The following is a 53,018-nucleotide window of genomic DNA, read 5'->3' as shown; positions in this document are numbered from 1 at the left end:
GTCCCGGTTCGGGCCGCGAGTCGGCGCTCCGCGCGCTCCAGGCCGCAGGCTTCACCGTCACCTCGATCCGCGACGTGACCACGATCCCGCACAACGGTTGCCGTCCCCGCAAGCGTCGGCGCGTTTGATACGAGGTTGCGGGTGCATCGGCGCCCGCAATGACTTTTGCAAGAAGCCGCAGGTGCGACCTGCGGCCTTTCTCCAACGCCAGTGTCTGCAACGGCAGTTCGACTGGCCTGTATGGGTGAAACAGTGACGATCCAGAAAAATTGGCAAGAACTGATTCGGCCGAACAAGCTCCAGGTCACGCCCGGCAGCGATCCGGCCCGTTTTGCGACCATCGTCGCCGAGCCGCTCGAGCGCGGCTTCGGCCAGACCCTCGGCAACGCGCTGCGCCGCATCCTGCTCTCCTCGCTCCAGGGCGCGGCGGTGCAGTCGGTGCACATCGACGGCGTGCTGCACGAGTTCTCCTCGATCGCTGGCGTCCGTGAGGACGTCACCGACATCGTGCTCAACATCAAGGACATCTCGATCAAGATGCAGGGCGAAGGCCCCAAGCGCATGGTCGTGAAGAAGCAGGGCCCGGGCGTCGTCACCGCCGGCGACATCCAGACCGTCGGCGACGTCGTCGTGCTCAATCCGGACCTCCAGATCTGCACCCTCGACGAGGGCGCGGAGATTCGCATGGAGTTCACCGTCGCGACCGGCAAGGGCTACGTGCCCGCCGAGCGCAACCGTCCCGAGGATGCGCCGATCGGCCTGATCCCGGTCGACAGCCTGTACTCGCCGGTCCGCAAGGTCTCCTACAAGGTCGAGAACACCCGCGAGGGCCAGATCCTCGACTACGACAAGCTGACCATGACGATCGAGACCAACGGCGCGATCTCGCCGGATGACTCGGTGGCTTACGCCGCCCGCATCCTCCAGGATCAGCTCAACGTGTTCGTCAACTTCGAAGAGCCGCGCAAGGAAGTCGCCCAGGAGATCATCCCGGACCTCGCCTTCAACCCGGCCTTCCTCAAGAAGGTGGACGAGCTTGAGCTGTCGGTGCGTTCGGCCAACTGCTTGAAGAACGACAACATCGTCTACATCGGCGATCTCGTGCAGAAGAGCGAGGCGGAAATGCTCCGCACCCCGAACTTCGGCCGCAAGTCGCTGAACGAGATCAAGGAAGTGCTGGCTCAGATGGGTCTGCATCTCGGCATGGAAGTGCCGGGCTGGCCGCCGGAGAACATCGACGAGCTCGCCAAGCGCTTCGAGGATCACTACTGAGATTCGTCGTTCCGGGGCGATGCGACGGGACCGCGCAACCGCGGCCTTGGAGCATCGAACCCGGAACCTCGAGATTCCGGGTTCGGCTCTGCGAGCCATCCCGGAATGACTGACTGGGCGAACGCAGGCAGCCCACCTGAGCAACATGTCCGACGAACCGTCGCGGCAGTTTTAACGTAAGGAATAGTTACATGCGTCACGGCAAGGTTCATCGGAAGCTCAACCGCACGGCCGAACACCGCAGGGCGATGTTCGCCAACATGGCGGCCGCGCTGATCAAGCACGAGCAGATCGTCACCACGCTGCCGAAGGCCAAGGAGCTCCGTCCGATCGTCGAGAAGCTCGTCACCCTCGGCAAGAAGGGCGGGCTGGCCATGCGCCGCCAGGCGATCTCCGAGATGCGCGACAAGGATCAGGTCAAGAAGCTCTTCGACGTGCTCGCGACCCGCTACAAGGACCGCCAGGGCGGCTACACCCGCATCATCAAGGCCGGCTTCCGCTACGGCGACAACGCCGCGATGGCCGTGATCGAGTTCGTCGATCGCGACGTCGATGCCAAGGGCCAGGACTCCGGTCCGGTGCAGGAGAAGGAAGCCGAGGCGGCGTAAGCCGTTTCAGCAGGTACGGAATTGAAAGCGGCGCCCTCGGGCGCCGCTTTTGTTTTTGGGGCTCGCGAAGATCAGCGCGACTATTCTTCCTTGATCCCCGCCCTTTGCGCGATCTCCTTCATCTCGGCGGTCTCCTTGCCGATGGCTCCTGCCCAATCGCTGTAGCGCATGAAGCCCGGTTCGAAGCCGACCGTGGTGAAGCGCTCGATGACGGAAGGGCTGTTGACGATCTCCTCCAGCGCCGCCGTCAGCTTGTCGTGAACGGCCGGCGGCAGCCCCTTGGGCGCGACGACCGCGCCCCAGGACGCGAAGTCGATGCCGGTGTAGCCGAGCTCGGCAAGCGTCGGCACGTCGGGCAGGTAGGGCGTGCGCTTGCCGGAGAACACCGCGAGCACCTTGACGGTGCCCGCCTCGATCTGCGGCTTCACGGCGATCACGGTGTCGACGTGGTACTGGATGTGCTTGCCGATGAGGTCGTTCATCGCCGGTGCGCTGCCCTTGTAGGGCAGGTGGACCATCTTGACCCCGGCACTCGACTTGAACAGCTCGCCGGCGAAATGCGAGACGGTCGCGACGCCGAAGGATGCGAGCGACAGCTTGTCGGGATTGGCCTTCGCCTCGGCGACGAGCGAAGCGACGTCCTTGACGGGATTGTCCTTGTAAGTGACGAGCGCCAGCGTGATCTTGCCGACTTGGCCGAGCGGCTCGAAATCCTTGGCCGCGTCGTAAGGCACGCTTTCCTTCACGGCTGCCGGCAGCGTGAAGCTCGAGTTCGAGCTGAAGAACAGGGTGTAGCCGTCAGGCGCCGAACGTGCGACTTCCTTGGCCGCGATCGTGGTGCCGCCCCCGGGACGGTTCATGATGATCACGGGCTTGCCGAGCCGCGTCTCCAGCTCGCCGCCGATGATGCGCGCGACCACGTCGGAGGCGCCGCCCGGCGGGAAGGGGACGATCAATTGCAACGATTTCTCCGGATAGACCGTTTGAGCCGGCGCGAGCGAATTGCCGCCCATCAAGCCGACCAGTCCGAGAAAAATCGTGAGAGCCGTCCGCTTCATCGCATAGTTCTTCCGTGTTCACATGAGACGGCGTGCTGCTTAGCAATAATCGTTCCAGCCGCGGTTCAGGTGGGGTGTCTACGTTGTCGCAGGAAAAGTGCTCGGCGTCTCACTGATTGGTGAGCGCCGATTGCGGCCCGATCCGCCGCGTCCGATATTCCCATCATCGATCTGATGGAGATACTACATGAATATCGACCTTTCCGGAAAAACTGCGCTGGTGACCGGCTCGACCGCTGGCATCGGCCACGCCATTGCCAGAGGTCTCGCCGCCTCCGGTGCTAGCGTCGTGATCAACGGGCGCGGCCAGGACAAGGTCGACGCCGCCGTGCGCAAGCTGGAAGCGGCGGGTGGCAAGGTGCGCGGCGTCGCTGCCGACGTCTCGACCGCGGCGGGCTGCAAGGCGCTTGTGTCCGAGCTGCCCGAGGTCGACATCCTCATCAACAATGCCGGGATCTTCGAGCCGAAGGACTTTTTCGATATCCCGGACGAGGACTGGAGCCGCTTCTTCGAGGTCAACGTCATGAGCGGTGTGCGGCTGTCGCGCGAATATCTGAAGGGCATGCTCAAGCGCAACTGGGGCCGCATCGTCTTCATCTCCTCGGAATCCGGCCTCAACATTCCCGTCGAGATGATTCACTACGGCATGAGCAAGACCGCCCAGCTCTCGGTCGCGCGCGGGCTGGCGCAGCTCACCCGCGGCACCGGCGTCACCGTCAATTCCGTGCTGCCGGGCCCGACCATGTCGGAGGGTGTCGAGACCTTCGTGAAGGATCTCGCGAAGCAAAACGGTCAGTCGGTGGATGAGGCCGCCGCCAATTTCGTCAGGCAGCATCGCCCGAGTTCGCTGATCCAGCGTTTCGCCAGCGTCGACGAGATTGCCAATATGGTGGTCTATGTTGCGTCGAAGGAAGCGTCCGCGACCAATGGCGCGGCGCTGCGGGCCGAGGGTGGTATCGTCAACACGATTGCCTGAGGCTGCGCACGTGCCGGCTTATGTGATCTCCGAGGTCGAGGTGCGCGATCAGGCGATGATGGAAGCCTATCGCGCGCTTGCGGCGCAGACTATCGCGCAATATGGCGGCCGCTACCTCGCGCGCGGCGGTGCCGCCGACGTGGTGGAGGGCGGCCCGCCGCCCAAGACCATCATCATCGTGGAGTTTCCTACGATGGCCCGCGCGCGCGAATGGTACGCCTCAGTGGAATATGCCGAGGCGTTGAAGCTGCGGCAGACGGCGCTGGAGCGGCGGTTGATGTTCGTCGAGGGCATCGCTCCAGGAGCACAACTGCCGTAGGGTGGGCAAAGCGAAGCGTGCCCACTACCTTTCTGCGCCCGTTGCGTGATGGTGGGCACGGCGCAAGCGCGCTTTTGCCCACCCTAGGCAGCGGCGCTGTGCTCGCCTACCACCCCTCCAGCACGATCTTGCCGCGCGACTTGCCGCTCTCGAGCAGCGCATGCGCGCGCTTGAGGTTGGCCGCGTTGATCGTGCCGAAGGTCTGGTCGAGCGTGGTGCGCAACACGCCCTTGTCGATGAGGTCGGCGACGTCATTGAGCAGATGATGCTGCGCGATCATGTCAGGCGTCTGGAACGAGGAGCGCGTGAACATCGATTCCCAGTGCACCGAGATCGCCTTGCCCTTGAACGTGCTCATGGTGAACTCGGGCGGATCGTCGATCAGGCCGAACCGGCCTTGCGGCGCCATGAACTCGGCGATCGCCTTGTAGTGCTGATCGGTGAAGGTGAGGCTCGCCACCAGCGCCACCGGCGGCAGCTTGAGCTTCTCGATCTGCTCCTTCATCGGCTTGCCGTGGTCGATCACCGCATGTGCGCCGAGATCGAGACACCACTTTTGGGATTCCGGCCGCGTCGCCGTCGCGAGCACCGTGAGGCCCGTGAGGCGGCGGGCGAGCTGGATCAGGATCGAGCCGACGCCGCCGGCGCCGCCCGTGATCAGCAGCGTGCGCGGATCGACGCTCTTGCCCGGTACCGCGCCGAGGCGGTCGAACAGCAATTCCCACGCGGTGATGGAGGTGAGGGGGAGGGCGGCGGCCTGCGCGAACGACAGGCTCTTCGGCTTGTTGCCGACGATGCGTTCGTCGACCAGGTGGAATTCCGCATTGGTGCCCTGGCGCAGGATCGAGCCCGCATAAAACACCTCGTCGCCCGGCTTGAACAGCGTGACCTCGGGCCCGACGGCGTCGACCACGCCGGCTGCGTCATAACCCAAGATCTTCGTCTCGCCCTCGGGCGGAGCGGCGCGCTTGCGCACCTTGTAGTCGACCGGATTGGCCGAGATCGCCTTCACGGCGACGCGTATGTCGCGCCCCTTGGGCTCGGGCTTTGCGGTCTCGAAATCGAACAGCGCGTCCTGATCCTCGATCGGAAGCGATTTCTTGTAGCCAACGGCCTTCATGGCTTGTCTCCATCAGATAGCGCGCAGCTTGTGACGTGCGCCCGGCCTGCTAACTGTCCCGCTGGCCCCGGTTTGGCAAGTACTGTAAATTCGGGGATATAGTCCCTGTTTGGATACTATTGGGAAAACACGCATGAAGCGGCGAGATTTTACCCGGCGTCCCGGCTGCTCGGTCGAGGCGACGCTGGACCTGATCGACGGCAAGTGGAAGGGCGTGATCCTCTACCACCTCCAGGACGGCACCCAGCGCTTCGGCGAACTACGCCGCCGGATGCCCGGCATCACCCAGCGCATGCTGACAAAGCAGCTTCGCGCGCTGGAGGAGGACAAGCTCGTCATCCGCAAGGTCTATGCCGAGGTGCCGCCGCGGGTGGAGTATTGCCTCTCCGAGCTCGGCGAGAGCCTCAGGCCGGTGATCGACATCCTGAAGGCGTGGGGCGAGAGCCATCAGCAACGGCTGTCCTGCGCGCCGGCGCCCGAGGCGGCGGAACCGGTCAAGAAGCCGAAGCGAGCAGCGTGAATGTCCGGGAGCGGACTGCGCCGCTCCCGGACAAGATTGCGTCAGAACGCAAACTGCGTGCGCATCGCGACCGCGTCGAACTTCGAGCCGACGTCGGCGGTCGAGACCGGCGAGGCTTGCTTCGACACCGTGCCATGCAGGTAGTCCAGCATGAAGCGGACATTGCCGTTGACGTACCAGTTGAGCGCGAGCGTGTAGACCGTCTGGCGTCCGCCGGCGATGCCGGCGGCAGTCGCGAGCTGATTATTCAGATCCATAGTGGAATAGCGGCCGGCGATCTCCCAGGCGCCCCAGCCACCGCCATCGAGCGAGAACGGATGATCGGGCTTCACGCCGCCATAGGAGGCGTTCGCTGGATTGTACTTGCGCGATTCCCCGGTCAAGACGTAGGCCGCTTCCGCGTAGCCGCCCTGGAATTTCAGGCTTGGCGCTCCGATTAACGGCACGCTGGTGTTCGCGTTGCGATCGATGTTGAACCAGTAGTATTCGCCCTGGAGGAACAGCGATCCATAGGTCGCGGCGGCTTCGACACCATAAACCTGCGCGCCCGCGACATTGGCAATCGCACCGGTCGAGATCAGTGTCGTAGGGTCAATTCGCAGCTCAGGCCGGTCGCTGAGCGTGAGCGTCTGCGTGTTGGCGACCAGATTGCGCGGCGGCTGAATCAGCCACTGTGCGTCGCCGCCGAGATGCAGCGAATAATCCTTGCCGCTGACGAGCTGGCCCGCAACGCGGGCCGTCGCGCCGTACTGCTCGCTGGTGCCCGGAGGTGAGACGCTCGACGCTGAGTGAATCGCACCCGTGGTCGGACCCGTCACGTACGCGCCGGCCCAGAACACGTCGTTGTACCAGCGGGCGCCGACGGCAGAACGGAAATCGCCGGCGGCGATATTTTGCGCGATCACGCCGACCGAGGCGCGCTCCATGAAGGGAATGTCGTTGGAGCTCGAGGACTCATCGAGGGTCCAGGCAAGGTCCATGATGCCGGCCTCGATCGCCATCTTGCCGCCAAAAGGCTTCAGCCCGGTGTAGCTCACATACGCGTTCTCGATGCCGGATGTGCCACCGCCGGGCAGGAAGCCGACAGGAGTAGCGCCGGCGGCCCCCGTGCCGCCGAAGCCGTCAGCCGAACCGCCGAAGTCGTAGATCAGGGCAAAATTCCAGTCTTCGAGGAACTTGCCGACGACGCCGATGCGTGCGCGACGGACGTTCTCGCCGCTGTCGAGTTTCTGCGGCACGGTGCCTGCCGTATTGGGACGATAATCGTAGCCGCCGACATCCCAGTGCACGCGGCTCGTGATCGCGACGCAGTTCGCTCCGTCGGCCGTGCAGATGGTCGGCCGGTTGTTCGGCATCGTCACAACGACGCCGGAAGCCGGCGCCGGGCCCTTGAGCGGGATCGCCGCATTGGCATTGGCGACGACCGCTTTCGCCTCCGAGCGCGCTTCGGCTTTTGCTTCGGCCTTGGCTTCAGCCTTGGCTTTCGCCGTCGCTGCGGTGTTCGCTGCGGTCTGGCTCTGGAGCTTGTCGAGCCTCTGCTCGAGCATCTTCAGCTGCTGCTTCAGGAGTGCGATCTCCTGTTCGCTGTTGCTGGCCGATTGGGCCTGGGCTTGCGATGCCGCCAGCACGCCGGCGAGACCAATCGCCGTGGCTGCAATTCTTGTCCTGCTCACGTTACGCCTCCATCGTTTGACGAACTTCCCCAAGTCGCGAACGGAGAGCCTAGGAAGGATCGATGACTGCCCCGCGACGCTGCGTCCGGTTGCGTGGTTCCCACTGATGCAAATTCGCCGCAACCGAATCCGCCTTGCATCACCATGCAAGATGACGCGTATCATGCCAATCCGTAGCGCCGGGCAAATTGCCATTTCGCACACCGGGCCGGTATGCGGCGGGCGCCGGAAGGGGGGTGAATATTGCCATCCCGCGCCCTTCTATTGGGGGGCGAACGCGCCTATATTCCGGCGTCTTTTCCAAGAGGTAGGAATGTTTCGATCGACCTGGACCGCCGTCGTCACGGCATTGTGCATAGGCTTTTCGACCCACTTCAATCCGGCAGCGGCGCAGGACCGTCGGGCCCCGTCGTCGCCGGCCGAGCTGCGGCTGTCCTATGCGCCGATCGTGCAGCGGGTGCAGCCGGCGGTCGTCAACGTCTATGCCGCCAAGGTGGTGCAGAACCGCAATCCGCTGCTGGATGATCCCATCTTCCGCCGCTTCTTCGGCGTGCCCGGCCAGCAGCCCGAGCAGATGCAGCGCTCGCTCGGCTCCGGCGTCATCGTCGATGCGTCGGGCCTCGTCGTCACCAATGTCCACGTCATCGAGGGCGCGGACCAGGTCAAGGTGTCGCTGTCGGACAAGCGCGAGTTCGAGGCCGAGATCCTGCTGAAGGATCCCCGCACCGATCTCGCCGTGTTGCGCCTGAAGGACACCAAGGAGAAATTTCCAACGCTCGACTTCACCAATTCCGACGAGCTGCTGGTCGGCGACGTCGTGCTCGCGATCGGCAACCCCTTCGGCGTCGGCCAGACCGTGACCCACGGCATCATCTCGGCGCTGGCGCGCACGCAGGTCGGCATCACCGACTACCAGTTCTTCATCCAAACCGATGCGGCGATCAATCCCGGCAATTCCGGCGGTGCACTGGTTGACATGAGCGGCAAGCTTGCCGGCATCAACACCGCGATCTATTCGCGCTCCGGCGGCTCGCAGGGCATCGGCTTTGCGATCCCCGCCAACATGGTGCGCGTGGTCGTCGCTTCCGCCAAGGGCGGCGGCAAGGCGGTGAAGCGTCCCTGGCTCGGCGCGAAGTTGCAGGCGGTGACGCCCGAGATCGCCGAAAGCCTCGGCTTGCGTTCGCCGACCGGCGCGCTGGTCGCGAGCGTGGTCTCGAACGGTCCCGCAGCGAAGGCCGGCCTGAAATCCTCCGATCTCATCACCGGGATCGACGGCCAGACCGTGGATGATCCCAATGCCTTCGACTACCGCTTCGCGACGCGTCCACTCGGCGGTTCCGCGCAGATCGACGTGCAGCGCGGCGGCAAGCCGCTCAAGCTCGCGATCGCGCTGGAGACCGCACCCGACGCCGGCCGCAACGAGCTCGTCATCACTGCGCGTTCGCCGTTCCAGGGCGCGAAGGTCTCGACCATCACGCCGGCGGTTGCCGACGAGCTGCATCTGGACGCCGACACCGAAGGCGTCGTGATCGCCGATCTCGGCGGCGACAGCGCGGCCGCGAATGTCGGCTTCCAGAAGGGCGACATCATCCTGGCTGTCAACAATCAGAAGATCAGCACGACCGGCGATCTCGAAAAGGCTGCGGGTGAGCGCCCGCGGATCTGGCGCATCACGCTGGTGCGCGGCGGGCAGCAGATCAACGTCACGCTGGGCGGATGAGTCCGAAGCGACCACAGGAGACGCCAACTCTCTTTGCCGCGGCGGGGCTCGATCACGAGGCTCCGCATCCGCTGCCGGACCGGCTGCGCCCGCGCGCGTTGTCGGAGGTCGTCGGCCAGGATCACATCCTCGGCCCCGACGGCGCGCTGACGCGCATGCTGGAGACGCGCACGCTCGGCTCGCTGGTGTTCTGGGGCCCGCCCGGCACCGGCAAGACCACGGTGGCGCGGCTGCTGGCGGACGCGACCGACCTGCATTTCGAGCAGATCTCCGCCGTGTTCTCCGGCGTCGCCGACCTGAAGAAGGCATTCGACGCAGCGCGTGCCCGCCGCGAGATGGGCAAGGGCACGCTGCTGTTCGTCGACGAGGTGCACCGCTTCAACCGCGCCCAGCAGGATTCGTTTCTGCCTGTCATGGAAGACGGCACGGTGGTGATGGTCGGTGCCACCACCGAGAATCCGTCCTTCGAGCTCAACGCGGCGCTTCTGTCGCGCGCGCGTGTGCTGGTGTTTCGCTCGCTCGATGCTGCCGCGATCGAGAAGCTGTTTGCGCATGCCGAAGAGGTGGAGGGCAAGAAGCTGCCGCTCGATGCGGAGGCGCGCGCGGTGCTGGTGCGCATGGCCGACGGCGATGGAAGGGCCTCGCTGACGCTTGCCGAAGAGGTTTGGCGCTCTGCACGGGCTGACGAGATTTTCAATGCCGCGCAGTTGCAGGACATCCTGCAGCGCCGCGCCCCGATCTATGACAAGTCGGCCGATGGCCATTACAACCTGATCTCGGCGCTGCATAAGTCGGTGCGAGGCTCCGATCCCGACGCGGCGCTGTATTACCTCGCGCGCATGCTCGATGCCGGCGAGGACCCGCTGTTCCTGGCCCGCCGCGTCGTGCGCATGGCGGTCGAGGACATCGGGCTTGCCGATCCGCAGGCGCTCGTCATCGCCAATGCCGCCAAGGACGCCTTCGACTTCCTCGGCCATCCCGAAGGCGAGCTCGCCATCGCGCAAGCGGTGGTCTATCTCGCCACTGCGCCGAAATCGAACGCGGTCTACACCGCCTTCGGGGCCGCCATGCAGACCGCAAAGCAGGCCGGCTCGCTGCTGCCGCCAAAGCACATCCTCAATTCCCCGACCAAGCTGATGAAGTCGGAAGGCTACGGCGCAGCCTACGAATACGACCACGACGCCCCCGACGCCTTCTCCGGCCAGGATTATTTCCCGGAAGCCCTGGGCCGCCAGACCTTCTACGATCCGCCCGAGCGCGGTTTCGAGCGGGAGATCCGGAAGCGGCTGGATTACTGGGCCAAGCTGCGGAAGGAGCGGGGCGGCTCGCGCTAGAAACGGCCATTTCGCCGTGACGGGAGCCGGCTTTTAGGGTACGCAGGCAGCCATGAGCCGCCGCATCAAGAGAATGAATCCAAAGCCCCGTTCGCGTGACGAGCGCGACGATTCGCGTCCGTTCAAGGCGCGCACCGCAAAGAAAGCGGGACCGCGGCCGGGTGGCAAGCCGGGGACGAAGCCGCCGCGCTTTGCGGGCGAGCGCGCCGAGCGGCGGCCGCCCAAGGCTGCTGCACAGGAAAGGCCTGCGCCCGAAAAGCCGGTCGAGGCGCTGCTGCCGACCAAGGTGCAGACCGTCACCGTGACCGCCGACGAGAACAACATGCGGGTCGATCGCTTCCTCGAGGCGCGCTTTCCCGGCCTGTCGTTCTCCCACATCCAGCGCGTCGTCCGCAAAGGTGAGCTCCGCGTCGACGGCAAGCGCGTCGACAGCAAGGACCGGCTGGAGGAGGGGCAGAGCGTCCGCATCCCGCCGCTGAAGCTCGACGCGCCCAAGGCCGTCGGCGAGCTCTCGGAGGCTGCGCAGAAGACGCTCAAGGCGCTGAAGGAGATGACGATCTACGAGGACGACGACGTCCTCGTGCTTAACAAGCCGTTTGGGCTTGCGGTGCAGGGCGGCTCCGGCACGACGCGGCACATCGACCAGATGCTGGAGGTGATGCGCGACTCCAAGGGGCAGAAGCCGCGGCTTGTGCACCGGATCGACAAGGACACGTCGGGCTGCCTCCTGATCGCGAAGACCCGTTTCGCTGCTTCGCACCTGACCGGCGCGTTCCGCTCGCGGTCGGCGCGAAAGGTCTATTGGGCGCTGGTGCCGGGGCTGCCGAAGCCGAAGCAGGGCCGCATCTCGACCTTTCTCGCGAAAGAGGAGAGCGAGGACGACACCATCATGCGTATCGCCCAGCACGGCGATGAGGGCGCCAGCCACGCGGTGACCTATTACGCCGTGGTCGAGACCGCCGGCAACAAGCTGACCTGGGTGTCGCTGAAGCCGGTGACGGGCCGCACCCACCAGCTCCGCGCACATATGGAGCATATCGGCCATCCCATCGTCGGCGATCCCAAATATTTCAACATCGAGAACTGGCAGCTGCCGGGCGGCCTGCAAAACCGGCTGCATCTGCTGGCGCGCCGCATCGTCATTCCGCATCCGCGCGGCGGCGTGATCGACGCCACCGCCCCGCTGCCGCCGCACATGCAGCAGTCGTGGAATCTGCTCGGGCTCGATGCAAGCCGGTTTGATCCGATCGAGAACGCGCCGGAGGAATAGTGAATCCGTAGGCTAGGGAGTTTCCGCGACGTCGTCCTGGCGAAAGCCAGGACCCATTACCCCAGGGAGGGGTTTGGCGAAGACTCCTCGTTCGGTATTCCGACCTCTCGCGATCGATAGATCACGCGGTATGGGTCCTGGCCTTCGCCAGGACGACATCAGGTGTTTGGCGAGCGGCTTACCCCCTCAATTCCGAAACTGCTCCAGAAACATCCGCAAGCTGTCGTGCGAGCTCTCGACATCGGTGATCAGCCAGCCCTCGGGTCCGTTGACGAGGATGAAGTTCAGCGTCACCCGGCGGCCGTGATTGTCGAAATTCGCCGCGACATAGGTCTTGTCGTATTGCCTGCGGGCCACCGCGATCGCGACCGGGCCGAGCTTCCAGCTCGGGCTCTGCACCAGGAAATCATAGGGCTCGGCCCTCGGCGTGCTCCAGGCCTTGCGCAGCGGGAAATCGAAGAACTGCCGGGCGGTGGCGCCATCCCGCGGCAGGCCTTTTGACAGTTCCGGCGCGCCCTGGCCGTAATGGGCGTAGACATTGCGAACCAGCGATTCCGGGCTACGAAAGCCTGCCTCCGCCGCGGCCAGTCCAAGTCCCGCATATAGGGCGACAATGCCCGTAAGTTCCCTCATGCCCGCCGCTCGCTTTATCGGCCACAGGTCTTAGCTTAAAAGCCTAGCATCCAGCCGCGGAGACCGAAAACCCAAGATGCGTGAATTGTTCGATGAAGCTGCGGGCCAGTCTCCGCGCGATCCGCGGGAATCGGCCCGCCAGTCCGCGCGCACGCCGCAGCGCAAGCGCTTCTACAAGGAGGCCGGCGTCGCCGAGGCCGAAGGCGGCTTCGCCATCACACTCGACGGCAGGCCGATCCGCACGCCGTCCGGCCGCCAGGTCGTGATCCCCTCGCGCGCGCTGGCCGACGCGGTCGCCGCCGAATGGGCGGCCCAGGGCGAGACGATCGATCCCGTGACCATGCCGCTGACGCGGATCGCCAACAGCGTGGTCGAGGGCGTGGTCGACCGCGTCGAGCTCGTCAGCGACGACCTTGCGAAATATTTCGAGTCCGACCTGCTGTTCTATCGCGCTGGTCACCCCGAGGCGCTCGTGGCCCGCGAGGCCACGCATTGGGACCCCGTGCTGTTCTGGGCCGCGGAGACGCTGGGCGCGCATTTCATCCTGTCCGAGGGCGTCATGCATGTGAAGCAGCCGGACGAGGCGGTCGAGGCCGCGCGCGCGGCGCTGCCGGGCGACGCCTGGTCGGTCGCCGCGCTCCACGTGGTGACGACCCTGACCGGCTCGGCGCTGCTGGCGCTGGCGCTGGCTCATGGCGTGCGCGATGCCGGCCAGGTCTGGGCCGCCGCCCATGTCGACGAGGACTGGAACATCGACCAATGGGGCGTGGACGAGGAAGCTGCGGCACGCCGGGCCGCCCGCGCGCAGGATTTCGAGGCTGCCGTGGCGGTTCTAGACGCGGTGAAGGTACCTGCGGTCAAAGGTCCTTAACGAGAGGTTTACGAGGGCGGCCTTAGGGTGGGACCAGCGTTCCCTGGGCCCCCCGAGATGCCGACGCCGATAAGCTCGATCGTTCCCGTCAGTGCTGCCAGCCCCGTGGCTGATGCGGCGACGCCCGATCTCGTGCTTCAGGCCGGCAGCGTCGTCGACGCCAGAGTGGTCAGCGTGCTCGCCGACAATCTGGTGCGGATCGCGATCGCAAACCTCTCCCTCGACGTGATGTCGGAAGTCGCGCTGTCGCCTGGACAAAATCTTCAGCTCGCGGTGTCGCAGAACGACGGCACGATCCGGCTCGCCGTCGTCAACGGCGCAGGCGAGGCGGCGGCCGACCAGGTCACGCTGACGCCGGCCGCGGCTTCGCTGGTAGAGAGCCCGCCGCTCGCGCCGTCCGCAACCGCCGCCCGCAACACCTTGACGCCATCGGAGCAGCTTGCTGTCACAACGGCTTCGGCCGAGGCCGCGAGCAAGCAGGGCAGCCAGGCGCCGCTGTTCGCCAATCTCGCCTCCGTCGTCACCGGCAGCGATCTGCCGGCGGGATTGAAGCAGGCGGTGCTCGACGTGCTGGCGCAGCAGACGCAGCTCAATACTCAGCTCGATGGCGGCGACATCGAATCCGCCTTCCAGAAGTCCGGCCTGTTTCTCGAGGCTTCACTGGCCGCGGGCGCGACGCCGTCGCCAGGCGCCGTGCCGGACCTGAAGGCGGCGCTGCTGGTGCTGCGCCAGACGCTGGCCGCGACCTCAGGCGTGCGCGAGACCGGCGTGCCGCAGGCACCGGCGCAAGCCGCCGCGCCGCCGACAAGCGTCACGACCACACCGCAGACCGCAGCATCCGCACTTCAGGCGGCGGGCGCGGCCGCGCAAGCGGCATCCCCGTCGCCCGATACGGAGATCGCCCAGCCGACGCAACTGCCGCGCGGCGCTGCGCTCGCAGCCGCCGTGCTGGCCGACATGCCGGGCAAGGCGCCGCAGACGGCGGGCCCGCGAACCATGTCCGCAGGCCTTGCCGCGAGCCTCCTGCAGGAGGTCACGCAAAACCTGCCGCGCATGATCGGCAACGTGCCGGGCTCGAACAAGGCGGTGCCCGATGGCCACATCTTCGAGGCCGCCGCGCGCGGGACGCCACCGCCGTTCCGCGGCGCGCTGCCGTCGCCGCAGTCCATCGCCTCGCCGTCGCTCGCGCCGGATACGCCGCTGGCCGCGACCGTGCACCGCCTGCTCGACGACACCAATGCCGCGATCGCGCGGCAGACGTTGCTCCAGGTCGCCTCGCTCCCCGATCGCACCGATGCCTCCGGCCATCGCGTCGATCCGGCCGTGCCGCAGTGGAATTTCGAGATTCCCTTTGCGACCCCGCAGGGCACCGCCATGGCGCAGTTCGAGATCTCGCGCGACGGCGGTAACGAATCCACCGATCCAACCAAGCGCGCCTGGCGCGCGCGCTTCACGCTCAATGTCGAGCCGGCCGGCCCGGTGCATGCGCTGATCACGCTGAACGGCGACAAGACCTTCGTGCGAATGTGGGCGGAGCGGCCGGCGACCGCGCAACAGCTCCGCGCCGGAATCGGTGAGCTCAGCCAGGCGATGACCAGGGCCGAGCTCAAGCCCGGCGACATCGTGGTGCGCGACGGCACGCCGCCGCAGCCGGCACCGGCCCGCGCCGGCCACTTCCTGGACCGCGCCACATGAGTGATCCGTCCAAGCTCGCGATTGCGCTGCATTACGAGAAGGGCTCTGGCGCGCCTGTCGTCGTCGCCAAGGGCAAGGGCACGATCGGCGAAAAAATCGTCGAGATCGCCAAGGCCAACGACATCCCCATCGAGGAGAACGAGATCCTGGCCGGCGCGTTGTCCAAGGTCGAGCTCGGCGAGGAGATCCCGCCCGATCTCTACAAGGCCGTCGCAGAAGTGCTGGTGTTCGTGCTGCGGCTGTCGGGCCGGGGGCGCTGACGCGCTGTCATCGTTTCACCACGATAGCGGCTGCATGGTCGCGTGGCATTTCTCAGTTCAACGGACATCGCCCTTGCTTACCCGCCGTTCCACTCTCGGTCTTCTCACTGCTGCCGCCACCATGCCGTCGCGCGCGCTCGCCCATGTCGCGCCGCCGCGCAATGAGATCCGCGACAGCCTGGCAAAGCGTTTCACCGATCTCGGCACATCAGGCACCTTCGTCGGCTACAAGGTCGAGGACTATCTGATCGTCGCCAGCGACAAGGAGCGCTCGGGCGAGGGGAAGCTGCCGGCGTCGACCTTCAAGATTCCAAACTCGCTGATAGCGCTGGAGACCGGCGTGGTTGCCGATCCTGACAAGGACGTGTTCCCCTGGGACGGTGTGAAGCGGCCGATCGAAGCGTGGAACAAGGATCACACGCTGCGCAGTGCCATCGCGGTCAGTGCGGTGCCGGTCTATCAGGAGATCGCGCGGCGCATCGGGCAGGAGCGCATGCAGAAATACGTCGACCTGCTCGACTACGGCAATCGCGACATTGGCGGCGGCATCGACCAGTTCTGGCTCACCGGAGCCTTGCGTATCGATCCGGTCGAGCAGGTCGATTTCGTCGACCGGTTGCGGCGCCGCGCGCTGCCGATTTCCAAACGCAGCCAGGATCTCGTCGCTGACATCCTGCCGGTGACCAAGGTCGGCGATAGCGTCATCCGCGCCAAGTCCGGCCTCTTGGGCGCCGAGCGCGGCGAGCCGTCGTTGGGCTGGATGGTCGGCTGGGCCGAGAAGGGCGAGGCGCACACCGTGTTTGCGCTCAACATGGATTGCACCGAGCCGCGCCTCGTCGGCGAGCGCATGCCGGTGACGCAAGCCTGCCTTGCCGAGATCGGCGCCGTCTGAGCGCAACCGCGCTGATCTGCATTGCGAGCGCAGCGATGCCGTAGGGTGGGCAAAGGCGCGTAGCGCCGTGCCCACCATCTCTCGATACGGTCACCTGTAGTTGGTGGGCACGCTTCGCTTTGCCCACCCTACGGTATCGCGTGCGGACCAGACCCTCTCAGCCCAGCTTGAACAGCGCCTGCAAAAACTCCTCCACGGCCTTGCGCGACTCCGCGGCGGTTGCGGGATTGCCGCCGACATGCGGATTGAGCTCGACGCAGGAATCCTTGTAGGTGAAGGGCGCTTGCGTGCTGGCGTTCATCAGCACGCCGCCGTCACCTTCCTTGATCTGGCAATTGCGCACGGTCTGCGCGTTGGCGGAGACAGCCACGGTGGCGGCGCCGAGCAGGCCGCTGTCAAAGCCGTGCGCGCTATCGGGGTATTCGGTCAGCACCACGTCGCGCCCGGCGGCCTTGAGCCGCTCGACGAAGGCCTTGCAGCTCTTCACGGGGTTGTAGTCATCAGGCGTGCCGTGGAAGATGCGGATCGGGCGCGCCGCGACATCGGTATCGCCGACGTAGCTTGTCGAGCAATCCGGATAGAACGGGATGTAGGCGGCGAACTGGATGCCGGACTTGTTCCAGAGCTTGTTGAAGCGGTTGAGGCTCGCATAGAGCGTTGCCTGTCCGCCGCGCGAAAAGCCCATCAGCACGATGCGGTCGGGGTCGACGCGGGGATGCTTCGCCAGAATCTCGAGCGAGCGGTAGATGTCGACGATCAGGTTGAGCCGGCCGAGCAGGGCCTGGTTCGGTCCGACCACCGTCAGTCCGCGGCCGGTAAAGCCGTCGATCACAAAGGTCGAGATGCCCATGGCGTTGAAGGCGTGGACCCAGGCTTCCGTGGTAGCGCCGACGCCGCTGGAGCCGTGCATCAGCACCACGACGGGGAGTTTTCCACTGCCCTGCGCGACGCGGAATTCGCCCGCGACCGTCACGACCTTGCCGGCGGCCGCATCGCCGCTCAAAAATTGCTGGTCGGAGAGGGTGAGCGAGGGGATCGGGTAGATCTCCGCGCGGGTGGCGACTTCCTTGGGAAGGGATTGCGCGTTGGCGAACGCGGCTGAGACGCAAAGCGCGATGAGCGCGGCAGCGGCGCGGAATGCCCTCGGCATCGGATTCTCCCTGATTTTTTTTGTAGTAGAACAACAGGCCCGCGCGCTGTCAATTTGGCGCGCGGCGGCCTTAGGCCTTGTCGGCCGTCTTCTTGGTCGTCAGCGCCTGGTCGATGGCAAAGCCGCCGATCTCGCTCATGGCCTGCGAGATCACGTCGCCGCTTCTGGCAAAGCCGCTGGAGAGATAGTCGAACTGCGTCCGCGCCGGCCGCAGCACCTCGATCGGCACGGAGACCGCGGTCTCGTTGAAGCTGTCGACGGAGGCGCGCAGCGTCTCCAGCTCGGTGCTGAGCTTCCCGATGTGGCTTTCCGCGTCCTGCATCAGGCCGAGCAGCTTGCCGCGCTCGGCATCGAACGCCGCACGCTCGGCCGCCGCAGCCGCCGTCACCTCGGTCAACTGCGCCCGCAGCGCCTCGATCTGGCTGACCATGGCGTCGGAGGCAAGCTCGGCGGCCTCGTGCAGCTCGACATGGCGTCTGTTCTCTTCATGCTGCTGATGATAGAGCCGCTCGGCTGACATCGCCCGCTGCGTCAGGGACTCGATCAGGCTTGCGGCACGCAGCAGCATCTCGCCGTTCCGCCCTGACACCATGCTGGCCATGCGCCGCAGGAAGTCGACGGTTTCGGACGACGAGTTCGGCGGCAGGGGGACGACCGTCGCGGACATGAGGTGATGCTTGCAGTCAGACGTGAGGACCGCCGCCGTACCGACTGGGCTCACGCAACATTCGGCGCCTGATCGTAAGCCTGGAGCAAGCCTGAATCGGCGGGCCCGGTCAACCGACCGGCACGGACAAAATCGACCCTCCCGCCGCCAAGTCGCGCGCGGGATCAGGCGTCCTTCTGCCGGCCAATCCGCCCAAGATGGGTAAAGCCGAACCCGGCTGAATATTTCAGGCCATAGCCCAGCGCCCGGTCTATGCCGATATGGGCCAGCCAGATCAAGGCGATGGATAAGGTGAGCGGCGAGGCGAGGCCGAAGCCCAGCGTCAGCAGCGCCACCGGCGCCATGTAGCTGTGGGCGGCGTTGTAGACCAGCGCGCCGAACCTGGTGCCCGAGAGGTATGCCAGGAAGCTCAGATCGGGGACGAAAAAGAGCAGGGCAAAGACGAGCCAGGAGCCGTCCCAGGCCCAGTAGAGCACCACCATGCCTGCAAACAGCGTCAGGCCCTCCAGCCGCAGCAGGATGTTGACACCGCCCGTCACAGTGCCGGTCTCGGTCGTTCCTTGGTCCATCGTCGCCTCCCAGGCAAAACTCTGTAATTCCTTGCGCTTTCCCGCTGCGGCAAGGCAGCCCTGCGGGCCCGAAAGCCGCTTCCCGGCCCGCAAAATGCCGTGTTAGAACCCCCGGCAATCGCATTTAGGCTAAGAACTGGCGGGAGCAAATGAAACATATCCTGGACGCCCTTGAAGATCGTCGTGCCGGCGCAAAGCTCGGCGGCGGGGAGAAGCGCATCGAGGCGCAGCACGCCCGCGGCAAGCTGACCGCGCGCGAGCGCATCGAGCTCCTGCTCGACAAGGGATCGTTCGAGGAGTTCGACATGTTCGTCGAGCACCGCTCCACCGAGTTCGGCATGGAGAAGACCAAGGTGCCCGGCGACGGCGTCGTCACCGGCTGGGGCACCGTCAATGGCCGCAAGACGTTTGTCTTTGCCAAGGATTTTACGGTGTTCGGCGGGTCGCTCTCTGAAACCCATGCGCTGAAAATTACAAAACTCCAGGACATGGCGATGAAGGCGCGGGCGCCCATCATCGGCCTCTACGACGCGGGCGGTGCCCGTATCCAGGAGGGCGTCGCCGCGCTTGCCGGCTATTCCTACGTGTTCCGCCGCAATGTGCTGGCCTCCGGCGTGATCCCGCAGATCTCCGTCATCATGGGTCCCTGCGCCGGCGGCGACGTCTATTCGCCGGCCATGACCGACTTCATCTTCATGGTGAAGAACACCAGCTACATGTTCGTCACCGGCCCCGACGTCGTGAAGACCGTCACCAACGAGGTCGTCACCGCCGAGGAGCTCGGCGGCGCCTCGGTGCACGCCACGCGCTCGTCGATCGCCGACGGCGCCTTCGAGAACGACGTCGAGACGCTTCTGCAGATGCGGCGCCTGATCGACTTCCTGCCGTCCAACAACACCGACGGCGTGCCGGAATGGCCGAGCTTCGACGACATCGGCCGTGTCGACATGTCCTTGGACACGCTGATCCCCGACAATCCGAACAAGCCCTACGACATGAAGGAACTGATCCTCAAGGTCGTGGACGAGGGCGATTTCTTCGAGATCGCGGAAGCCTTCGCCAAGAACATCGTCACCGGCTTCGGCCGCATCGCGGGCCGCACCGTCGGCTTCGTCGCCAACCAGCCGATGGTGCTGGCCGGCGTGCTCGACAGCGACGCCTCGCGCAAGGCCGCGCGCTTCGTCCGCTTCTGTGATGCCTTCAACATCCCGATCGTCACCTTCGTCGACGTGCCGGGCTTCCTGCCGGGCACCGCGCAGGAATATGGCGGCCTGATCAAGCACGGCGCGAAACTGCTGTTCGCCTATTCGCAGTGCACCGTGCCGCTGGTGACCATCATCACCCGCAAGGCCTATGGCGGCGCCTTCGACGTCATGGCCTCCAAGGAGATCGGCGCCGACATGAATTACGCCTGGCCGACCGCCCAGATCGCCGTGATGGGCGCCAAGGGCGCGGTCGAGATCATCTTCCGCGGCGATATCGGCGACCCCGACAAGATCGCGGCGCGCACCAAGGAATACGAAGACCGCTTCCTGTCACCCTTCATCGCCGCCGAGCGCGGCTACATCGACGACGTCATCATGCCGCACTCGACCCGCAGGCGCATCGCGCGGGCGCTGGCGATGCTGAAGGACAAGAAGGTGGAAATGCCGGCGAAGAAGCACGACAATTTGCCGTTGTAAGATCTCGTAGCCTGGATGAGCGAGGCGACATCCGGTTTTCCACTCAAGAGTCCCGCATGTCGCTTCGCTCATGCGGGCTACTGGCTACGCCTCTGATTTGGCATCCTCGATCAAGATCCGATGACCGAACACGATCCGACCGACGAAATTTCACAGATCGAAGATCGGATCGAGCGGCTCGCCGAGATTGCCGAGCGGTGCCGGAAGTACATTCTCGCGTCCAAGATCGCCATCGGCGGTGGGGGCGCGCTGCTGTTGGTCGCGATCCTCGGCCTGTTTGGGACAGGTCAGACCGCCGCGCTCGGATCAATCGCTCTGGTGCTGGGCGGGATCGTGTCACTTGGCTCGAACGTCAGCACGTTGCGGCAGACGGAGAGCGCGATCGGTGATGCGGAGGCGCTTCGATCTCGGCTGATCGGCAGGATCGACCTGCGCGTGGTTGCCGATGCGCCGATGAAGCTGGTGTGACGCGCCGGCCGTTCGGCACCTTTGTTCACTGCCCCAGCTTCGCCCGTCCCTTGCTTCGCTGCCAGTGGCTTCCGGCGCGAAATCGGCTGTCTCTGGCCGCTTGCAATTGCCTTCTGGTGGCCTACCATGAACAGCGTTGGGACCTTGAAGGAGTGCAGCCATGGAACTCACCGTGGTGCCGATCGTCAAGCCGGACGCAACCAACTTCATCTTCGGCCAGTCGCATTTCATCAAGACTGTGGAAGACCTCCATGAGGCGCTGGTGGGCGCAGTTCCGGGCATCCGCTTCGGGCTGGCCTTCTGCGAGGCCTCCGGCAAGCGGCTGGTGCGCTGGTCGGGGAACGACGAAGCCGCGATCGCGCTTGCACGCGACAACGCAATGGCCATCGGCGCCGGCCATACATTCCTGATCTTCCTGGGCGACGGATTCTTTCCAGTCAACGTGCTGGCTGCGGTGCGTGCGGCGCCGGAGGTCTGCCGCATCTACTGCGCGACGGCCAACCCCACACAAGTGATCGTCGCGCAAACGGAGCAGGGCTGCGGCGTGCTCGGGGTGGTGGATGGCGCCTCACCGCTGGGTGTCGAAACCGACGAGGACATTGCGTGGCGGAAAGACCTGCTGCGAAAGATCGGCTACAAGCTGTAGTGGCTGGATGCAGCCGAAGCGGCGGGCCTGCATCGACAAGACCGTCGAACCCACAACCGCAAGATGCCCGGCACATTAATCGCCGGCGCTCTCAAGCTCCAGACCCGAGGAGCAACACCATGAAGCAAAACATCCCCGAAGAATTTCCCACCGGCTTGATGGATTGGAGTCGCTTTGTGATCAAGGGCAGCAAGATGCCGCCCCGGGATCCTGATGACGATGAAGAGGACGAGGACGAGGAGGGAGAAGAGGAGGGGGACGACGACGAACCGGCGGTCGTACGCGAGCCGGACGAAGACTAGAAAAGTGGATGGCAGTTGGCGTACAATATCTCCCATGAGTTGGGATGCGAAAGACGTAGCGCTGCTCAAAAAACTCTGGGTCCAAGGACAGAGTGCCGCGCAGATCGCGCGCCGTCTCGGGTGTAGCCGTAACGCTGTCTGCGGCAGGCTAACTCGCTTGGGCCTGACGCGTGGCCACAAGCCGCCAACAGCAAAACCCAAGATAAGGTCGGTCCGGAAGCGAGAGCCGGCGTTGTTGGTTGCCGGTGCCCAACCGGCAGCCAAGAAGGTGTCGCGGAAGACAACAAACAAGCAGCCAAAGGAATTCAGCAAGCACCAGCTTTACGCCATGCTAGCTGAAGCGGTCAGGAATACGGGCTAACGGGCTACCGCGACGTTGTTGCGGCGCGGGCTCAATGAGCCGAGTCCGACCGGGTTGGGAGGGGCAATGGATCATTGGACCCGCTGGTTACCAGGTCTTGGCACCCTTCGTCGATATCAAGGGAAGTGGCATTCGCACGATATCTTCGCTGGATTCGTATTGGCGACAATGCTGGTCCCGGTTGGCATTGCCCATGCGGAGGCGTCGGGCTTGCCCGGTATCCAGGGTCCATACGCAACGATCACAGCGCTCCTCGCTTACGCGCTGTTCGGTCCAAGCCGCATCCTCGTCCTGGGACCAGACTCGGCTCTGGCAGCCATTGTATCGTGGGTGTTGTCGGTCCATTGTCGGGTGGCGATCCCATGCGCGCCATAACCTTGGCCGGCATGATGGCAATCGTTTCCGGCACGGCATGTATTCTGGCAGGCATTCTACGTCTGGGCTTTGTAACCGAACTTCTCTCCAAGCCCATACGCCACGGTTACATGAACGGAATTGCATTGACCGTATTGATCAGTCAACTGCCAAAGCTGTTCGGCTTTACGATCGAAAGCGAAGGACCTCTGCGGAGCCTGTGGGCGATCGCCGGTGCAATCACCGAAGGAAAGACAAGCTGGGTAGCCCTTGGGCTCGGGCTCGGCACGCTGACGGTGATCCTTCTGCTCGAGAGCAACAAGCGGCTGCCAGGCATTCTGATTGCCGTCGTCGGGGCAATGGCCGTCGCGGGCGCGCTGGATCTTGGGAGGACTGGGAGGACCGAGCCAAAGCCTAGTCTCGATGGACCTTGGTGCGCCCTGCGATCGTGGCGTCCTTTCAGCGCCGATATCGTGCTAGGCTCGACTGTGGCAGGGAGCACCTGCTTCCTGCTTCATACCGAACGGGAGGACGACATGCCTGAGAGCGTCTACAAGGTCATAGAACTGATCGGCACCAGCAACGATTCCTGGGAAAAGGCCGCCGCCAACGCGGTCGAGCAGGCTGCAAAATCTCTTCGTGACCTTCGTGTCGCAGAGGTCGTCAAGCTCGATATTCAGCTGGACGCCAAAGGAAAAGTAGAGGCCTATCGCGCTAAACTCAACGTGTCGTTCAAGTTCGAGGGCACCTGAGCTTAAGCAAACCTCGCCTCGCATGCGGGGCGAGGTCGGATCTTACGCGCAGGGTCAGCGCTCAAACGGTCGACGTGAATTGTGTCCCTCTTGGAGAGCGCACGATCATGAAGGTCTTGCCACTGCTCGTGGTCGCCATGGGTGTCGTCGCGTGGGAAGCGACCGCACAGGACGCACAATGCGTCCGCGAACGCGCCGCCATGGTCGAGGCCATCCGGGCCTACGCCCGGTCCGCTGCCGGTGTTTTGGGACAGCAAGGCCTGTCGGAGAAGGTCCTTGAGGCCATGGCGCAAACGAAACGCCACCTGTTCATCCCTGAGCAATCTTGCTCTATCGCATACGCCGATAGACCGATACCAATCGGCCTCGGCCAGACCATATCGCAGCCGTACATTGTGGCCTTGATGACCCAGTTGGCCGAGGTCGCGCCCGATCACGTTGTGCTCGAAGTCGGTACCGGTTCGGGCTACCAGGCCGCCATCCTCGCGCAGCTCGCGCGAAAGGTCTGCAGCATCGAGATCATCCCGCAATTGGCCGAGACCGCCGCGAAAACACTAAGGGACCTCGCGTATGACAACGTGAGCGTCAGGCTTGGCGATGGCTACGATGGCTGGCCCGAATGTGGTCCTTTTGACGCAGTCGTCGTGACTGCCGCGCTCGGGGAGCCACCGCCGCCGCTGATCGAGCAGCTTAAAGTAGGTGGCCGACTCGTCATGCCGGTGGGCCCCGGTTACGGCACCCAGCAGCTCACGGTCGTCGAAAAAATCGCTCCTGGCAAGACGACGACGCGCGCCGTCGCCCTCGTGCGGTTTGTCCCTTTTACGCGTTCGCAAAACTAGAAGTCAGGGTGGAACGGGTTGAGCGCGTAGGGTGGGTGAGCCTTGCGACTGCGCGAAGCGCAGTTCGCTGGGCGTAACCCACCAATTTTGTTGAGGCGGACATTGGCGGATTGCGCTTCGCTAATCCGTCTGCGTTAGCGTGCCTCATCCGCCGCAGCAAAATGCGCCATCTGGTCGGCGCGGGCCTTGGCGAAGGCCGGGCGGCCCGTGGCGCGCGCGACGTAGTCGCGGCAAGCCGGATGTGTCGCCAACCCATCGAAGCGATCGACGACGCGCAGCACGTCCGACATCAGGATGTCGGCGACGGAGAAGGAGCCCGCCAGCCATTCGCGGCCGGCGAGCACCGGCTCCATGTGCTTGAGGCGGAGCTTGAGGAAGTCGTCGACGAACTTCACGGCAGGTGAGCCATCGTCACTGCCGGTGAACTTGAACATCGTCCAGGGCAGGGCGGGCATCTCCACCGAATTGAGCGCCGCGAACACCCACGTCGTCGCCTCGTTACGGCCGCGCGGATCGGTGGGCATCAATGCCGGGCTGAGCTCACCCAGATGCAGCAGGATCGCGCCGCTCTCGAAGATCGAGAGGTCGCCGTCGGTCAGCCACGGCACCTGGCCGAAGGGCTGGTGCGCGAAATGCGCGGCGTCCCGCGGGCCGAACGGCACGCTCGCGACGCGGTACGGTAACGCGGCCTCTTCGAGAGCCCAGCGCACACGGAGGTCGCGCACGAAACCCCTGGGCATCTCGGGAACCCAGTCGAAAGTGGTGAGGGTGAGGTCGGCCATGCGGTGTCTCCCAGTGCTGCTCAAGGCATAGGACGGGCGAGGGACGTGCGTTCCGACACCGGTGTCAATTCTTTTTGTCGCCGGCGACTTGAGCGGTTAGTCTCGCCCCAAAACAACAGGAGGAAACCCCGATGCCCGCCGCCTTCTTCGTCGTCCGCGCCATCGTCACCGACGCCAGCAAGCGTGCCGCCTTCGACAGATGGTACGAGACCGAGCACGTGCCCGACGCGGTAAAGGCGTTCGGCATCAGCAAGGCCTGGCGGTTCTGGAGCCTGGACGATCCCTCCCTGCATCAGGCCATGTATCAGATCGACGACGAGGCCAAGCTCGCGGCGATGCTCAGAGGTGACGCGCTGAAAAAGCTCGTCGCCGATTTCAACCGCGACTGGCCCGACGTGAAACGGGCGCGAGACGCTGGTGCTGGCGCAGGAGTTTGCGAAGTAGTTCCTGTCGCCTTTGCAACGAATCTGAACGGACGATTCAGCCGCAGTTCATATCGCAGGCCCGACACTTGCTCGGCATCATCAACGCGTGCCTGAGAGGAAGATGTCATGGAACGCCGCAATTTTTTGAAACTTGCATTCGGTGCCGCGGCGGGAGCTGCCGCGTTCACCGCCGCCGCGCAGGCCGCGCCGCTGGCGCCGCAGCCGCTCGGTGATCCCCGTATGCCGCAAGGCAATCCGGACGCCCATCCGGCGGTCACCAGCAGCGATGAAGCCGCGCAGCTCAAGCCCGAGCAGGTGCACTGGCACGGTCGTGGCCATCACTGGGGCTGGCGCCACCGCCACTGGGGCTGGCGTCGCCGGCGCTGGCATCGCCGCCACTGGTAGGCGCCCGGCCGTCGAGGCCTGGACGGGGATCGCGGTTCGCGATCCCCGTTTTGATTCGGCGCTCCTGCAAGCCGATGTGCTGCAGAGCGCTGAAAAGAAAATGGCCGCGCAGGCTGTCGCCGCGCGGCCATTCGCGATGCGAAAGGACGAGATCAGAACGGCCGGCAACGGCCGGCGTACCAGCGGAAGCCATAGGGGCACACGCGCGGACGCACGACCACGACCGGCGCGGGGCGGGGCGCCACGACGACAACCGGCGGGCGCCCGGCCATCGGACGGCAGCCGCCATAGGGGCCGCGATACCAGCCGGGGCCGCAACCGCCGGCGGCGCTGGCCGCTTCGCTGAAACCGACGACCGCGCTGGCGAGCATGACGGCGGCGAAGAGATATTTCATTTGAACTTCCTTCTCGTCCTCGGGACAGAATGTTTGGGCAGCGCGCTTGCGGCGCACAATGAATCAAAAGACACGATTCGACACGTTAAATCTGGGGAGAAACGTGCCGACACGTCGCGATCCAAACCTGCCAATCATGACCTGAATGCGGCATGAACGTTGTCCGCATACGGCTTCAGGCGACAGCAATGGCGCCAGCGGCCCGTTCCGATGGAATCGAAGCGGGCCTCCAGGTTCTTTGTTCTGACGCTACGCGAACCGGTATCCACTTTGCTCGAAAACGCTCTACCGGCCGAGAAAGCCGAGCACCAGCTCCCTGTATTTCTCCGGCGCTTCCAGGAAGACGAGATGGCCGGTGTCGAGGATCACCTCGGCCCGCGCATTCGGCATCTTCGCAGCAAACGCCTTCGCGAGCTCGGCGTTCTGCCCCATCTTCGCGCGCAGCGCTTCCGGTGCGTTTGGCCGGCCCGGTGCGTTGTGGTCGTCGGCGCCCATGATGAACAGCGTCGGCTCGGTGATCAGCGCGACCTCGTGCGCGACCGGCTCGCGATAGATCATCTGCCCGGAGCTCACGAAGGCGCGCAGCCAGCGCGGATAGTCGGGGCTGCCCTTGATGTTGAAGCGGGCGTCGATGAACGGCGTGATTGCATCCGGCGGCAGCTTGATCGCGTAATTGGTCTGGAGCTGCTTGCGATAGCCCTCGGCCGTCAGCTTGTCTTCGCTCTCGATCATCTTCTCGGTCGGCGTCGGCGGCACGTAGAGGCGGTAGTCCTCCAGTCCGATGGGCGCGGTCAGCACGAGGTGGGCGACCCTGTCGGGATAAGCGCGGGCGATGCGCACGCCCAGCATGCCGCCGAGCGAATGCGCGACAACCTCGGCCTTGTCGATCTTGAGGTGATCGAGCAGCGCGATGGTGTTGCGCGCCAGCGTGTCGAAATGCAGCTCGCCTTGCGGCTTGGAGGATTTGCCGAAGCCGATCTGGTCCGGCACCACGACGCGGAATCCGGCCTCACTGAGCATCGTGATGACGGGCGCCCAGTAGCTCGACGGGAAATTGCGCCCGTGCAGCAGCACCACGGTGCGGCCGTTCGGTTGCTGAGGCGCCACGTCCATGTAGGCCATGCTGAGCTGCTCGCCGTCGTTGACAACAGGCAGCAGGTGCACGGGATAGGGATAGGCGAAGCCTTCGAGCGCGATGCCGTAAGGCTCGCGTGGTGTGGTGTCGGCGGCGTATGCGGCAAGAGGGGCGGCGAGGAGGGCGGCGGCAAGCGCGGCCGGGAGGAAGCGGATCATTGGGCTCTCTGGCTTTTGCAGAACGTCATTCCGGGGCGCGTCGAAGACGCGACCCCGGAATCTCGAGATTCCGGGTCTGGTCCTTCGGACCATCCCGGAATGACGGTGCCAGTAAACCTGTGAACAGCCGGGTCAAGCCCGGCCATGACGAGAGTGAGAGCTAACACGCGATTGTGTGCCGTCACGCTTCCGGCGTGATCAGTCCTTCCCATTCCCGAACAGCGCGGCAAACTGTTTCTCGCCGGTGCGGGTGAAATTCACCACGCGGCTGCCCGGCGTGGCGTCGCGCGCGGCCCATTTCAGCTCGGTGAAGCGCTGCATCATGGTGGCGCCCAGCGTGCCGGCGAGATGGTGGCGCCGCTCGCTCCAATCCAGGCAGGCCTTGCACACCGGCCGGCGCGGATGGGCGAGCATGTCGGGCGAGATCTGCAAATGTTTGGCGAGGAAGCGTTCGCCCTCGGCGGTCAGCTCGATGTCCTGTTTCTTCTGCCTGACCAGGTTTCGCTCGCGCATGGTGTCGAGCATCTGCACGCCGAGATCGCCGGCGAGATGATCGTAGCAGATGCGCGCGCGCCGCAGCGCCGGATCCTTCGGTCCCGTGCGCACGCGCATGTGGCCGGTGCGAGCGGCGAGGCCCGCAAGCCCTTCGAGCACGCCGGCAACGTCGTCGTCGGTGAGGCGGTAGTAGCGATGCCGGCCCTGCTTCTCCGGCTCGACCAGCCCGCCGGCCTCGAGCTTCGAAAGGTGCGAGCTCGCCGTCTGCGGCGTGATGCCGGCCTCCTGCGCGAGCTCGCTCGCGGTCAGCGCGCGTCCGTTCATCAGCGCCGTGAGCATGTTGGCGCGGGCGGGGTCGCCGACCAGCGAAGCGACCATGGCGATGTCGGGTCCTGATTTCATGCTTCGATGGTAGCCGAAGCATTGCGGTCGGGCAAGCGCGTAGGCTCTCACCAAGTCGTCATTGCGAGGAGCCCGTGACAAAATTGCGAAGCAATTTTGCACTGGCGACGAAGCAATCCAGGCTGTCTCCGCGGAGAGATTCCTGGATTGCTTCGCTGCGCTCGCAATGACGAGGTGGAAACACAGGAGCCTTACATGTCCGTCACCGTCTTCATCCGCTACCAGCTCGATCCGTTCAAGCGCGCGCAGTTCGAGGAATACACGAAGCGCTGGCTCACTATCATTCCGAAATGCGGCGGCGACCTGATCGGCTATTTCATGCCGCACGAGGGCACCAACAACATCGCCTTCGCACTGATCACCTTCGAGAGCCTGGCCGCCTACGAGGCCTACCGCGCCCGGCTGCGCCAGGATGCGGAAGGCATGGCGAACTTTCATTTCGCCGAGGAACACAAGTTCATCCTCGCGGAAGAGCGCACCTTCCTGCGCAAGGTGGTATTGTAGGCCACGACACCGTCAGCAGGAGACGCCCATGATCGCCGTGATCTTCGAGGTCTGGCCCAAGCCCGAGCATCGCCAGACCTATTTCGACCTTGCAGCCGATCTGAAGCCGATCCTGCAAACTATCGACGGCTTCATCTCGGTCGAGCGTTTCGAGAGCCTGACCGAGAAAGGCAAGATCCTGTCGGTGTCGTTCTGGCGGGATGAGGCAGCCGTGCAGGCCTGGCGCAACACGATGGAGCACCGGCGCACCCAGGCCAAGGGCAGGGCACAGATCTTTGCCGACTATCATCTGCGCATCGCCAGCGTCATCAGGGACTACGGCATGAACGATCGCGACGAGGCGCCGAAGGACAGTCGCGCCGTGCACGATGCGCACTAGCGCTGCCCTGAATGCGTGCCTATGTCTGCGCGGCCAACAAGGGAGAGAAACATGCACGTGACGACCGCGGACAAGCGCGCGACCTTCAGGAAGATGCACGAGAGCGGCTGCTTCATTCTGCCCAATCCGGTCGATGTCGGCAGCGCCAAGGCGTTGCAGCATCTCGGTTTCAAGGCGATTGCGTCATCGAGCGCGGGCTTTGCGTGGACCATCGGCAAGGCCGACAACCACGTCACTGTCGAGGACGTCTGTCAGCATCTGGCAGCATTGAGCTCGGCGGTCGACATTCCCGTGAATGCGGATTTCGAAGGCGGCTTTGCGGTCGAGCCGGACAAGGTCGCTGACAATGTCGAGCGCTGTGTGCGTACCGGCGTCGCCGGCCTGTCGATCGAGGATTCCACCGGCGACAAGGACAGGCCGCTCTACGATCGCGCGCTCGCGGTCGAGCGCATCATGGCCTCGCGCAAGGCGATCGGCGACAGCGGCACGCTGCTGGTCGGCCGCTGCGAGGCCTATCTGTGGGGCGTGACCGATCTCAAGCTCGTCATCGACCGGCTCACCGCGTACGCCGACGCCGGCGCCGATTGCCTCTACGCGCCGGGCCTGAAGAGCCGCGAGGACATTGCCGCGGTGGTCAAGGCTGTCGCACCGAAGCCGTTCAACCTCTTGATCGGCGGTTCCGGCTTGTCCTTGCAGGAGGCCGAAGATCTCGGCGTGCGCCGGATCAGCGTCGGTGGCTCGCTCGCCCGCGCCGCGTGGGGCGGCTTCATGCGCGCGGCAAAGGAGATGGCCGAGAAGGGGACCTTCACCGAGCTCGGCAGCGGCTATCCCGGCGGCGAGCTCAACAAGATGTTCAGCTAGAGCCAAACGAAAAGCGGCGGGATGTTGTGTCCCGCCGCTTTCATGCGTCACTGCGAAGTCTTACTTCGCGCCGTTAGACGGTGCGGCCGGATCCGGCGCGGCCGGCTTGCTCGGCGCAGCACCCGTGGTCACGCCCGGCGCGGTGTTGTTGCGCGGCGTCACGTCGCGCATGCCGGGAGGCGCCGCTGGATTGGCCGGCGGAGCCTGCTGGGCCGTCTGCTTCGCCGGCTCGTTGCTCGCCTGGTTGCCGGTGGTCGTGTTGTTCAAGCCGTAGAACACGGCACCCAGCACCAGGGCGACAGCCACGGCAAACAGTGCGACCTTGCCGCTGGAGGCGGGGCCTTCGCCCAGCTCGGGGTCGACCTGAAGGTCGGCATCCCGTCGCGCCGCACGGAGATACTCATCATCGGCGAGATTCGGGCGATACGGATCGTTGGGGAAACGGTCGTCAGCCATCGATTGGGTCTCCTCGATTATGGCGGCTGGACAACCCATAGATGCGAGATTCTGTTCCGCCCCCTCTGATGCTTTCGTCGCATGTTGCCCCCGCGTCGGGAATCGGGAACCTGCTCATCCCGGATGGACCCCTTGTTCATCCTGGAACCGCGGACGTAAGTTCCACGGGCGGAATAAGGGAACAAAGCGATGTGGAGCCTGCCGCCGAGCGATAGCGTGCTGCACCTTCTGGCGTTTGTTGCCTTGACGGCGCAGGGCATGACCGCGGCGCTTGCTGCGGGGCGGCGCAGCATGGACTATGTCGGCGTCTGCATGCTCGGCAGCATTACCGCGCTCGGCGGCGGCACGCTGCGCGACCTGTTTCTCGGCCACTATCCGCTCGCCTGGGTCGCGAACCCGATCTATCTCGTGCTCCCTGGCGCTGCAGCGCTGCTGACCATCCTGTTCGCGCGCCTCGTGCACCGGCTTCAGCTCGCCTTCATCGTGCTCGATGCCATCGGCCTCGTCGTCTTCACCATGACCGGCTGCGACATCGCCTGGCAGATGGATGTCTCGCTGCCGATCGTCATCGTCTCGGGCATGGTGACGGGCTGCGCCGGCGGCGTGTTGCGCGACGTGCTCTGCAACGACGTGCCGCTCTTGTTTCGCTCCGAGCTCTACGCCAGCGTCTCCGTGGTGACGGGGCTGTTCTACGCGACGGCCTTCGGCCTCAATCTCAACGCCGAGCTCTGGACGATCCTGACCTTCATCCTCGGCATCAGCTTCCGCCTGCTCGCGGTGCGCTACAAATGGGAGATGCCGAAATTCGTGTTCAAGGAGGATGAGCGGTAGCTCCATCCACCTCGCGAAGCAATCCAGGATCTTTCCGCGTGGGGACTCTGGATTGCTTCGCTGCGCTCGCAATGACGGGAGAGAGAGCTGGCTACGGTTGCTTCCGCGCCTTCGCCACCTGCGCCGGCGTCACCAGCGGGCCCGAATTGCCCCAGGAATTGCGGATGTAGTTCGTCACCGCCGCGATCTCCCCGTCGGACAATTGCTTGGCATAGGCCGGCATCTCGCCGGTGTTGGGCGCGCGCGGCGTGGTCACGGTGTGGGCGCCGTCGAGGATGATGCGCAACGTCGAGGACGGATTGACCGATTGCAGCAGCGCGTTGGCGGGCAGCGGCGGATAGATGCGCGGCGCGCCTGTGCCGTCGGCTTCGTGGCAGGCGATGCAGAGCTTTGCATAGACCGCCTGGCCGGCCTTCATCTCGGCCTCGTCGGGCGGCGTCACGATCGTCTCGCGCCGCGCCGGCGGCAGGCCCTTCAGATAGACCGCGATCGCGCGCGCATCGGCGTCGCTCATCTTCGAGGTCGAGTTGACCACCACCTCCGCCATCAGCCCGTCGGCATGGCTCTTGGCATTGCGGCCGCTCTGCAGATATTCGGCGATGTCCTCCACGCTCCACGACTTCAGCCCGGTGCGCGGCGCGCCATCGAGCCTTGGGGCGTACCAGCCGCCGATCTCGTTGCCGGCGAATGCCTGCGCCTGCTTGTCCGCGCTAAAATAGTTCTTCGGCGTATGGCAGGCGCCGCAATGGCCGAGCCCGGTGACGAGATAGCCGCCGCGATTCCACGCCGCGCTCTGGCTCTGGTCCGGCTCGAACAGGCCGGGCTTGAAATACATGGCATTCCAGATCCGCATCAGGCCGCGGTAACCGAACGGCCAGCGCAACTCCGGCGGCTTGTTGCGGCTCACGACGGGCGCGAGCGTGCCGAGATAGGCCCGGATCGCCAGCGTGTCGTCCTTCGTCATCTTCGTGAAGTAGGGATAGGGGAAGGCCGGATAGTAGTTCGAGCCGTCGGGCGCGACGCCATAGCGGAGGGCGCGGGTGAAATCGGCATCCGCCCAGGCGCCGATGCCGGTGTCTCGGTCGGGCGTCAGGTTCGGCGCATAGATCGCGCCGAAGGGCGTGTCGATGCGCTTTCCGCCCGCGAACGGCTTGGCCGGATCGGCGGTGTGGCAGCCCGCGCAGTCGCCGGCCTCGACCAGCGTCTTGCCATAGGCGATCAGCTCCGGCGACGGTTCGGCGGCGAGGGCCGCGCCTGCAACCGCACTGCACAACGCCAAACCCACAGCCAGGCCAGCCAGAATCGTCCGCATCGAGAGCCTTTCCTGCGACCAATCGACGTCGCCTGCGTGACGGGGGCATCAATTCATTTCGCGACGGCGGGGGTATGGTGACACAAATTGAAAATGCCTGATGCCTTTGCAGCCACGAAATTGCGATTTTTACCTGGCGCTCGCTTTGGTCCAGATTTGTGGTGCGGAGCGTTAAATATCCGACATAGAGTGGCGGAGATGGTCGGCGCGCCCTAGCTAAAAACAACGGGCAGGCAACGGCTTAAGCGACGTTAAGTGACAAAGACCTGAACAGGGCGTGGAAAGAGGACAGCATGGGAATCAACCAGGGTCCGATCAGTCTCGATCAAAAATACACCCAGGACACCGGACACGTCTTCACCACGGGCATCCAGGCCCTGGTTCGCCTGCCCATGGCCCAGATCCGGCGCGACCGCGCCAATGGCCTCAACACCGCGGGCTTCATCTCCGGCTATCGCGGCTCGCCGCTCGGCGGCTATGACCAGCAGCTCTTTGCGGCGCGAAAGCATCTCGAGCAGTACAACATCAAGTTCCAGCCCGGCGTGAACGAGGACCTGGCCGCGACCGCCGTCTGGGGCTCGCAGCAGCTCAATCTCTCGCCCGGCGCCAAGTATGACGGTGTGGTCGGCATCTGGTACGGCAAGGGCCCCGGCGTCGATCGCTGCGGCGACGTGTTCCGCCACGGCAATGCCGCGGGCTCGGCCAAGAACGGCGGTGTGCTGTGTCTGGCCGGCGACGACCACGGCGCAAAATCCTCGACCGTCCCGCATCAGTCCGACCACGCCTTCATGTCCGCGCTGATGCCGTATCTCTACCCGTCCAGCATCCACGAGATGATCGAGATGGGCCTGCTCGGGATCGCGATGTCGCGCTACTCGGGCTGCTGGGTCGGCATGAAGGTGATCACGGAGACGGTGGAGACCACCGCCGAGATCGACCTCACCGACGAGATGAAGCCCTTCATCATCCCGCCCGATTTCGAGCTGCCGCCCGGCGGCCTCAATCTGCGCTGGCCCGACGACCGCTTCGAGCAGGACCGCCGCCTCCAGGACTACAAGGGCTTTGCCGCGATCGCCTTCGCGCGCGCCAACAGGGTCAACCGCGTCACCATGGATTCGCCGAACGCGCGCTTCGGCATCATGGCCTCAGGCAAGAGCTATGAGGACGTGCGGCAGGCGCTGCGCGAGCTCGGGGTCACCGAGGAGGTTGCCGCCAAGATCGGTCTCCGTCTCTACAAGATCGGCATGCCCTGGCCGCTGGAGCCGGAAGGCGTGCGCCAGTTCGCGGTCGGGCTCGAAGAGATTTTCATCATCGAAGAGCGGCGCGAGATCGTCGAGAACCAGGTCAAGCAGGAGCTGTTCAACTGGCGCGACGACGTCCGCCCGCGCATCGTCGGCAAGATGGACGAGCACGACAAGCGCTTCCTGACCTTCGCCGCCGAGCTCAGCGTCGCTTCGCTTGCGACCTCGATCACCGAGCGACTTCTAAGGCTTAATCTCAACCCTGAAATCGCGGAGATGCTCCGCGTCAAGGCCGACTGGTTCAACGGCCGCCAGGCCACACAGATGCAGGCCACCGCGCCTGTCTCCCGCACCCCGTATTTCTGCTCCGGCTGTCCCCACAACACCTCGACCAAGGTCCCCGAAGGCAGCCGCGCGCTGGCCGGCATCGGCTGTCACTTCATGGCGCTGTGGATGGACCGCTCGACCGAGACGTTCACGCATATGGGCGGCGAGGGCGTGCCGTGGGTCGGCATCGCGCCCTTCACCAACGAGAACCACATCTTCGCCAACCTCGGCGACGGCACCTATTTCCACTCTGGCCTGCTCGCCATCCGTCAGGCGGTCGCCTCCAAGACCAACATCACCTACAAGATCCTCTACAACGACGCGGTGGCCATGACCGGCGGCCAGCGCCATGACGGCGATCTCTCGCCGCAGCAGATCACCTTCCAGCTCCACGCCGAGGGCATCCGCGAGATCTATCTGGTCTCGGAGGCGCCCGACACCTATCCCGCCGACACCATCGCGCCCGGCGTGAAGAAGTATCACCGCGACGAACTCGACAACGTCATGAAGATGTGCCGCGAGTACAAGGGCACCTCGGCGATCGTGTTCGTGCAGACCTGCGCCGCCGAAAAGCGCCGCCGCCGCAAGCGCGGCCTGATGGAGGATCCGGCGCGTCGCGTCATGATCAACCCGGCCGTCTGCGAAGGCTGCGGCGACTGCTCGGTGCAGTCGAACTGCATCTCGGTCGAGCCGCTGGAGACCGAGTTCGGCCGCAAGCGCGCCATCAACCAGTCGTCCTGCAACAAGGACTATTCCTGCGTGAAGGGCTTCTGCCCGTCCTTCGTCACCGTCGACGGCGGCGCGCCGCGCCACCGTGCGCCGGCCGAGCTTGAAGAGATCGGCGCGCTGCCCGAGCCGGCCTCGCGCCCGACGCTCGACAAGCCCTACAACATCGCCGTCGGCGGTGTCGGCGGCACCGGCGTGCTCACCATCGGCGCGCTGCTCGGCATGGCCGCCCACATCGAGGGCAAGGCCTCGATGATCCTCGACATGTCGGGCCTCGCGCAGAAGGGCGGGGCGGTGCTGAGCCATGTCCGCCTGTCCGACCATCCGGCCGAGGTCACGTGCTCGCGCATCGTCACCGGCACGGCCGATCTCGTCCTCGCCGCCGACGAGGTGGTCGCGGTCGCCAAGGACACGATCTCGCTCTGCGACACCAGCCGCACCCGCGGCATCATCAACAGCCACGTCATTCCCACCGCCGACTTCGTCCTCAACCGCGACTTCAACTTCCAGACCCGCAAGCTGAACGGATTGCTGGAGACGGCGCTGCACAAGGACTCCGTCTTCTTCGACTTCACCAAGCCCGCCGAGCAGTTGCTCGGCGACAGCATCGCCACCAACATGATGATGATGGGCTATGCCTATCAGAAGGGGCTGTTCCCGCTAGCGGCCGAGTCGATCGAGCAGGCGATCGAGGTCAACGGCGTCGCGATCAAGATGAACAAGGAAGCCTTCCGCCTCGGTCGCCTCGCGGTCGCCGATCCCCAGCGTCTTGCGGGCATGCTGAAGGGAACGGGCGAGGTTGTCGCGCCCAAGACCTTGGACGCAATGACGCTCGACGAAGTCATCGAGCATCGCGCCAAGCACCTGACCGCCTATCAGAACGGCCGCCTGGCAAAACGCTATCGCAAGCTGGTCGACCAGGTTCGCGATGCCGCGAGGCAAGGCGGCTATGACGACGCGCTGCCGCGCGCGGTCGCGGTGAACTACGCCAAGCTGCTGGCCTACAAGGACGAATACGAAGTCGCGCGCCTCTTCACCGACGGCGCCTTCGAGCAGCAGCTCCGCGACCAGTTCGAGGGCGATTTCAAGTTCAGCTTCAATCTCGCGCCGCCGATCCTTAGCCGCAGCGTCGATGCCCTGGGCCGTCCGAAGAAGCGCGCCTTCGGCCCGTGGATGCTGAAGGTCTTCCGCGTGCTGGCGAAGTTCAAGTTCCTGCGCGGCACCCCGCTCGACATCTTCGGCCGCAGCGCCGACCGCAAGCTCGAGCGCGATCTGATCGTGGGCTACGAAAAGGACGTCGCCACCGTGCTCGGCCTGTTGTCGCCGCTCACGATCGACACCGCGGTCGAGTTGCTCTCGCTGCCCGACCGCATCCGCGGCTACGGCCCGGTGAAGGAGAAGGCGGTCACTGAGGCCAAGGCCCGCTACGCCCAGCTCGCCGCCGACCTGGCGAGCCCGCCGCCCGCGCCGCGGCAGATCGCGGCGGAGTAGGGCAAGTCCCGTAGGGTGGGCAAGGGCGCGAAGCGCCGTGCCCACCACCTCACGAGGATTGAGTCAGAAGAGGTGGGCACACTTCGCTTTGCCGACCCTACAAGACCTACGTTTGACAAGGGTTGTGACCGCGCGATATCAGCAACTTGCGATAGTGGCGCGCGGCGGGTGATGCGGTCGTGCGCTATGCGGAGCGACGATCGATGTCATTGCGCGGTGTCTTGATTGTATTGGTCGCCGTTGGCGTATTGGCGGCCTTGGGGATGTACTGGAATCAGCATGATATCGAACGTGTCATGCGTGATGGCTACGGCACCACGGGCAAGATCACGTCCGCTGAAGTCGTCTCGACGCGATTTCCGTTCGTGTTCGACGGGTTCTGGCCCCGCTATGTCGACGAAAATCTGTCGATCGGATTGCAATGGATCGGAAAGGACGGCGTTCGGCGCGAGCGCAAGGGCATCGCGGTCAGCGCCGCCTATGCGGCGCGCATCACGGTTGGCAATCAGCTCAAGCTCCTGACGGTCCCCATTCAGGCCGTTGACGATGATTCATCGCTTCCTGTGATCGTCGAGGATATCGACGATCATCTGAGCCATATCCGGTCCACGTCCAGATTTATGGCGGCGGGAGCAGGTATCTGCGCCGTGATGCTGGTGCTCGTGATCGGATGGCAGGCATGGTCGGCGCGTCGAAGCGGGGCGGGGAGTACCGCAATCGCCGCCGGATCGCGGCGGCCCTTTCCTTTCATCCTCGGGATCTTGGCCGCTGTGATGCTTCCATTCGGCGGCTACATGCTGGTGACCTCCTATTTCGAGCAAAGCACGTTGAAGGAGATCCTCGACCACGGCGATGAAGCCACCGCCGATATTACGCGTGCCTACGGTGAAGTGAACAAAGCCGGCGACGCGCCGAGCTATCTCGTTACGCTGGCGTGGACCGACAAGTCCGGGCAGCGGCAAAGCTACGGGCCGACCCATATCAGCCCGAGCTTCTGGCAGAAGATCACGCGCAACGGCGTCCAGACGGTCAGGCAGACCAGGATCCGCTATCTCTCAGGCAGGCCGGATGCGCGGCCTCTGATCGTCGACGACGCGGCCGAAGCCCAATACCAGAACAGTTTTGGCGTGAAGGGCGGCGCGGTCTTTCTCGTCTTCGGCCTGATCCTGGCCGCGGTGACCGCGTTCCGCTATCGCGCGCGTCCGAGCGCGGCTTGATCGCAGGAGAGGGACGTCGGTTGGGTTAGGCAGATCCCCCTCGCGATTTCCTGTTTGATATCAATCGCCGTTCTACTGTGCATGGGGTTGTTTTCGTACAACGGGTTCTTTCGATAAAACGAAAATCGCTTGTGCCGTCGGGCAAAACACCTTTAGGATTCTGCCTGGCTGGAGCGGCGACGTGAGGCTGTCCGCGCTGAAATGGACCTGTGGTCGAATATGGATTTTGCTTGGCGCATCGTGACGTGCCTGCCGCTTACCGAGCTTTGGAACAGCGAAGGTCTGTTGGATGTCCGGCCTGACCAAAGAGTCGGCGCGGCTGAGATCGAGCTGCTTCTGCGGGACGGTGCGAGTTTCGTGGTCGCGGACGTTGGAAAGCCGTTGCGATGGATATCGGCCGCCGACCGCTTTTCGTTCTGGAAGACCGAGGTGAAGGGGCGGCTGATAGCCCGGGACGCTGATTGCTTCAGTCTCGGCGACTATCCTGACAGTTACTGCTACGTCGCGACCGCTTGGAGCGGCACGGCGCCGATGCCGATCATTGTTCTAGAGATCCACCATTGACGGGGCTGTGATCGACGGCGGGGCAATATCGCCCACTTGCGCCCACCTGCTGCCCTCTCGCCCGACGGAATATTTCCGCGCTTGCCAACAGGGCCAGTGCGGTTCAGAAAAACGGGGCAATAAGAAACGCGAGCGGAGACCTCTGTTTTGACCATCAAGGGCAAGGCCTACATTGCCGGGATCTACGAACACCCGACCCGGCATGCGCCGGACAAATCCACCGCCCAGCTCCACGCCGAGGTCGCCAAGGGCGCGATCGAGGATGCCGGGCTCAGCAAGGACGATGTCGACGGCTATTTCTGCGCGGGCGACGCGCCCGGCGGCGCCTGGCCGATGGTCGACTATCTCGGCCTCAACACCAAAAAGCTCCGCCACGTCGATTCCACCGAGACCGGCGGCTGTTCCTACATCATCCATCTCGGTCATGCCGCGGAAGCGATCGCGGCGGGCAAGTGCTCGATCGCGCTGATCACGCTCGCCGGGAAACCGCGCACCGGCGTGATGCCGCCGCGCGCGGCCGGCGCGGAAGCCGATTTCGAGTCCGCTTACGGCGCGACCACGCATAATGCCTATGGCATGTGTGCCATGCGCCACATGCACGACTATGGCACCACCAGCGAGCAGCTCGCCTGGATCAAGGTCGCGGCCTCGCACCACGCGCAATACAATCCGCATGCAATGCTCAAGGACGTCGTCACGGTCGAGGACGTCTTGAACTCGCCGATGATCTCCGATCCCTTGCATCGCATGGATTGCTGCGTCGTCTCCGACGGCGGCGGCGCGCTGATCGTGACCACGCCCGAGATCGCCAGGAGCCTGAAGAAGCCGCTGGTCAAGCTGATCGGCCATGGCGAGGCGATGAAGGGACCGCGCGGCGGCAAGGATCTCGATCTCACATACTCCGCGGGCATCTGGTCCGGCCCGCGTGCGTTCGACGAAGCCGGCATCACGCCGAAGGACATCAAATACGCCTCGATCTACGACAGCTTCACCATCACCGTCTTGATGCAGCTCGAGGACCTCGGCTTCTGCAAGAAGGGCGAGGGCGGCAAGTTTGTCGCCGACGGCAATCTGATCTCGGGCGTCGGCAAGCTGCCGTTCAACACCGACGGCGGCGGCCTCTGCAGCAACCATCCCGTCAACCGCGGCGGCATGACCAAGATCATCGAGGCCGTCAGGCAGTTGCGCGGCGAGGCGCATCCGAAGGTGCAGGTCAAGAATTGCGATCTCGCCATCGCCCACGGCACCGGCGGGCTTTTGGGTGTTCGCCACGCCGCCTCGACGGCCATTCTGGAGCGCGTGTAATGAGTGAAGCGAAAAAGTATCCGGCCCCGGTGACGAACCCCGAGACCGCCGCGTTCTGGGACGCAGCCAAGCAGGGCAAGTTCATGATCAAGCGCTGCACCGCGTGCGGCGAAGCGCACTACTTCCCGCGCTCGATCTGCCCGTTCTGTTACTCCGACAAGACGGTGTGGGAGGAAGCTTCGGGCGAGGGCACGATCTACACCTGGAGCCTGATGCGGAAGTCGCCGACCGGCCCTTACGCCATCGGCTACGTCACGCTGAAGGAAGGCCCCTCGGTGCAGACCAATTTCGTCGATTGCGATCTCGAGAAGCTGAAGATCGGCCAGAAGGTGAAGGTGGTGTTCAAGCCGACCGACGGCGCGCCGCTGCCGTTCTTCACGCCGGCCTGATGCGCTCTACCCATCCTACGAATTCTTCCTTCCCCTCTTGTGGGGGAAGGTGGCGCGAAGCGCCGGATGAGGGGTATCGTTCCGCGGAAAGACTTTCGATGCGGAGCTAACCCCTCACCCAAACGAGTTTGCCGCACGGTTCTCGTGGCCCTCTCCCACAAGGGGAGAGGGCACATTAACGAGCGCCGCTGCTCGCTAAGAATGCCGGGAGGAAACCAAAAAATGTCCGCCAGATATAAAGAACTCAAAGGCCTGAAAAACATCGGCCAGAAATACGCCTACACCGACCGCGAGGTGATGCTCTACGCCTACGGCATCGGGCTCGGTGCCGATCCGATGGACGAGAACGAACTCGCCTTCGTCAACGAGGGCACGTTCACGCCGCGGCCGCTGAAGGTGGTGCCGACCTTTGCTTCCGTCGCGGCGTGGGGCTCGGGGCCGGGCGAGATGAACCTCAACCGCGTGATGGTGGTCGATGGCGAGCGCGACATCACCTTTCACCAGCCGCTGCCGGTGGCCGCGCACATCACCGCCGACTCCTCCGTGCTCGAGGTCTACGACAAGGGCAAGGACAAGGGCGTCGTCATCAGCCACCAGACGGTGCTGAAGAACGAGAAGGGCGAGAAGCTGGCGACGCTGGTCGCTTCGCGCTTCGCCCGCGGCGACGGCGGCTTTGGCGGGCCGAACCTGACCCAGCCCGATCCGCACAAGATCCCGGCGCGCGCGCCCGACAAGACGATCGACATCGTCACGCGTCCCGACCAGGCGCTGGTCTATCGGCTCTGCGGCGACCGCAACCCGCTGCACAGCGATCCCGAGTTTGCGAAGAAGGCCGGCTTCCCGCGCCCGATCCTGCACGGCATGTGCACCTACGGCATCACCTGCCGCGGCGTGCTCCAGACTTATGCCGATTACGACGCCTCCGCCTTCCGCCAGCACGTCGCGCGGTTCTCATCCCCGGTCTATCCCGGCGAGACCGTGACCATGGACCTCTGGAAGGACGGCAACACGATCTCGTTCGAAGCCAAGGTGAAGTCACGCGGCGTCACCGTGATCAAGAACGGCAAGACGGTGCTGGGTTAGCTGCCTCCGTCATTCCGGGGCGCGCGAAGCGCGAACCCGGAATCTCGAGCTACAACCTCCGGATTCCGGGTTTAGCGCTGCGCGCTGCCCCGGAATGACGATAATAAAACAGGGAGAAGCCACCATGGGACTACTCGACGGCAAGGTCGCGCTGATCACCGGTGCGGGCGGCGGGCTCGGTGAGGCCTACGCGAAACTGTTCGCGCGGGAAGGGGCATCCGTCGTCGTCAACGACCTCGGCGGCCCCCGCGACGGCTCCGGCGCCGACAAGTCGATGGCACAGCTCGTGGTGGACGCGATCAAGGCGGAAGGCGGCAAGGCGGTCGCCAACGGCGCCGACATCTCCACCATGGAGGGCGGCCAGTCGGTGTTCGACGACGCCATCAAGCACTTCGGCCGCGCCGACATCCTCGTCAACAATGCCGGCATCTTGCGCGACCAGACCTTTGCCAAGGCCTCCGAATCCGACTGGGACAAGGTCATCAAGGTGCACCTGAAGGGTACCTTTTGTTGCACCATGCCGGTGTTTCGCTGGATGCGGGAAAACGGTGGCGGCGTCATCGTCAACACCTCCTCGACATCAGGGCTGATCGGCAATTTCGGGCAGACCAATTACGGCGCGGCCAAGGGCGGCATCTGGGGCCTGTCCAACGTGCTGGCGATCGAGGGCCGCAAGTACAACATCCGGATCTGGACGCTGGCCCCGGGCGCCCTGACCCGCATGACCGCAGACCTGCCCCGCTATAAGGAGAACCCCTCGGCGGCGCTCGGGCCGGACGGCATCGCGCCGGCCGTGCTATACATGGTCAGCGACTTGTCGGGCGACCAGACCGGCAAGGTGTTGGGCGTGTCCGGGCCCCGCGGCGTGCGCGAAATGCGGATGATGGAAATGGAAGGCTGGAAACCGCCGCACTCGGGCTGGAATGCTCAGGACATCGTCGATCATGCCAAGGAGATCTTCTTCTCCGAGGAGCAGATCAAGATGGGGGCGCGGCGGTTTTAGCCGTTGTTGTCGTTCCGGGGCGGCTCGAAGAGCCGAACCCGGAACCTCGAGATTCCGGGTTCGCGCTGCGCGCGCCCCGGAATGACAGAGAAAGAGAGAGACTGATGAAACTGACCGCCGAGGCCAAGGGCACCTTCGCAATCGCGCCGACGCCGTTCCACGACGACGGCCGGATCGACGAGCGCTCGATCGACCGCCTGACGGATTTCTACGAGGAGGTCGGCTGCGATGGCGTCACGGTGCTGGGCATCCTCGGTGAGGCGCCGAAGCTCGATGCCGCCGAGGCCGAGCAGGTCGCGGTTCGCTTCGTCAAGCGCGCCAAGAAGATGCAGGTGATCGTCGGCGTCTCCGCGCCGGGCTTTGCCACCATGCGTTCGCTGGCGAAGGCCTCGATGGATGCAGGCGCGGCCGGCGTGATGATCGCGCCGCCGCCCTCGCTTCGCACCGACGACCAGATCGTCGGCTATTTCAAGCAGGCGGCGGAAGCCATCGGCCCCGACGTGCCGTGGGTGCTCCAGGACTATCCGCTGACCCTGCAGGTGGTGTTCACGCCGGCGGTGATCCGCAAGATCGTCATGGACAATCCGAACTGCGTGATGCTCAAGCACGAGGACTGGCCGGGCCTGGAGAAGATCACGACGCTGCGCAACTTCCAGAAAGACGGCTCGCTTCGCCCGCTCTCGATCCTCTGCGGCAATGGCGGCACGTTCCTGGATTTCGAGATGGAGCGCGGCGCCGACGGCGCCATGACCGGCTATGCCTTCCCCGAACTTCTGATCGACGTCGTGAACCTCTCCAAGGCCGGCAAGCGCGATGCGGCGCATGATCTGTTCGACGCGCATCTGCCGCTGATCCGTTACGAGCAGCAGCCGGGGGCCGGCCTTGCGGTGCGCAAATACGTGCTGCAGAAGCGCGGTATCATCGCCTCCAGCGCGCAGCGCAAGCCGGGCGCCACCATCACGGCGACGGCGAAGGCCGAGGTCGAGTATCTGCTGTCGCGCGTTGCCCGCGTCGACAAGCGCGCCAATCTTGGCCCGCAATCCAGCGCTGCAGGTTAGGTAAATGGCCGAGACATCAGCATCACGCCCGGCGTCGACGATCCTTCTGCTCCGTGATGGAACGGAGGAGGTGGAAGTCTTCATGATGGTCCGCCATCATCAGATCGAGTTCAACTCGGGCGCGCTGGTGTTTCCCGGCGGCAGTGTCGATGCCGGCGACAACGAGATCGTCGCCCGCGCCGACCTGTATTCGGGCGGCGAGGGCCTGAGTGAATCGGACCGCGGCTTTCGTATTGCCGCGATCCGCGAAACCTTTGAAGAGAGCGGCATCCTGCTGGCGCGGTCGAAGGACACGGGCACGCCGGTCGATGCCAGGCGTGCCGGCGAACTCGCCGACAAGCATCGCGTCGCGCTCAACGAGCACAAGATCTCGTTCCTCAGCATCCTCGCCGACAACGGCCTCCAGCTCGCGCTCGACACGCTGGTGCCCTACGCACACTGGATCACGCCCGAGGGCATGCCGAAGCGGTTCGACACCTGGTTCTTCCTGGCCGCGGCGCCCCCGGACCAGCTCGGCGCGCATGACGGCCGCGAGTCGACCGACTCGATCTGGGTGTCGCCGCGCGAGGCGGTGGAGGGCGGGGAGAGCGGCCGCTTCAAGCTGCCGTTCCCGACCACGCGCAATCTGATCCGGCTTGCCAAGCAGGGCAGCGTGGATGCCGCGCTGGAGCACGCCCGCGGCATGTCCATCGTCACGGTGATGCCAGTGATGACCAAGACCGAAACCGGCCGCCAGCTCCGCATCCCCCGCGAGGCCGGCTATGACGGCGAGGTGTTCGAGGTCGGCGCGGTCGGCTGATACACTTCGACACGCAGCGAAGTATTGACGCTTGCGGGCGCGCTAGGTTCCGTCCATCGCGGAATGGACGGAGCGCACAATGGACAACCGGCAGGACACCAACATCGCCGTCGAGCTGGCGCTGCTCGTCGCGCTCGCAACGCTGTGGGGCGGCTCCTACACCTTCATCAAGCTCGGCGTCGCCACCATTCCGCCGATCACGCTGATCGCGGCGCGCACCGCGATCGCCGGCCTGCTGCTGCTCATCGTCATGCGGGCGCGCGGCATCAAAATGCCGACGGATGCCGCGACCTGGCAGCGCTTCGCGTTCCAGGCCGTGCTCAATAGCGTCATCCCCTGGACGCTGATCGCTTGGGGCGAACACCATGTCGATGCCGCGCTCGCCACCATCCTCAACTCGGCCGGGCCGATCTTCACCTTCCTGCTTACGGCGGTCGTGACCCGCCACGAGGCGACGACACCGCGAAAGCTGTTCGGCGTGGTCGCCGGCATGGCCGGCATCCTCCTGATTGTCGGCGTCGATACCGTCCACGACATCGGCAGCGGCATCATTGCGGAGGCCGCGATCGTCGCTGCCACCATCTGCTACGCCTGCGCCGCGATTTTCGGCCGCAGCTTCAGGGGCCTCGACCCGATGGCGCCCGCCGCCGGCTCGCTGCTGGCGGGCGCGGCCGTCCTGATCCCGGCCTCGCTGGTTGTCGAGCAGCCCTGGACGCTATCGCCGTCGCTGAGTTCCGTGCTGGCGCTGTTCGCGCTCGCGGTGTTCTCGACCGCGGCGGCGTTCGCGATCTATTTCCGGCTGATCCAGACCCTGGGCTCGGTCGGGACCATCGCGCAGGCTTATCTGCGCGTGCCGATCGGGGTCGCCATCAGCGTCGCCTTCCTCGGCGAAACCCTGAGCCGGACCGCCTGGATCGGGCTGGCCTGCGTGGTTCTCGGCGTTGCCGCCATGACGATCCCGGCCTGGCGGCAGGCGAGCGTCAAAACGTCATAAAGCCGGCGAGGAGGGCGGGGCGAGAACCACGATATTAAGGATATTCCGAGGCGGGAGGCAGGTTCCCCCGGGCGTGCAATACGTCGTATATTGGGCTTCCAACAGCCCGGTCCCTCAACGCACCAATGTCCGCCGACTTGACGCCGCCCCCCGAGAAAAAGCGAATCTTCTCGCTGTCCATCGGCCAGCTTACGTTCGGAAGCTTCATCCTGGTGCTGGCGGTGATCATCGTCACCTCGACGGCGAGCGTGATCGCGATCCGGCACATCGACACGACCTTCGCCGAGTTGCAGCGGCTCCAGAGCGTCGGCGACCTTGCCGAGGACATCGACCGCCGCATGAACGAATTGCGCCTTGCCGCGCGCGACTTCGTCACCGATCCCGGCGCCGGGATCCAGTTCAAGCAGGTCGGTGAGGCGGCCTCGACGCTCAGCGACATCCTGAAGAAGACCCGTATCGAGCTCGCGCCCGAGCAGCAGGACATGATCGACGGGGTCACCGAGCGCCTTGCGACCTATCGCAACGGCCTCGAGCGGATCTCCACCCTGATCGACCGCCGCGCCCAGCTGCTTGCCGGCCTGCCGCCGCTGCGCGACCAGTTCGACGCCGCGGTCTCCGGCACCGCGGACCGCGAGCTCGCCTCCCGCCTGTCCGAGGCGCAGAGCCGGATCGCGCTCGGGCTGCTCGCGCGTAATCCCTCCGCGGCCGAGCAGGCCGCGCAGAACATGCGGACGATGGACATCGCCGACGCCAAGCTCCGGACGGCCGTGAATGATTACGCCGAGGCGATCATGGCGGTCGCCGTCCGGGAGCGGCAGATCGCCGACATCGACCGCGAGGTGCTGGGCACCGAGGGCCGGCTGATCGGCCGCGTCACCGAATTGCTGCGCGAGGTCAGCGCAAGGCGCGGCCATGTGCTGTCGCGCGATTTCGCCCGCACGCTCACGGAGGCGCGGTGGCAGAGCATCGTGCTCGGCAGCATCGGCGTGCTGATCGGCATCCTCGCGGCCGGCTTCGTGGTGCGGCGGACGGTACGTCCGCTGGCCCAGATCGCACGATCGATTCGCGCGCTCGCGGCCGGCCAGAAAGACACTTCGATCCCGTCCGCCGACGTCGACAACGAGATCGGCGACATCGCACGCGCCGCCGAAGTGTTCCGCCGCGCGCTGGAAGAAGCCGACACCGCGCGCGAGGCGGCGGTGCGCGCGCTCACCGAGCAGCGCCTCGCCGAAGAGAGCTACCGGAAACTGTTCGAGGGCTCGGTCGACGGCATCTATGTGACGACGCCGGCCGGCGACCTCCTCAACGCCAATCCGGCGCTGGCGCGGATGATGGGCTATGATAGCCCGCAGCACCTCATCGACAGCATCAACGACATCGCCCATACGATCTACGTCCACCCCGAGGCGCGCGTCGAGTATCAGCGGCTGATGCATCGCGACGGCATGGTGCGCGAGTTCGAGTACCAGGTGCGCCAGCGCAGCGGCGACATCCTCTGGCTTTCCGACAGTGCGACCGGCGTGCGGGACGAGCAGGGCAAGATCATCCGCTACGAGGGCACGCTGCGCGACATCACCGACCAGAAGCGGGCGGAAGACGCCATCGCCGAGGGCCGGCGCCTGCTCCAGCAGGTCATCGATACCGTGCCCGCGGTCATCAACGTCAAGGACCGCGACCTGCGCTATGTGCTGATGAACCGCTACATGGCCGGCATCTTCGGCATCGAGCCTGGCGATGCGCTCGGCCGCACCACCGCGGACCTGATGTCGCGCTACGGCGCGGCCAAGACTGACGAGAACGACAAGCGCGTGCTGAGGCTCCGTAAGGGGCTCGGCTTCTACGAGGAGGAGTACAAGGACGCCTCCGGCAACATGCGCCAATGGCTTGTCAACAAGCTGCCGCTGCTCGATGCCGAGGGCGAGATCGAGCGGATCGTCACGGTGGCGCTCGACATCGGCGAGCGCAAGCGCGGCGAGCAGGAGATGCGCAAAGCCAAGGAATCGGCGGAGACCGCGCTGCGCAATCTGCGCGAGACCCAGGCCTCGCTGATCGAGGCGGAGAAGCTCGCCGCGCTCGGACGGCTGGTCGCCGGCGTCGCTCACGAGGTCAACAATCCCGTCGGCATCAGCCTGACGGTCGCCTCCGCGCTGGAGCGCAAGACCGCGATGTTCACGTCCGAGGTCGAGCGCGGCGAGCTCCGCCGCTCGACGCTCAACGAGTTCCTCAACACCAGCCGCGACGCATCCTCGCAGCTGGTCTCCAATCTCAACCGCGCCGCCGAGCTGATCCAGTCGTTCAAGCAGGTCGCGGCCGACCGCAACTATTCGGACCAGCGCAGCTTCGATCTCGGCGACCTCACCGAGCAGGTGGTGATGAGCCTGCGGCCGGGCCTGCGCAAACACAATCTGACGCTCAACGTCGATTGCCAGCCCAACCTGACCATGAACAGCTATCCCGGCCCGTACGGGCAGGTGCTGACCAACCTGTTTCTCAATTCGGTGGCGCACGCCTTTCCCGACGGGCGTCCGGGGATCATCGACATCCAGGTGCGCGAGTCCGACAAGGACAATGTCGAGATCATCTTCTCCGACAACGGCTGCGGCATGTCGCTCGACGTCCGCCGCCGCGCCTTTGATCCGTTCTTCACGACGCGGCGCGACCAGGGCGGCACCGGACTCGGGCTGCACATCGTCTACAGCATCGTCACCAACCGGCTCGGCGGCCGGCTCGATCTCGATTCCGAGCCGGGCGGGGGCACGCGCATCCAGATCATCCTGCCGCGCACGGCGCCGCTCGAGCAGGCTGCGGAATAGCTAGTCGACTTCGGCGAGCTTGTGCAGAGTAGCGCCGAAAATCAGGCTGGCCTTGCCGACGAGCGCCGTTCCCGTCATCTCCGCGCGCGTGTCCGTGTAGGTCCCACTGACGCCGATGCCGACCGGCGCCGGTCCGCCGAACAGCGGATTGTCGTCGCCCCGCGGTGAGGTGTGCCGCTGCACCAGCACCTCGCCTTTGAAGGAGTGGTCATCCTTCACCACGTAGCTGCCGGTGTAATAGAGGTAGGCATCGCCGCCAAGGATCTTGCCGTCGCGGAAAAGAATCACGCCGCTGCCCTTGCCCGCTCGACCATCGAGCAGGTTCACGTGGATCGAATAGAGGCCGTTCTTCATAACGTCCCGCAGGCCGGCCGCCATCGCCCAATGGCGTAACCGGTAGAGCTTTTATGCCAAAGCACATCCCCTCGCGCAACGCGGCAGTTTGCCGGCCGGCCACGATAGCCGGCGGCCGCGAGCCGTAGTTGTCCCGGCTTGTTTGTGACGCGGTTATGACGGTCTCATCATGAGGCGAGGCCCGTCGTTGCGAATCAAGTTGGCCCGCGAAATGCATAACCATTGTTGCACTGGCCGCGGGGTGCTGGAGCAAGACAAACGTGAGCAACTGGATCGATTCCGGCGGCGATCAGCCGCGTCTGTACAGTGCGCGTCCCACGAATTGCAAAAGCGAACGACGGCGGATAGGCAGCGCGGTACGCTGGCGAAGCGTGACGAAGCTGGCATGCGCCTCGGCCTTGATCGCGCTAGCAGCCCCCTTCGGGCACGCCCGTGACCGCGGCCAGTTCGTCAACACCAATGCGGATTTGAAGGCCTGGTTCGACGGCCTGCGAAGCGGCAAGGGGCCGTGCTGCTCCGATGCCGACGGCTCGGCGCTCTCGGACACCGACTGGGACAGCAAGGACGGGCACTATCGTGTCCGCGTCCCGCGCTATGGCTACGCGCTCGAGGGCCAGAAGCAGGAACTCGTCTGGGTCGACGTGCCTGAGGAGGCCGTGATCTCGGAGCCGAACCGGGTCGGGCGTACCATGGTGTGGCCGATCTACGGCTATATGGGCGTCACCATCCGCTGCTTCATGCCCGGCAGCATGACTTAGCTGCGCCAGGCGGCACGCCGCCCGGTCTCGCTGATGGCCGATGTGGCGTGCGCCGCGTCAGGTGTATTTCTTGTCGCGCTCGAGCAGCTCGACGGAAATTCCTTCGGGGCCACGGATGAAGCAGATGCGCACGCCGGGCCGGATCGTCGTCGGCTCGCGCGTGAACGTGACGCCCTTGGCCTTGATCTCGGCCGCGACGGCGTCGATGTCCTTCACCGTGAGTCCGAAATGATCGAGGCCCTGGTGCGGATGCGGCGGCGGCGGACTGACGGCGTTGTCACCCTCGAGCGGTGCGATGAAGATCCTGGCACCGCCGAGGTTCACGTCGATCCGTCCGGGCGCGCGCACGATCTCGCCACCGAGGATGTCCCGCAGCCAGGTCGCCGTGGCCTCCGGATCGGGGCTGCGCAGGTGGACGTGATCCCAGGTGACGGCGATTGGCATTTCATGTTCTCCCAACAGGGTCTTTCGATATTGCGGCGCATGTTAGCGACCCCAGCCGGTGATCGCCACCGTCCTTGCCGACTCGCTTGAAGCGCGGGAACCTTAGTTCGTCTCCCGGATTAAGGTAAGCAGTGGCCCAGTCCGCCGTCGAACCTTCTGCGGCCACGATCGGTGATACAGCCATGAGCGCAGGGCTTGAGCGGGTCGGGTTGGGACGCTTCGCCGCCATTGGTGAGCGCACGGCGCGGGTCGTGACGGTCGCGAGCGTATCATTTGGCCGAAGCATTCTGTGGCTGCTGGCCGCCATCATCGTGGGCTGCGGCGTCTGGATGCTGCTGCCGCTCTCCAAAGGCAACAGCGCTGAACCGGTGAAGCCGGAGTTGGCATCCGTCGAGATGGCGCCTTCGGGCGATGCGGCAGTTGCGGTCACGCCGGGGTCCGAAGCCCAGGCTGCGGCAGAACTCGACCGTCTCAGGATTTCCTCCCAGACCTGGCGCCGCGGCGGCCTTGGCTCGAAGGCGCTGGTGACGTTCACGCTGCGAAATGACAATGACTATGCCGTAAAGGATTTGGCGATCGTTTGCGCGTTCGCACGGCGCGACGGCAGTCATCTCACCGACCGCAGCCGCGTTCTGGCCGACACGGTCAGCATGAAGAGCCGCAAGACCTTTGCGCGCATCCCTGTCGGCTACGTCAACGTCAATGCCGATCAGGCGAAGTGTTCGCTGGTTGCAGCCCGTCGCGCGTAAAGGGCGGCATTTTCGGGTAGCGGAAAAGTTACCCTTACCGGGCCTTGGCAGAAAAACCTGGGGTTGCCATTTGAACCAAAGGGCTGGGCCAGGAACCAATTATAGTATCGCCTGTTAAGGCGGAGTGCCCACGCGGGGATTGCGGGGGGCGGAGCGCGGCCAATGCCCATCTTTCGGTATTTCATGTTTGTCGGCGGAGCGTTGCTCGCACTGCTGTTTGCGGTGAACTTCGTTGTGCCGGCCTCGCCCGTGACGCCAGTCGTCGCGACCGCAAGCAATGACCAGCCGTTGATCCGGATCCGGTCCGATCGGCACCTGCCTGAGCGCGTCGTGCTCGACACCACCCAGCCGACGATTGCCCCGCCCGCGATGAAGACCGCAGCCGCAGCTGTCGTTGCGCCTCAGCCGCCGGTGCAGGATGTCGCCTCGGCGGCGCTCGCCGAGATGTCGGCCAAGGCGCGGGTGCGCGAGACGTTCGCCCAGTTCACGCCGGGCTCGAAGGCTGATGCCGTTGCAGCCAAGAAGACGGCTCAGGCCCAGGCGGAGGTACCGGCTGCATCTTCGCCCCGGGCTCAGCCCAAGCGCAAGATCGCAAGGGCGCATCCGGCGCCGCAGTATTATGGTGGGCCACAGTTTGGTGGGCCACAATACGGCCGGCCGATGATGGTGGCCCAGCAGCCGCATTTCGGCCTCTTCAACACGACCTGGTGAGAGCGCCTCTGACCCGTCTCGAAACGAGACGGGAAGGGCTTTTTATTGGCCAGCCTCTCTGCTAATTCGAACGCGTCCGAACGCCGCCGGTACGCTGGTTCGCCAGCAACGGTCCGGCGCTTCTCGGTTGCGGCCCAATACCCGGGCCGGGGCGCTCGTAGCTCAGCTGGATAGAGCATCGGATTTCGATTCCGAGGGTCGGAGGTTCGAATCCTTCCGAGCGCGCCAGCCTTGATGTTCCGGATATGTTCCGAAGTGGCGTCGATGCCGGTCAGCGTCGCACGGCTTGCGGCGTCAGCTTGTCGGAAGCCCGATCTGCCGCCCCCGCGCCAGCGTGTCCGAGGGCGCCTCGTGGAAGGTCGCACGGTAGGCCGCGGCAAACTCGCCCATGTGATGGAAACCCTGGGCGCGTGCGCAGGTGGCAACGGTGGCGCCGCCGCCTTTCAGCAGCCGGGCGCGTGTCGCCCATAGTCTCTTCAGGCGGATGTACTGGTGCAGGCTCATGCCGCGCACCTTGCTGACTGCGCCGCCGAGCGTCCGGATCGAGACGCCGAACTCGCCGGCGAGGTCGGCCGTATAGATCGGAGCGGTCGGATAGGCCGCGACGTATTCGTCGATCCACTGCACGAGCTTGGCCGACCGCCCGCCCTGGACCGAGGTGCTCCGCTCCGGTCGCGCGTCGATCCGAAACAAATCGTCGAGCGCGAGCAGCAGGCCTTCCTGGAGATGGGCGGCGGCCTCGGTGGTCTCGAACAGGAACGGCTGCACCGACGCGGTTCGCAGGATGTCGAGCAGGAGTTGCCGTGTGTGCAGCAGGGCCGGCCGGTTCGCGACATAGGCCCGCAAATCGTCGGCATGATCGAACCAGCCCCGGTCTTTCAGGCCTGGAGAGAAGATGATCATCGCATGATAGTTCGTGCGGGGTTCGACGAAATGGCATTCGTCGTTGCCGCGGAGCGCAACGAAGAAGCGCGCGTCGAGATCCATTCCCTTGGAATTGACCAGAAGGTCGTCGGTCATCGACAGGATCACCATCCCGCCCGGCATGCGATAGGCGGTGTCGAGGATGCGCGCGAACGATCTCATCACGATGATGCGGCACGCCGGCAGAGAGACGACGGCGCGAGCGGCCGCGAAGTTCGGGACGTCGAGCGGAATGCTTCGAGCGTCCTCCATCGACTCGATCGGCCGAAAGGCATCGACATCGGCAAAGTCGATCAGTTGAAGCGCGGAGGACGGGGCGAGGGCGTCGAACATGCGTCTGGCCGGCTGCTGCAATGTGACAATAAAATGAACGTCGGTACATCGCCATCAATGGCGAAACATCGCGCTTCAGTAAACCGGATTCCGGGCCGTAGTATTGCGGACATCATGCCAAGGCGTCCGTCAGATCATTGTCACCGTCAACGTTCCCGGTTCATCGGTTGGCCGGAGGCGAGGTCGATGAAATGGATGCGCGTGCAGGCGGGGCAGACGAAGGACTCGAAGCTCCGTCCCTCCGGTATCTGCTGCTTCTCCAGATGCGTCTGCACATTCATGCCCGTCTGGGGGCATCGAAAAACAATCAGGTCGGCCATCGTCGCAGAATGTCGGCGCGGCGAATTTTTCTCTTTGATCTAGATCAGTTTTGGAATTGCTCCAGACCGGCCGAACAGGCGCGCGTGGACCATCCGCGATCTTGCAAAAGCGAAGGGGCCCCGAGGGCCCCTTCGAATGTTACCAGCGGCGATAGCCGTAACCATAATAGCGCGGGCCGTAGCCGCCGTAGTAGCGCGGCGGTCCATAATATCGGGGGCCGTAGTACGGCCGCGGGCCGTAATATCCATAATAGTTCGGACGCCAGAAACAGCGCCCCCAAGCATCGCAGACCATGCGGACCTGCTCGACGTCGGAGACCTGCGGGACCGCAGGTGCAGGCGCGATGGGCATGGCGGACGCCGCCGGCGATGCCGCGAGGGCACCGAACAGGGACGCGGCGACGAGGCCAATCTTCAGATTCATAATGTCTTCCTCCGCTTACGCGATGCAGGATATCGAAGTTGTTCTGATCAAATTGTGGCGGAACCGAAATGTAATGCTGATGAACAAATCTTCAGTCGCTCCGCCGCGGGCCTGATCCGGCTGTGCCAGATTACTGCAGCTCCGCGCTTCTGGCCATGTCGTGCTTGCCTCGCGGCCGCATCGCGGGACATCGCCACCAACCTTGATCCTGCGCAATTCATCTTCGGTGCATCCTCCCTAGTCTTGTCGCCGTGGGCCGTCCTTCGCGGAATACGAGGAGCGCGTTCGGCCGGTCGTCCGCATCGGTCCGGGGCCCACTGTTTGCTTGGAGCTGTGCAATGGACAAGATGAGAATCGACAAGGGTGACTGGTTGGTCGTGTGCGACGGGCGCAAGGCGCTCATTCTGGAAAACCTCGGCGACGAGATGTTTCCGAACCTG

At 64.8% G+C, this 53,018-nt stretch carries 59 protein-coding genes, 1 tRNA gene and 1 pseudogene (2 of these 61 cut by a window edge); 43 read left to right on the top strand and 18 right to left on the bottom strand.

Annotated elements, in window-relative coordinates; translation table 11 throughout:
* The 3 genes from rpsK to rplQ all read left to right on the top strand — a co-directional run.
* A protein-coding gene (gene rpsK, locus AAFG50_RS25880) for a 30S ribosomal protein S11 (RefSeq protein ID WP_007603045.1) crosses the window boundary here: on the top strand, window positions 1-128 show its 3' end. 262 nt of this gene lie to the left of the window's left edge; 128 of the gene's 390 nt are visible here — the last part of the coding sequence; its start codon lies off the left edge, out of view; it ends in the stop codon at window positions 126-128.
* 112 nt (window positions 129-240) lie between these two features.
* Complete coding sequence (locus AAFG50_RS25875) at window positions 241-1,272, top strand: DNA-directed RNA polymerase subunit alpha (RefSeq protein WP_011088132.1); 1,032 nt, start codon at window positions 241-243, stop codon at window positions 1,270-1,272.
* 191 nt (window positions 1,273-1,463) lie between these two features.
* Window positions 1,464-1,880, top strand: coding sequence for a 50S ribosomal protein L17 (gene rplQ / locus AAFG50_RS25870; protein WP_011088131.1), 417 nt, complete (start codon window positions 1,464-1,466; stop codon window positions 1,878-1,880).
* Between the two features lie 80 nt (window positions 1,881-1,960).
* Here the strand turns inward: rplQ and AAFG50_RS25865 are convergent, their stop codons facing one another.
* Window positions 1,961-2,938: a tripartite tricarboxylate transporter substrate binding protein gene (locus AAFG50_RS25865; RefSeq protein ID WP_011088130.1), complete on the bottom strand. Its 978-nt coding sequence runs from the start codon at window positions 2,936-2,938 to the stop codon at window positions 1,961-1,963.
* A gap of 187 nt (window positions 2,939-3,125) precedes the next feature.
* On the opposite strand from AAFG50_RS25865, the gene AAFG50_RS25860 reads away from it, so the two are divergent.
* Window positions 3,126-3,914 carry an SDR family oxidoreductase gene (locus AAFG50_RS25860; protein ID WP_028171394.1) on the top strand — a complete coding sequence of 263 codons (789 nt, stop codon included), beginning with the start codon at window positions 3,126-3,128 and terminating at the stop codon, window positions 3,912-3,914.
* Between the two features lie 10 nt (window positions 3,915-3,924).
* The gene (locus AAFG50_RS25855) at window positions 3,925-4,233 is read left to right on the top strand and encodes a DUF1330 domain-containing protein (protein WP_028171395.1); all 309 of its coding nucleotides are present in this window, start codon (window positions 3,925-3,927) and stop codon (window positions 4,231-4,233) included.
* Window positions 4,234-4,339: 106 nt separating this feature from the next.
* Here the strand turns inward: AAFG50_RS25855 and AAFG50_RS25850 are convergent, their stop codons facing one another.
* Window positions 4,340-5,353 carry a zinc-binding alcohol dehydrogenase family protein gene (locus AAFG50_RS25850; RefSeq protein ID WP_028171396.1) on the bottom strand — a complete coding sequence of 338 codons (1,014 nt, stop codon included), beginning with the start codon at window positions 5,351-5,353 and terminating at the stop codon, window positions 4,340-4,342.
* 133 nt (window positions 5,354-5,486) lie between these two features.
* On the opposite strand from AAFG50_RS25850, the gene AAFG50_RS25845 reads away from it, so the two are divergent.
* Window positions 5,487-5,873 (top strand): helix-turn-helix domain-containing protein, encoded by a 387-nt coding sequence (locus AAFG50_RS25845; RefSeq protein ID WP_011088126.1) that lies wholly within the window; start codon window positions 5,487-5,489, stop codon window positions 5,871-5,873.
* 41 nt (window positions 5,874-5,914) lie between these two features.
* On the opposite strand, the gene AAFG50_RS25840 is transcribed toward AAFG50_RS25845, so the two are convergent.
* Window positions 5,915-7,546 (bottom strand): OprO/OprP family phosphate-selective porin, encoded by a 1,632-nt coding sequence (locus AAFG50_RS25840; protein WP_028171397.1) that lies wholly within the window; start codon window positions 7,544-7,546, stop codon window positions 5,915-5,917.
* A 313-nt stretch (window positions 7,547-7,859) separates the two neighbouring features.
* Between AAFG50_RS25840 and AAFG50_RS25835 the strand changes: the two genes are divergently transcribed.
* From AAFG50_RS25835 to AAFG50_RS25825, 3 genes are read left to right on the top strand one after another with little or no spacing between them, the layout of a single operon-like run.
* On the top strand, window positions 7,860-9,266 hold the full coding sequence (locus AAFG50_RS25835; RefSeq protein ID WP_028171398.1) for a DegQ family serine endoprotease: 1,407 nt from the start codon (window positions 7,860-7,862) through the stop codon (window positions 9,264-9,266).
* Window positions 9,263-10,600: a replication-associated recombination protein A gene (locus tag AAFG50_RS25830; RefSeq protein ID WP_011088123.1), complete on the top strand. Its 1,338-nt coding sequence runs from the start codon at window positions 9,263-9,265 to the stop codon at window positions 10,598-10,600. The genes AAFG50_RS25835 and AAFG50_RS25830 overlap by 4 nt, the downstream gene beginning before the upstream one ends.
* Window positions 10,601-10,652: 52 nt before the next feature.
* Complete coding sequence (locus tag AAFG50_RS25825) at window positions 10,653-11,870, top strand: RluA family pseudouridine synthase (protein ID WP_028171399.1); 1,218 nt, start codon at window positions 10,653-10,655, stop codon at window positions 11,868-11,870.
* Window positions 11,871-12,056: 186 nt separating this feature from the next.
* Here the strand turns inward: AAFG50_RS25825 and AAFG50_RS25820 are convergent, their stop codons facing one another.
* Window positions 12,057-12,503, bottom strand: a complete 447-nt coding sequence (locus tag AAFG50_RS25820) for a hypothetical protein (RefSeq protein WP_028171400.1) — start codon at window positions 12,501-12,503, stop codon at window positions 12,057-12,059.
* A 76-nt stretch (window positions 12,504-12,579) separates the two neighbouring features.
* Here AAFG50_RS25820 and AAFG50_RS25815 point away from each other — a divergent pair, with 76 nt between their 5' ends.
* The 4 genes from AAFG50_RS25815 to blaOXA all read left to right on the top strand — a co-directional run bounded on the left by AAFG50_RS25815 (window position 12,580) and on the right by blaOXA (window position 16,221).
* On the top strand, window positions 12,580-13,374 hold the full coding sequence (locus tag AAFG50_RS25815; RefSeq protein WP_028171401.1) for an ATP12 family protein: 795 nt from the start codon (window positions 12,580-12,582) through the stop codon (window positions 13,372-13,374).
* Window positions 13,375-13,431: 57 nt separating this feature from the next.
* Window positions 13,432-15,069 carry a flagellar hook-length control protein FliK gene (locus AAFG50_RS25810; RefSeq protein WP_028171402.1) on the top strand — a complete coding sequence of 546 codons (1,638 nt, stop codon included), beginning with the start codon at window positions 13,432-13,434 and terminating at the stop codon, window positions 15,067-15,069.
* Window positions 15,066-15,329, top strand: coding sequence for an EscU/YscU/HrcU family type III secretion system export apparatus switch protein (locus AAFG50_RS25805; RefSeq protein ID WP_011088117.1), 264 nt, complete (start codon window positions 15,066-15,068; stop codon window positions 15,327-15,329). Before AAFG50_RS25810 ends, AAFG50_RS25805 begins: the two co-directional genes overlap by 4 nt.
* 73 nt (window positions 15,330-15,402) lie before the next feature.
* On the top strand, window positions 15,403-16,221 hold the full coding sequence (gene blaOXA, locus AAFG50_RS25800; protein ID WP_028171403.1) for a class D beta-lactamase: 819 nt from the start codon (window positions 15,403-15,405) through the stop codon (window positions 16,219-16,221).
* 157 nt (window positions 16,222-16,378) lie between these two features.
* On the opposite strand, the gene AAFG50_RS25795 is transcribed toward blaOXA, so the two are convergent.
* The 3 genes from AAFG50_RS25795 to AAFG50_RS25785 form a co-directional block, all read right to left on the bottom strand.
* Complete coding sequence (locus AAFG50_RS25795; protein ID WP_028171404.1) at window positions 16,379-17,371, bottom strand: dienelactone hydrolase family protein; 993 nt, start codon at window positions 17,369-17,371, stop codon at window positions 16,379-16,381.
* A 70-nt stretch (window positions 17,372-17,441) separates the two neighbouring features.
* The gene (locus AAFG50_RS25790; RefSeq protein WP_028171405.1) at window positions 17,442-18,038 is read right to left on the bottom strand and encodes a hypothetical protein; all 597 of its coding nucleotides are present in this window, start codon (window positions 18,036-18,038) and stop codon (window positions 17,442-17,444) included.
* Window positions 18,039-18,202: 164 nt separating this feature from the next.
* Complete coding sequence (locus AAFG50_RS25785; RefSeq protein WP_028171406.1) at window positions 18,203-18,607, bottom strand: DUF4260 domain-containing protein; 405 nt, start codon at window positions 18,605-18,607, stop codon at window positions 18,203-18,205.
* 149 nt (window positions 18,608-18,756) lie between these two features.
* On the opposite strand from AAFG50_RS25785, the gene AAFG50_RS25780 reads away from it, so the two are divergent.
* The 8 genes and pseudogenes from AAFG50_RS25780 to AAFG50_RS25745 all read left to right on the top strand — a co-directional run bounded on the left by AAFG50_RS25780 (window position 18,757) and on the right by AAFG50_RS25745 (window position 24,011).
* The gene (locus tag AAFG50_RS25780; RefSeq protein ID WP_028171407.1) at window positions 18,757-20,289 is read left to right on the top strand and encodes an acyl-CoA carboxylase subunit beta; all 1,533 of its coding nucleotides are present in this window, start codon (window positions 18,757-18,759) and stop codon (window positions 20,287-20,289) included.
* A gap of 120 nt (window positions 20,290-20,409) precedes the next feature.
* On the top strand, window positions 20,410-20,757 hold the full coding sequence (locus AAFG50_RS25775; protein ID WP_011088111.1) for a hypothetical protein: 348 nt from the start codon (window positions 20,410-20,412) through the stop codon (window positions 20,755-20,757).
* Window positions 20,758-20,917: 160 nt separating this feature from the next.
* Window positions 20,918-21,403 (top strand): adenosine-specific kinase, encoded by a 486-nt coding sequence (locus tag AAFG50_RS25770; RefSeq protein ID WP_011088110.1) that lies wholly within the window; start codon window positions 20,918-20,920, stop codon window positions 21,401-21,403.
* A gap of 119 nt (window positions 21,404-21,522) precedes the next feature.
* Window positions 21,523-21,705, top strand: coding sequence for a hypothetical protein (locus AAFG50_RS25765; RefSeq protein WP_028171408.1), 183 nt, complete (start codon window positions 21,523-21,525; stop codon window positions 21,703-21,705).
* Window positions 21,617-22,066 (top strand): GcrA family cell cycle regulator, encoded by a 450-nt coding sequence (locus tag AAFG50_RS25760; protein ID WP_323920098.1) that lies wholly within the window; start codon window positions 21,617-21,619, stop codon window positions 22,064-22,066. Before AAFG50_RS25765 ends, AAFG50_RS25760 begins: the two co-directional genes overlap by 89 nt.
* 66 nt (window positions 22,067-22,132) lie before the next feature.
* Window positions 22,133-22,809, top strand: a pseudogene (locus AAFG50_RS25755) (SulP family inorganic anion transporter); the annotation flags it as partial.
* Window positions 22,810-22,956: 147 nt separating this feature from the next.
* The gene (locus tag AAFG50_RS25750) at window positions 22,957-23,172 is read left to right on the top strand and encodes a dodecin domain-containing protein (RefSeq protein ID WP_135178112.1); all 216 of its coding nucleotides are present in this window, start codon (window positions 22,957-22,959) and stop codon (window positions 23,170-23,172) included.
* 107 nt (window positions 23,173-23,279) lie between these two features.
* Window positions 23,280-24,011, top strand: a complete 732-nt coding sequence (locus AAFG50_RS25745) for a protein-L-isoaspartate(D-aspartate) O-methyltransferase (protein ID WP_049832389.1) — start codon at window positions 23,280-23,282, stop codon at window positions 24,009-24,011.
* A 134-nt stretch (window positions 24,012-24,145) separates the two neighbouring features.
* On the opposite strand, the gene AAFG50_RS25740 is transcribed toward AAFG50_RS25745, so the two are convergent.
* Window positions 24,146-24,793, bottom strand: a complete 648-nt coding sequence (locus tag AAFG50_RS25740; RefSeq protein ID WP_028171410.1) for a glutathione S-transferase family protein — start codon at window positions 24,791-24,793, stop codon at window positions 24,146-24,148.
* A 131-nt stretch (window positions 24,794-24,924) separates the two neighbouring features.
* Here AAFG50_RS25740 and AAFG50_RS25735 point away from each other — a divergent pair, with 131 nt between their 5' ends.
* On the top strand, window positions 24,925-25,332 hold the full coding sequence (locus AAFG50_RS25735; RefSeq protein ID WP_080668018.1) for a hypothetical protein: 408 nt from the start codon (window positions 24,925-24,927) through the stop codon (window positions 25,330-25,332).
* A gap of 12 nt (window positions 25,333-25,344) precedes the next feature.
* On the top strand, window positions 25,345-25,623 hold the full coding sequence (locus tag AAFG50_RS25730) for a twin-arginine translocation signal domain-containing protein (protein ID WP_028171411.1): 279 nt from the start codon (window positions 25,345-25,347) through the stop codon (window positions 25,621-25,623).
* A gap of 152 nt (window positions 25,624-25,775) precedes the next feature.
* Here the strand turns inward: AAFG50_RS25730 and AAFG50_RS25725 are convergent, their stop codons facing one another.
* From AAFG50_RS25725 to AAFG50_RS25715, 3 genes are all read right to left on the bottom strand, one after another.
* On the bottom strand, window positions 25,776-26,018 hold the full coding sequence (locus tag AAFG50_RS25725; protein WP_008143062.1) for a hypothetical protein: 243 nt from the start codon (window positions 26,016-26,018) through the stop codon (window positions 25,776-25,778).
* Window positions 26,019-26,303: 285 nt separating this feature from the next.
* On the bottom strand, window positions 26,304-27,311 hold the full coding sequence (locus AAFG50_RS25720; RefSeq protein ID WP_028171412.1) for an alpha/beta hydrolase: 1,008 nt from the start codon (window positions 27,309-27,311) through the stop codon (window positions 26,304-26,306).
* Between the two features lie 198 nt (window positions 27,312-27,509).
* A complete protein-coding gene (locus AAFG50_RS25715; protein WP_028171413.1) occupies window positions 27,510-28,208 on the bottom strand; it encodes an ArsR family transcriptional regulator in 699 nt (232 codons plus the stop codon).
* A gap of 195 nt (window positions 28,209-28,403) precedes the next feature.
* On the opposite strand from AAFG50_RS25715, the gene AAFG50_RS25710 reads away from it, so the two are divergent.
* From AAFG50_RS25710 to AAFG50_RS25700, 3 genes are read left to right on the top strand one after another with little or no spacing between them, the layout of a single operon-like run.
* The gene (locus AAFG50_RS25710; protein ID WP_028171414.1) at window positions 28,404-28,712 is read left to right on the top strand and encodes an NIPSNAP family protein; all 309 of its coding nucleotides are present in this window, start codon (window positions 28,404-28,406) and stop codon (window positions 28,710-28,712) included.
* Window positions 28,713-28,740: 28 nt separating this feature from the next.
* Window positions 28,741-29,091 carry an antibiotic biosynthesis monooxygenase gene (locus AAFG50_RS25705; RefSeq protein WP_011088099.1) on the top strand — a complete coding sequence of 117 codons (351 nt, stop codon included), beginning with the start codon at window positions 28,741-28,743 and terminating at the stop codon, window positions 29,089-29,091.
* A 51-nt stretch (window positions 29,092-29,142) separates the two neighbouring features.
* The gene (locus AAFG50_RS25700) at window positions 29,143-29,952 is read left to right on the top strand and encodes an isocitrate lyase/phosphoenolpyruvate mutase family protein (protein ID WP_011088098.1); all 810 of its coding nucleotides are present in this window, start codon (window positions 29,143-29,145) and stop codon (window positions 29,950-29,952) included.
* A gap of 60 nt (window positions 29,953-30,012) precedes the next feature.
* On the opposite strand, the gene AAFG50_RS25695 is transcribed toward AAFG50_RS25700, so the two are convergent.
* Window positions 30,013-30,408 carry a hypothetical protein gene (locus AAFG50_RS25695; RefSeq protein ID WP_028171415.1) on the bottom strand — a complete coding sequence of 132 codons (396 nt, stop codon included), beginning with the start codon at window positions 30,406-30,408 and terminating at the stop codon, window positions 30,013-30,015.
* Between the two features lie 189 nt (window positions 30,409-30,597).
* On the opposite strand from AAFG50_RS25695, the gene AAFG50_RS25690 reads away from it, so the two are divergent.
* Complete coding sequence (locus AAFG50_RS25690) at window positions 30,598-31,239, top strand: trimeric intracellular cation channel family protein (RefSeq protein WP_011088096.1); 642 nt, start codon at window positions 30,598-30,600, stop codon at window positions 31,237-31,239.
* Window positions 31,240-31,330: 91 nt separating this feature from the next.
* Here AAFG50_RS25690 and AAFG50_RS25685 read toward each other — a convergent pair whose 3' ends face one another.
* Complete coding sequence (locus AAFG50_RS25685) at window positions 31,331-32,551, bottom strand: cytochrome c (RefSeq protein WP_011088095.1); 1,221 nt, start codon at window positions 32,549-32,551, stop codon at window positions 31,331-31,333.
* A 293-nt stretch (window positions 32,552-32,844) separates the two neighbouring features.
* On the opposite strand from AAFG50_RS25685, the gene AAFG50_RS25680 reads away from it, so the two are divergent.
* The 11 genes from AAFG50_RS25680 (at window position 32,845) to AAFG50_RS25630 (ending at window position 47,561) form a co-directional block, all read left to right on the top strand.
* A complete protein-coding gene (locus AAFG50_RS25680; protein WP_028171416.1) occupies window positions 32,845-36,336 on the top strand; it encodes an indolepyruvate ferredoxin oxidoreductase family protein in 3,492 nt (1,163 codons plus the stop codon).
* Window positions 36,337-36,539: 203 nt separating this feature from the next.
* On the top strand, window positions 36,540-37,553 hold the full coding sequence (locus AAFG50_RS25675; protein WP_231166507.1) for a hypothetical protein: 1,014 nt from the start codon (window positions 36,540-36,542) through the stop codon (window positions 37,551-37,553).
* Between the two features lie 201 nt (window positions 37,554-37,754).
* A complete protein-coding gene (locus AAFG50_RS25670; RefSeq protein WP_028171418.1) occupies window positions 37,755-38,117 on the top strand; it encodes a hypothetical protein in 363 nt (120 codons plus the stop codon).
* 147 nt (window positions 38,118-38,264) lie between these two features.
* The gene (locus tag AAFG50_RS25665) at window positions 38,265-39,422 is read left to right on the top strand and encodes a thiolase domain-containing protein (protein WP_028171419.1); all 1,158 of its coding nucleotides are present in this window, start codon (window positions 38,265-38,267) and stop codon (window positions 39,420-39,422) included.
* Window positions 39,422-39,811 carry an OB-fold domain-containing protein gene (locus AAFG50_RS25660; RefSeq protein ID WP_028154920.1) on the top strand — a complete coding sequence of 130 codons (390 nt, stop codon included), beginning with the start codon at window positions 39,422-39,424 and terminating at the stop codon, window positions 39,809-39,811. The genes AAFG50_RS25665 and AAFG50_RS25660 overlap by 1 nt, the downstream gene beginning before the upstream one ends.
* Window positions 39,812-40,033: 222 nt before the next feature.
* Window positions 40,034-40,894, top strand: coding sequence for a MaoC family dehydratase (locus AAFG50_RS25655; protein ID WP_028171420.1), 861 nt, complete (start codon window positions 40,034-40,036; stop codon window positions 40,892-40,894).
* Between the two features lie 124 nt (window positions 40,895-41,018).
* The gene (locus AAFG50_RS25650) at window positions 41,019-41,897 is read left to right on the top strand and encodes an SDR family oxidoreductase (protein WP_028171421.1); all 879 of its coding nucleotides are present in this window, start codon (window positions 41,019-41,021) and stop codon (window positions 41,895-41,897) included.
* 104 nt (window positions 41,898-42,001) lie between these two features.
* Complete coding sequence (locus AAFG50_RS25645) at window positions 42,002-42,955, top strand: dihydrodipicolinate synthase family protein (protein WP_028171422.1); 954 nt, start codon at window positions 42,002-42,004, stop codon at window positions 42,953-42,955.
* A gap of 4 nt (window positions 42,956-42,959) precedes the next feature.
* A complete protein-coding gene (locus tag AAFG50_RS25640) occupies window positions 42,960-43,754 on the top strand; it encodes an NUDIX domain-containing protein (RefSeq protein WP_028171423.1) in 795 nt (264 codons plus the stop codon).
* A gap of 79 nt (window positions 43,755-43,833) precedes the next feature.
* Window positions 43,834-44,748 (top strand): EamA family transporter, encoded by a 915-nt coding sequence (locus AAFG50_RS25635; protein ID WP_028171424.1) that lies wholly within the window; start codon window positions 43,834-43,836, stop codon window positions 44,746-44,748.
* 125 nt (window positions 44,749-44,873) lie between these two features.
* On the top strand, window positions 44,874-47,561 hold the full coding sequence (locus AAFG50_RS25630; protein ID WP_028171425.1) for a PAS domain S-box protein: 2,688 nt from the start codon (window positions 44,874-44,876) through the stop codon (window positions 47,559-47,561).
* Here AAFG50_RS25630 and AAFG50_RS25625 read toward each other — a convergent pair whose 3' ends face one another.
* A complete protein-coding gene (locus AAFG50_RS25625) occupies window positions 47,562-47,915 on the bottom strand; it encodes a GrlR family regulatory protein (RefSeq protein WP_028171426.1) in 354 nt (117 codons plus the stop codon).
* Between the two features lie 260 nt (window positions 47,916-48,175).
* Here AAFG50_RS25625 and AAFG50_RS25620 point away from each other — a divergent pair, with 260 nt between their 5' ends.
* Complete coding sequence (locus AAFG50_RS25620) at window positions 48,176-48,673, top strand: hypothetical protein (protein WP_011088082.1); 498 nt, start codon at window positions 48,176-48,178, stop codon at window positions 48,671-48,673.
* A gap of 57 nt (window positions 48,674-48,730) precedes the next feature.
* On the opposite strand, the gene AAFG50_RS25615 is transcribed toward AAFG50_RS25620, so the two are convergent.
* Window positions 48,731-49,117, bottom strand: coding sequence for a VOC family protein (locus AAFG50_RS25615; protein WP_028171427.1), 387 nt, complete (start codon window positions 49,115-49,117; stop codon window positions 48,731-48,733).
* Window positions 49,118-49,299: 182 nt separating this feature from the next.
* Here AAFG50_RS25615 and AAFG50_RS25610 point away from each other — a divergent pair, with 182 nt between their 5' ends.
* From AAFG50_RS25610 to AAFG50_RS25600, 3 genes are all read left to right on the top strand, one after another.
* Entirely contained in the window at window positions 49,300-49,866 is a 567-nt protein-coding gene (locus AAFG50_RS25610) for a hypothetical protein (RefSeq protein ID WP_038967079.1), read from the top strand.
* Between the two features lie 162 nt (window positions 49,867-50,028).
* Entirely contained in the window at window positions 50,029-50,577 is a 549-nt protein-coding gene (locus AAFG50_RS25605; protein WP_028171428.1) for a hypothetical protein, read from the top strand.
* A 151-nt stretch (window positions 50,578-50,728) separates the two neighbouring features.
* A tRNA-Arg gene (locus AAFG50_RS25600) sits at window positions 50,729-50,805 on the top strand.
* A gap of 66 nt (window positions 50,806-50,871) precedes the next feature.
* Here the strand turns inward: AAFG50_RS25600 and AAFG50_RS25595 are convergent.
* The 3 genes from AAFG50_RS25595 to AAFG50_RS25585 form a co-directional block, all read right to left on the bottom strand.
* Complete coding sequence (locus tag AAFG50_RS25595) at window positions 50,872-51,834, bottom strand: AraC family transcriptional regulator (RefSeq protein ID WP_028171429.1); 963 nt, start codon at window positions 51,832-51,834, stop codon at window positions 50,872-50,874.
* 146 nt (window positions 51,835-51,980) lie between these two features.
* Window positions 51,981-52,154 carry a zinc ribbon domain-containing protein gene (locus tag AAFG50_RS25590; protein WP_011088072.1) on the bottom strand — a complete coding sequence of 58 codons (174 nt, stop codon included), beginning with the start codon at window positions 52,152-52,154 and terminating at the stop codon, window positions 51,981-51,983.
* A gap of 139 nt (window positions 52,155-52,293) precedes the next feature.
* The gene (locus AAFG50_RS25585) at window positions 52,294-52,578 is read right to left on the bottom strand and encodes a hypothetical protein (protein ID WP_028171430.1); all 285 of its coding nucleotides are present in this window, start codon (window positions 52,576-52,578) and stop codon (window positions 52,294-52,296) included.
* 338 nt (window positions 52,579-52,916) lie between these two features.
* On the opposite strand from AAFG50_RS25585, the gene AAFG50_RS25580 reads away from it, so the two are divergent.
* Window positions 52,917-53,018 carry the 5' portion of a host attachment protein gene (locus AAFG50_RS25580; protein WP_028171431.1) on the top strand. It continues 360 nt past the right edge of the window, so 102 of the gene's 462 nt are visible here — the first part of the coding sequence; it begins with the start codon at window positions 52,917-52,919; its stop codon lies beyond the right edge, outside the window.

Origin of the sequence: Bradyrhizobium sp. B039, assembly GCF_038965675.1 — a bacterium.
Classification (GTDB): Bacteria; Pseudomonadota; Alphaproteobacteria; order Rhizobiales; family Xanthobacteraceae; genus Bradyrhizobium; species Bradyrhizobium diazoefficiens.
Note: the sequence above shows the minus strand (reverse complement) of the source record. Positions and strands in the feature narration are given on the sequence as shown.

Excerpts from the sequence above, each read along its gene's own strand:
- rplQ (WP_011088131.1), top strand. The coding sequence starts at position 1,464 with ATGCGTCACGGCAAGGTTCATCGGAAGCTCAACCGCACGGCCGAACAC.
- AAFG50_RS25810 (WP_028171402.1), top strand. The coding sequence starts at position 13,432 with ATGCCGACGCCGATAAGCTCGATCGTTCCCGTCAGTGCTGCCAGCCCC.
- AAFG50_RS25865 (WP_011088130.1), bottom strand. The coding sequence starts at position 2,938 with ATGAAGCGGACGGCTCTCACGATTTTTCTCGGACTGGTCGGCTTGATG.
- AAFG50_RS25625 (WP_028171426.1), bottom strand. The coding sequence starts at position 47,915 with ATGAAGAACGGCCTCTATTCGATCCACGTGAACCTGCTCGATGGTCGA.
- AAFG50_RS25695 (WP_028171415.1), bottom strand. The coding sequence starts at position 30,408 with ATGGCTGACGACCGTTTCCCCAACGATCCGTATCGCCCGAATCTCGCC.
- AAFG50_RS25705 (WP_011088099.1), top strand. The coding sequence starts at position 28,741 with ATGATCGCCGTGATCTTCGAGGTCTGGCCCAAGCCCGAGCATCGCCAG.
- AAFG50_RS25655 (WP_028171420.1), top strand. The coding sequence starts at position 40,034 with ATGTCCGCCAGATATAAAGAACTCAAAGGCCTGAAAAACATCGGCCAG.
- AAFG50_RS25630 (WP_028171425.1), top strand. The coding sequence starts at position 44,874 with ATGTCCGCCGACTTGACGCCGCCCCCCGAGAAAAAGCGAATCTTCTCG.
- AAFG50_RS25645 (WP_028171422.1), top strand. The coding sequence starts at position 42,002 with ATGAAACTGACCGCCGAGGCCAAGGGCACCTTCGCAATCGCGCCGACG.
- AAFG50_RS25780 (WP_028171407.1), top strand. The coding sequence starts at position 18,757 with ATGAAACATATCCTGGACGCCCTTGAAGATCGTCGTGCCGGCGCAAAG.
- AAFG50_RS25710 (WP_028171414.1), top strand. The coding sequence starts at position 28,404 with ATGTCCGTCACCGTCTTCATCCGCTACCAGCTCGATCCGTTCAAGCGC.
- AAFG50_RS25635 (WP_028171424.1), top strand. The coding sequence starts at position 43,834 with ATGGACAACCGGCAGGACACCAACATCGCCGTCGAGCTGGCGCTGCTC.
- AAFG50_RS25850 (WP_028171396.1), bottom strand. The coding sequence starts at position 5,353 with ATGAAGGCCGTTGGCTACAAGAAATCGCTTCCGATCGAGGATCAGGAC.
- AAFG50_RS25675 (WP_231166507.1), top strand. The coding sequence starts at position 36,540 with ATGTCATTGCGCGGTGTCTTGATTGTATTGGTCGCCGTTGGCGTATTG.
- AAFG50_RS25640 (WP_028171423.1), top strand. The coding sequence starts at position 42,960 with ATGGCCGAGACATCAGCATCACGCCCGGCGTCGACGATCCTTCTGCTC.
- AAFG50_RS25720 (WP_028171412.1), bottom strand. The coding sequence starts at position 27,311 with ATGATCCGCTTCCTCCCGGCCGCGCTTGCCGCCGCCCTCCTCGCCGCC.
- AAFG50_RS25680 (WP_028171416.1), top strand. The coding sequence starts at position 32,845 with ATGGGAATCAACCAGGGTCCGATCAGTCTCGATCAAAAATACACCCAG.
- AAFG50_RS25875 (WP_011088132.1), top strand. The coding sequence starts at position 241 with ATGGGTGAAACAGTGACGATCCAGAAAAATTGGCAAGAACTGATTCGG.
- AAFG50_RS25690 (WP_011088096.1), top strand. The coding sequence starts at position 30,598 with ATGTGGAGCCTGCCGCCGAGCGATAGCGTGCTGCACCTTCTGGCGTTT.
- AAFG50_RS25615 (WP_028171427.1), bottom strand. The coding sequence starts at position 49,117 with ATGCCAATCGCCGTCACCTGGGATCACGTCCACCTGCGCAGCCCCGAT.
- AAFG50_RS25750 (WP_135178112.1), top strand. The coding sequence starts at position 22,957 with ATGCCTGAGAGCGTCTACAAGGTCATAGAACTGATCGGCACCAGCAAC.
- AAFG50_RS25795 (WP_028171404.1), bottom strand. The coding sequence starts at position 17,371 with ATGCCGAGGGCATTCCGCGCCGCTGCCGCGCTCATCGCGCTTTGCGTC.
- AAFG50_RS25725 (WP_008143062.1), bottom strand. The coding sequence starts at position 26,018 with ATGAAATATCTCTTCGCCGCCGTCATGCTCGCCAGCGCGGTCGTCGGT.
- AAFG50_RS25825 (WP_028171399.1), top strand. The coding sequence starts at position 10,653 with ATGAGCCGCCGCATCAAGAGAATGAATCCAAAGCCCCGTTCGCGTGAC.
- AAFG50_RS25585 (WP_028171430.1), bottom strand. The coding sequence starts at position 52,578 with ATGAATCTGAAGATTGGCCTCGTCGCCGCGTCCCTGTTCGGTGCCCTC.
- AAFG50_RS25740 (WP_028171410.1), bottom strand. The coding sequence starts at position 24,793 with ATGGCCGACCTCACCCTCACCACTTTCGACTGGGTTCCCGAGATGCCC.
- AAFG50_RS25605 (WP_028171428.1), top strand. The coding sequence starts at position 50,029 with ATGCCCATCTTTCGGTATTTCATGTTTGTCGGCGGAGCGTTGCTCGCA.
- AAFG50_RS25790 (WP_028171405.1), bottom strand. The coding sequence starts at position 18,038 with ATGTCCGCGACGGTCGTCCCCCTGCCGCCGAACTCGTCGTCCGAAACC.
- AAFG50_RS25745 (WP_049832389.1), top strand. The coding sequence starts at position 23,280 with ATGAAGGTCTTGCCACTGCTCGTGGTCGCCATGGGTGTCGTCGCGTGG.
- AAFG50_RS25805 (WP_011088117.1), top strand. The coding sequence starts at position 15,066 with ATGAGTGATCCGTCCAAGCTCGCGATTGCGCTGCATTACGAGAAGGGC.
- AAFG50_RS25730 (WP_028171411.1), top strand. The coding sequence starts at position 25,345 with ATGGAACGCCGCAATTTTTTGAAACTTGCATTCGGTGCCGCGGCGGGA.
- AAFG50_RS25860 (WP_028171394.1), top strand. The coding sequence starts at position 3,126 with ATGAATATCGACCTTTCCGGAAAAACTGCGCTGGTGACCGGCTCGACC.
- AAFG50_RS25785 (WP_028171406.1), bottom strand. The coding sequence starts at position 18,607 with ATGGACCAAGGAACGACCGAGACCGGCACTGTGACGGGCGGTGTCAAC.
- AAFG50_RS25770 (WP_011088110.1), top strand. The coding sequence starts at position 20,918 with ATGGAACTCACCGTGGTGCCGATCGTCAAGCCGGACGCAACCAACTTC.
- AAFG50_RS25820 (WP_028171400.1), bottom strand. The coding sequence starts at position 12,503 with ATGAGGGAACTTACGGGCATTGTCGCCCTATATGCGGGACTTGGACTG.
- AAFG50_RS25670 (WP_028171418.1), top strand. The coding sequence starts at position 37,755 with ATGGACCTGTGGTCGAATATGGATTTTGCTTGGCGCATCGTGACGTGC.
- AAFG50_RS25685 (WP_011088095.1), bottom strand. The coding sequence starts at position 32,551 with ATGCGGACGATTCTGGCTGGCCTGGCTGTGGGTTTGGCGTTGTGCAGT.
- AAFG50_RS25610 (WP_038967079.1), top strand. The coding sequence starts at position 49,300 with ATGAGCGCAGGGCTTGAGCGGGTCGGGTTGGGACGCTTCGCCGCCATT.
- AAFG50_RS25700 (WP_011088098.1), top strand. The coding sequence starts at position 29,143 with ATGCACGTGACGACCGCGGACAAGCGCGCGACCTTCAGGAAGATGCAC.
- AAFG50_RS25590 (WP_011088072.1), bottom strand. The coding sequence starts at position 52,154 with ATGGCCGACCTGATTGTTTTTCGATGCCCCCAGACGGGCATGAATGTG.
- AAFG50_RS25660 (WP_028154920.1), top strand. The coding sequence starts at position 39,422 with ATGAGTGAAGCGAAAAAGTATCCGGCCCCGGTGACGAACCCCGAGACC.
- AAFG50_RS25835 (WP_028171398.1), top strand. The coding sequence starts at position 7,860 with ATGTTTCGATCGACCTGGACCGCCGTCGTCACGGCATTGTGCATAGGC.
- AAFG50_RS25595 (WP_028171429.1), bottom strand. The coding sequence starts at position 51,834 with ATGTTCGACGCCCTCGCCCCGTCCTCCGCGCTTCAACTGATCGACTTT.
- AAFG50_RS25765 (WP_028171408.1), top strand. The coding sequence starts at position 21,523 with ATGAAGCAAAACATCCCCGAAGAATTTCCCACCGGCTTGATGGATTGG.
- AAFG50_RS25715 (WP_028171413.1), bottom strand. The coding sequence starts at position 28,208 with ATGAAATCAGGACCCGACATCGCCATGGTCGCTTCGCTGGTCGGCGAC.
- AAFG50_RS25735 (WP_080668018.1), top strand. The coding sequence starts at position 24,925 with ATGCCCGCCGCCTTCTTCGTCGTCCGCGCCATCGTCACCGACGCCAGC.
- AAFG50_RS25845 (WP_011088126.1), top strand. The coding sequence starts at position 5,487 with ATGAAGCGGCGAGATTTTACCCGGCGTCCCGGCTGCTCGGTCGAGGCG.
- AAFG50_RS25775 (WP_011088111.1), top strand. The coding sequence starts at position 20,410 with ATGACCGAACACGATCCGACCGACGAAATTTCACAGATCGAAGATCGG.
- AAFG50_RS25830 (WP_011088123.1), top strand. The coding sequence starts at position 9,263 with ATGAGTCCGAAGCGACCACAGGAGACGCCAACTCTCTTTGCCGCGGCG.
- AAFG50_RS25760 (WP_323920098.1), top strand. The coding sequence starts at position 21,617 with ATGACGATGAAGAGGACGAGGACGAGGAGGGAGAAGAGGAGGGGGACG.
- AAFG50_RS25650 (WP_028171421.1), top strand. The coding sequence starts at position 41,019 with ATGGGACTACTCGACGGCAAGGTCGCGCTGATCACCGGTGCGGGCGGC.
- AAFG50_RS25815 (WP_028171401.1), top strand. The coding sequence starts at position 12,580 with ATGCGTGAATTGTTCGATGAAGCTGCGGGCCAGTCTCCGCGCGATCCG.